Here is a 56198-nt window from a genome sequence, read left to right on the forward strand (position 1 = left end):
CTGATTTTTGACGACACCATCCAGGAAAAGGCGTGGACGGACGAGAGCGATTTGATTTGTTGGCACTACGACCATTGCAGCGGTCGCACGGTCAAAGGAATCAACCTGCTCAACGCGCTGTACCACTGCAACGGCAGGTCAATTCCGGTGGCGTTTGAGTTGGTGCAAAAGCCACTCCAATGCGACATGGCGACGCGCCAGGTCAAGCGCAAAAGCGAGAAGACCAAAAATGAAATGATGCGCCAGATGATCCATGCCTGCTTGCAAAACGCCTTGCAATTTCACTTCGTGCTGATGGACAGTTGGTTCTCCTCCGAGGAGAACTTTGATTTCATCACGAGCCGGGGCAAGCATTTCATAGCGGCACTGAAGGACAATCGGCTGGTGGCGTTGAGCCAGGAGGACTGGAAGAAAAAGCGTTTCGTGCGCGTAGACGAGCTGGAATTTTCAGAGCAAAGCGCCGTGCAAGGCTGGCTCAAGGGGTCTGCCAGAGCAGTCCGTTTGGTCCGCCAAGTCTTTAAAAACCAGGACAACAGCACCGGCACATTGCATCTGGTTTGCAGTGACCTCACTTGCGACTATGACGCCATCACCACGACCTATAAAAAACGGTGGCAAGTGGAGGTGTTTCACAAATCCTCAAAGTCCAATGCAGGCATGGCCAAGTCGCCAACGCAGACGTTGAGAACCCAAAGCAACCACGTCTTCATGGCGATTTATGCCGTCTTCAAACTCGAATCCTTGAGTGTGAAAAGCAAGATAAGCCCCTTTGCTTTACGGTTCAAACCTTGCCTATCCGGTTGATTGCCAATCATGCTGTTGGGTGAATCCACTCACCGCTGTAGAGTGTCTCGTAGGTGGGTGCCGAAGCATGCGCCGCGAGGCCCAGTGCAGAGTTGAACGCGGTCATTGGATAGAAGCGCCGGTTGAAGCGAAACACAAATTCGTTGAGGTAAGCCTGTAAATGCTGCTGACTAACTCCATGATGCGTTCCAAGCAGCCATGTCTTCAGGTTGGAGAATGCAATGTGGATCATCGGCAGGTGGGCATCGACTCTTTCGGGGTCACCGTCAAGCACCAAGGGTTCGTGCGTGTAGCCCAATTTCGCCAAATCATCGTAGCCCCTCCATCCATCGGTGCGCACAACAGCGCCCTGGGCGACATTCTCTTGCACGAATTGCGTGAGTTCCTTGGCTCCACGACCAGGCACGAGGCGCAGCCGCAATCTGCCGACATAGACAACTCTCTTGTGCTTCTTGCTTTTCTCGACAGGCATTCTGGTGCGTACCTCGATGGCCCCAACGATCGTCGCCTTATGGTGGACGCCACGCCCCTCGCCTTTTGTACGACCACCCACAAACGTCTCATCGACTTCGACTGGATGCTGGGAGCCGATCGCATCGCGCTCCGGCCGTACCATACCGGCACGCAGCTTGTGGAGCATCTGAAACGCTGTCTCATAGCGCGACAGTCCAAGCTGGCGCTGAAACTGCAGAGCAGACTGGCCGGGCGTCTGCGTTGCCACGAGGTACGCACCCCAGAACCATATAGACAACGGCGTGTGACTGTCCTTCAGGACGGTGTCTGCCATGAGCGACACGTTGGCTTGGCAGGCACGGCATCTCAAAACGACCGATGTACGCTGGGCAAACCGGTAGGGCTCGCCGCTACTCCCGCACTTCGTGCAGGTAAACCCGTTCGGCCATCGCAGGTGCTCAAGGTACTTTGCACAAGCCGCTTCATCAGGGAATACCCGCTGAAACTCGGGAAGCGTCGTCGGGAAACCGCGAAGGTCCATGCCGGAAATTTAGCATCGGGGCATCGCTTTGGCAATCAACCGGATAGGCAAGGTTCAAACTTCTCATCAATGCCACCCGCAGCGCTTTTGACCAGCTTCAGAAATTTCGAGCTGCTGCGTAAGGTCAGTGAGTCATTGCTAGTGAGGAGGGCAACAGATGAACAACATAAAAATATGCACAGCCCTCTCGTGCTATCGCGTTGCTGCATGCTGCACCTGTTATCACAGGCTTGTCACCCGGCCACACGCTTTGGGCTCGTGCCGCTTTTTCCCGGCAGCGAGCTGAGACCCACGGACGACTTCGTGGCACGCACCCTGCCGTCGAGCACTGCAGTTAGGACGTGCTGGCGCGCGCCTGCCCGTCTTCTCTGTGCTCGGCAGCGCTGACCCGCTCGATGGCTTCGGCCAGCTGCGCGGGCGAGCACGGCTTGGGAACGATCTCAAAGCCCTGGCCGGTGATGGCGTCCAGCTGCTGCGCATAGCCGGACATCAACACCACCTTGAGCTGCGGGTAGGCTGCCCGCACATGCCTGGCCAGGCCCAGGCCGTCCAGGCTGCCGGGCATGACCACATCGCTGAGCAGCACGTCAGGCAAACTCGTTTGCTGCGCCAGCCAGTCCCTGGCGAGCGTGGCACGGTCAAAATGCCGCACCTGGCAGCCCATTGCTTCGAGCGCGGGGATCAAGGCCTGGGCCACCTCGGCGTTGTCCTCGACCAGCACCAGGTCCTTGTCCAGGCGGCCAAGCGCGCGGTGGTGCGCTGTATCCGAGGCGTCAGGCGCGCTGTCAAATGCTGGAAAAAATAGCCTGAACGTCGTGCCCGTTCCCGTCTGGCTTTGCACCGTCACCGCCCCGCCGGCACGCTGGCACAGGCCATAGATCTGGCTCAGACCGAGCCCCGTGCCTTCGCCGACTGGCTTGGTGGTAAAAAACGGCTCAAACACCTTGTTCACAATGTCTGCCGGGATCCCGTGCCCCGTGTCGCTCACCTCAATGACCACCAGGGGGCTTTTGAGGCCAGGGGGCAAGTTTGTGTCCACATTGCGCGCCGCAATGTGCAGCTGGCCGCCCTCGGGCATGGCGTCCTTGGCATTGATGGCCAAGTTGATCAGCGCGAGCTCGAGCTCGGCCGAATCGACGTAAATCGCACGAACGCCCTTTGCCGTGCTCACCGACAGCTGCACCTGCCTGCCCAGCACCGGGCGAATCAGGTCCTCAACGCTGTCAAGCCACTGGGCAAATGCACGTATTCGGGCATGAGCGGCTGGCGGTGCGAGAACGACAGCAGCTGGCGGGTCAGTTTGGTGGCCGCCTGCACGGCACGATCGATGGCCCGCAGCTGCTTGTCCTCGGAATTTCTTTGCTCGACCAATGCCAAGTTGGTGCTGATCACCATGAGCGCATTGTTGAAATCATGCGCCACAGCGCCGGTCAGCCGGCCCAGCGCCTCCATCTTTTGCGCCTGCAGCAGCGCGCCCTCGACCTGCTGGCGGTTGACCATCTCGTGGCTCAGTTGCTCGGCCGTAGCCAAGGTTTCCTTGGTGCGGCGCAGCACCATGCGCGACGCCAGCAACAACCCCATCATGGGCGGTAATCCGAAAACGGCCAGCCTGCCCATCTCGCGCATCCAGTCCTGCACAATCTGCCCAGCCATGATGCTGGTGACGAGGTAGACGGGGTAGTCGCCCACCTTGGCATAACTCATCAATCGATCCTTCTGATCCAGAGGCGACCTCACTTGCCCATCCCCGAACGCCCGGCCCTGGCCAATGCCGATCATGACCGGGCTGTCGCTGGCTAGGCGGGACGGCAGATCCGGCCGCACAGGCCATCGCATCAAAATGGCGCCATCTTCACGCAGCATGGTGAGTCTCATGCCCGCCTCATTGGCCAGTAGATCCTTGGCGAACGCCTCAAAATAGGAGGTCGGCATGCCTACGGAGGTGACACCGGCAAAGCGGCCGTCGGGCCGGTAGCGCCCGCGGCTCATGTTGAAGAAGGGCGCGCCCGTGGCCCGGCCGACGTTGCGTTCGGATAGATGCAGCCCCGCTTGTTTGGCTTGGTGCCATTGGAAGTAGTCACGGTCGCTCACGTTGAGCCCCGGGGGGACGGGGTAGATGCGGTTGTTCACCAAAGGCTGGCCGCTCGCATCCCACAGCCAGATGAAATCAGTTTGCGCTTTACCGCGGGACAAGGCGCTGAGCTGCTGGTGAAGGGCCAGCTGGCGATGGCGCAAAGCGGCCTCGTCGTCATTTCCTTGTGCTGCGACAGCCTGCTCAAGAAGGATTTCGTTGGTCTGAAGCACCTTAAGGGCATGCTCCTGGGCAATGCGCAGCGTGCGGTCAAGGCGCAGCTCGCTTTCCTGACGCATTTGCTGATAGTGATCCGCGCCGTACGCCAGGTAGGCGAGCAGGGGGAAGGCAATGAACAGCACCATCAGGGCGCGCAGCGGGGCCAGCGCGGCGGACAGCGGCCGTTTGGGCTGCAGAACCTCCGCGGGGGTGTGGTTCAAATCTGTGGTGACTGGATCCATGGAGTTGACGGTGCGGGCATCGGTTACATCCCTGTTGGTCAAGGGCTGTTGGTTAAACCTGGCTCGACCGTTGGCCTTCTCAATATACCCTGCTTGTGGCGTAACCCGTCAATCTTTGCCAAAGCCAGCACCGCTGTGCGCCCAGTCGGTCTGAATCTGCACCATGGCTATGCAACAGGATCGACAGCGCGGCCCAATGCCGCCACCAGGTCAGACTGGGTGATCATGCCCACCAGTCGCTCACCTTCGCCAATGATGGGAATATGGTGGTGGCCGGTGCTGCCAAACAGCGGCAGCATCTCCACTAGGCGGCGCTCCATGCTAGCCACCCGCACATTGCGCGTCATGATCTGACCCACCACCTCGGGCTTGTCCGAGTACACGCTGCCGGTCGTGCGCAGGAGCTGGCGCAGCTTGCCGTCAAAGCCTTCATACACATCGAGTTCGGCAGCGCGCATGAAATCGGCCAGCGTGACGATGCCGGCAATCCGAAAGGTGCGGTCCACCACCGGCAATGCCTTGATGCGGCGCTCACGCAGCAGCACCCAGGCCTCCTGTAGCGGCGTGCCAAACTCCACCGTTACCAGGTCACGCGACATGATGTCGGCGCAGCGCACCTCGGCGAGCTTGCGGTCGTAGGCGCGCAGCTGGGTCTGGGCCAGCAAGGCTTTGAGATCATCCCGGCTCACGTCCAGCACCTGGTTGTAGTGCCTGAGCACCGCGTCCAGATCGGCCTCAAACACACGGTCCGATGCACTGGAATGAGCAGTATTGCCCGGGGTCAGTTGCATGTGCGGGTAGGGCCGGCCCGTGGCGTTGTTGTAAAGAATTCCTGCCAGCACCAGAATAATGGAATTGACCAGCACCGGGTAGACGGCGAACATAGGATCGCCAATGCCGCCCAGCACCATCATCAAGGCGGTGGCGCCGCCCGGCGGATGCAGGCAGCGCAGCATCAGCATCAGCGTGATCGCGGTCCCCACCGCCAGGGAGGCGGCCACTTCAGGGGAACCGAGCAGATGCACGCCATGCACGCCAGCGATGCCCACGAGCGCCGACAAGGTGTTGCCGCCCACCACGGCCCAGGGCTGCGCCATCGGCCCGGCCGGCAACGCAAACACCAGCACTGCACTGGCGCCCAGCGGAGCTATCAGCCAGGGTAGGCGATCGAGCACCACCCCACCCATCAGGTGGCACAGCAGGCCGGTCAGAAAAACGCCGATGAGCGCGCCTGCCAGGATTCGCAGTCGTTCGCGGCTGTCGATGCGGGTACGCGCCGGAACGAAGGCACGCCACCAAGCCGGGCTGGCGAGAACCGAGAGCTCGCCGGCACGCGGCGCCAGCGGTGTAGGCAAAGCAGGACGGGTCATGGAAGAATAACGGGTTGTAAGAGGCGCCAGCGAGTCAAGAGAAATGGCTTAAGCAAGGATGTTTGTAGTTAAGGCGCTATTTGTTTGCCTGTACCGTAAACCCGATCAGTCGCGCGACCACGGCGGCCAGGTAGATCAAGCCCACAAACATTTCCACACTGGCCAGCGCACGTGCATGGGCCGTCAGGGGAATCACATCGCCGATACCGGTGCTCGAAAGCAGTGCAAAGCTCAAGTAATTGAGCTGGGTCCAGCTTCTGGGGTCCGCTGGATTGATGGCCGCCGCGAAGGTGCCGGGTTGCAGCGCCTGGGCAAGGACGAAAAGGTGCGTGAACCCCCAGGCCAGCAAGGTAAATGTGGCACCCGCGGCAAACAATTCGTCCGTTGTGGCGTGGCGATCTTCCGTCATATAGGCAATCAAGCTGCCCGCCGCATAAAAGTAGAACAGCGCTTCCAATCCCGATGACCAAGGCAACAGCGCCCGCATGCCAAATGCCATTTGCAATACCAGCAGCACAATGACGGGACCCGCAATGCACGCGCTGATCCAGGCCAGGCCGGGCGTGCGCCTGACCATGCCAGTGGTGATGCCCAGCACAACAATGCCAAAGACATTGAAGCCAATGTGCCCCGCCTCGGTGTTCTCGATAAACGGGTACAGCAGCATGCCCAGCAACTGCACGACCAGCAAGATGGCGCAAGGGTGACGCTTGGGGTGAAAAAGGCGCAAGTAGCTCATGCGTGTGTGACCTGGCAGTTGTTTGCTATTCAATTTAGCATGTGCTCTGCTTGCGCCGAATGAAGTCAGCGCAGATACGAAAGAATTTCCGGCCTTGATGAAACGCTCCTTTTCAGGATATCCCAACGCCATGACATCTGCACTGCCTTATGCTGCTGACGCACCGACCCGGGAAGCGATGGATGCTTTGGTGGGCGCCACCTTGCTGGAATTTGGCACGGACTGGTGCGGCTATTGCCGCGCGGCCGAGCCGGTGGTATCGGCTGCGCTGGCCGGGCATCCCAAGGTGAGGCACCTCAAGGTGGAAGACGGCAGCGGCCGATCTCTGGGCCGATCGTACCGGGTCAAACTGTGGCCGACCTTGATTTTCCTGGACCATGGAAAGGAAGTGGCGCGCTTGGTTCGGCCTGTGGATATAGCCTCTGTGGCGCAGGCGCTCACGCAAATCGATTTCCAGTCCGGTGAGCAGTAACGCCAGTGATGTCACAGACCCGGAGATTACTGAGCAGGCTATCTTGAATTCTTAACGCTGGTTCTCTGATGGAGCGCAAGCACTGTCCAAGCTGGCGTCTGGCTCAAAGCTGCTTTGATCGCCGCCTACCGGGTGAATTCGACGGCTGCCATTTGCACCGGGTCACTTTGCGGACTTCGTTGCCAGTGCTCGTCGGCTGCTTTCTCAACCGCTTGCCGGTCATAACTGCCCTTGGACAGCTGCGCCCAGACAGCGAGGTAAGCCTGACACCAAGCCGTCCGGTCGTCGTTCAACCGCTTTTCATCAAACTCGGGATTCAGTGGTTCAGTCATGGTGCGATACCGCTTTCTGAATTGCCTAAGGGGAATCATTGCTGGTTCGACCCGTATTTTGACATCCTGGGTTCTGGATTGGTGGGAAAGCTGTGCTTTTCCACACACGGATGCTTCAGGTTTGAGGTGTGGTGAGCTCAATACCTGGACTGCTCGGAAATTGTTCAAAAAATCATCAGCACAGCACACGCTGTGGGCAGTATGGCAACGCATTGAGCATGCACTTCTGGTCATGAAGTCAACTCAGCCGAACTCGTCTTTCATCGGGTTGTAGCGCGACGAGCGCATCGATCAGTTCGAGCTGCTCCGGGCGCAGGGCCTTCATGCGCGCTCGTACCGGACTGCCTGGCAGCTAAAGATCAGCCGGCTGGCAATGAGGCGCTTGCCCGTGTTCAGGACGATGCCCGAAGGCAGCTGAATGCTGCGCCTGGCGTTGTAGTCCTGCGTGAGGCGACTGGGTGTTATGGTGATGCCAAGTTTTCTCAAGACCTCGGGCGCCAGAACTTCCAGCGGCGTGGCGGCGATGGGCAGGGCATGCAGGAAATAGCATTGAACCCAAAGTCAGCTACTGCGCGCATTTGAACGCAACGCCAGCGCCGTACGGCTTAAAAGTCCAGGGGCGCCCCATCGTCAAGCTCGTCGTGCCGGTTTGCCAGCTGTGGTTCGGACCGGTCATGCGGTTTTCGCTCGATAGCCTTGCGCTTGCGCGTCACATGGTAGGCGGTGAGCACTTGACTGGCCACCAAATCCAGCGCTGGCCGGGCAATGCCCTCGCGGTCAACCTAGGCCTTGGGTGTGAGGCTGCCGGCCAGCGCCACGGCGTCGCCCTCGCCAAGGGCCAGCAAGGCTTCGCAAGCGGCCGGGCTGAAGGCATCACGTTCACAAACACATCGGCCTCGCCGGCATGGGCGCGCACCTTGGCGACGACGAACGGTTTGCCGGTCTTAGAAATCTTTTGGGTAGGCTGGCCGTGTAGCTTGCCCGAGATCAGCGCTTCGATCATTGTGCAGCGTTCCCAAAGAAAAGATTCAAGTCGCACGGGCATGCCATGCCGCTCGTCCGAGGATAGCCCAAGGCAGCAAACACTGAGCTGCGTGTCGTGACGCCAAGCAGCCGTGCGCCAATCATCCCACCAGATACAGCACCACCCGGTCGCTGATTCACATGGCCACGCCAGAGCCAAAAAAGTCGGCATTCTCTGTCCATACCGGGCAGCCCGGCGTCATCGCGCAGGCCAAAACAGGCCAGTCATCTGCATCGCGCATGGCAATTCGCTCAAGCGCTTAACGCCGCAAACCCGCATGGAGATTCAATTCAAGTAGGTATTTCACTCCAGCGTGACCAACCTTGCGGTGACCGTGATCAGCAAACCGTGTGGTCACCGGCACGTCGGTCGATGCCACCGGTCCAGTGTTGCGCATAAATCAAACCCTCCTGGCGTCTACTTCGATGCCTTTTGCAAGGCGCCCCATCCAGGTCTGGCACATGTTTGCGGCCGCGACTTTACGCACCAGGAAAACATCCGTATGTTTTGCCTGGCACAAAATAACGTTTGACGTTAATAACGTTAGGCGTTATTATTTCTGATGATTCGTTCATTCGTCTGCCCCGACACGCAAGCACTGTTTCAAGGCAAACGTGTCAAGCGCTGGGTGAACATCGAGCGGGCGGCGCTGCGAAAGCTCGAGCAATTGCAGGTGTCGCCGCGGCTCGATGATCTGCGGATACCGCCGGGCAACCGGCTGGAACTGCTCAGGGGCAACCGCGCCGGTCAGCACAGTATCCGCATCAATGACCAGTGGCGCGTTTGCTTTGCTTGGAAAGACGATGCAGCCCATGATGTCGAAATCGTTGACTACCACTGAAAGGAGATTTGACATGCGTGAAGTCCTTCCCGTTCATCCCGGCGAAATGCTGGATGAAGAATTCTTGAAACCCATGGGCCTGAGCAAGTACCGCCTGGCCAAGGAGATTGCCGTGCCTGCCCCGCGCATTGGCGAGATCGTCGCAGGCCATCGGTCCATCACGGCCGATACCGATCTGCGCCTGTGCCGCTTCTTTGGCCTGAGCGATGGCTGGTGGCTGGCGCTGCAGGCGCGCTATGACCTAGCCATGGCGCGCGAGAAGATCGCCGACAAGTTGGCGAACATTCACCGTTTCGAGCCTCAGGCAGAACACGCCTGACACGCCATCGCGGTGATCCAGGCAGGCTGCTCTCGCTGTGAAAAAACCGCATCAGCTTGTGGCTTTCGGCCTTGAACTTGGCCTGCTCGGTCCAGATTTCAGACTTGGCCTTGCTGCGCGGATCATTGTCGGTCCCAGGACCGAAACCGGCCCAGGGCACCCTAGCCATCGCGGCGACCGTACAAATGCCCCATGCCGGGGTAACAGCACAACAGCGATCAAGCCATTTCAAGCGAAATCGCTTTCAAAATTTCCGCGGGGTGGAGCCCCCTGGTAGCTCGCTGGGCGCATAACCCAAAGGTCGTCAGTTCAAATCTTGCCCGCGCAACCAACATAAAAGGCCTCAGCGCGCATCGATGCCGCTGAGGCTTTTTTGTGTGGTTAACACAATCCCTTACACACAGCGTGTCGCCCCTCAATGGCTCAAACGGCTCAGCCTACTTTAGAAATTCAAGCAAACACAAACGTATATTTAACGCATCAACAAAAGTGCTGGACGTAAGCCTTTCAAAGGAAGACACCTAAATGCTTGATTTCTACAAACCGGCCTGGCTCTACGAGAGCTTGCCTTATGGGTACCTAGCCGCAGGGGGCCTAGCCATGGTGAGCCTGGACAGTGGGCTGGCGATGCTCAGTAGCGGGCTGCTGATCGCAGCGGGCATTTATATTGTGATGCTGAGGCACGATTGCCGGCGTAGATTGAACTCTGTGATCAGTCAAAAGGAAAAACATCGCAGACTCAATCGATTGCGTTAGCCGGGACATATTTCAATGCCAATGCTCCGCGCTGGCGTTGCGTTTGCCGAAGATCTTTAACTTTGCGCATCGGATGGCCCGCCCTTGAGGCCCTTGCCGTTTAGGCCTACGAGACTGTCCTCGCCCGTTCGCTTGAAGTCGGTGATGTCGGTGGCAAGCGCATAAAACCCGATGACCAGGCCCTCGTCCTGACCTTCGCCATACCGGGGAAGGTAGCTGACCAGGAAGTCGCGCCTATTGCCATGGGCGGTAAGCTGGCTGCACTGGTAAACGGCCGGGTAGCCGCGCAGCACCTCTTCGACGTGAGGCCGGGCCACTTCAAAGAAGTCTTTGCCCATCACTTCGAGCAGGGTCTTGCCAATGATCTGCTCCGGGGCCAGTCCGAACACCTCCTGGTAAGCGCGGTTGTGAAAACCGATGCGCTGGTCTGCCGTGACATAGGCAATGAGCGCCTGCACCGTGTCGGTGATGTCCCGCAGTTGCTGCTCGCTGGCGTGCAGCGCAGCGCTGATCCGCCGTATCTCGGTCATGTCCCGGCCGGTGCCGCGGTAGCCGGTAAAGCGCCCCAGTGCGTCGTACTTTGGCACGCCGCTGATACTCTCATGCCTGATCTGGCCTTGGTGGTCGAGCACTGTCATCTCAAAGTCGCAAAAGGTTTGATGACTTTGGAGTTGCGCCTGGTGCCTGGCCCAGACTTTGTCATCCATGGCGCAGTGGTCCAGCTCCCAACGGGTCATGCCCAGAACATTTTGGCGGCCAAACTTCACCGTATGGCTGTCGTCGCCTGAGACTTGCTCGAAGCGAAAGTGCTCATCTTGCTCCCAGAACCAGTCGGATGACAGTTGCGTGAGCGCGCGGAACCGCTCTTCGCTCTCGCGCAGCGTCTGCTCGACCTTCTTGCGCGCGGTGATGTCCTGAATCTGGGTAATGAAGTGCAGCGGCTTTCGGTCCGCATCGCGCACCAGCGAGCAGGTGAGGTCGCCCCACACCATGTGGCCTGCTTTATGAACGTAGCGTTTTTCGCCTTGGTATGCTTCCATTTCGCCGGCCAGGGCGCGCGTGCGCTGCCCCAAGTCCCAGGCCACATCCTGGGCGTAGGTGATGTCGTCGATGGTTCGCGACATCATTTCCGCCTGCGAGTAGCCGAGCATCTTGCACAGCGCGCTGTTCACGCGCAGGCGCCGCCCATCGGGCGCCACCAGGGACATGCCCAGGGCGGAGTGCTCGAAAGCGCTGCTGAACTGATCAAAGGTTGCCCCCAGGCCCACACGCGCGTGCAGGGGAGCGCGCGCATCGAGCGCATTGGCAGCGGCCGCGCCGAAGGCTTGGGCCGCGCTGGTGCTGGTGAGTGCCTGAGGACTGCCCAGCGTGAAGTAAAAAGTAGTCCCCTCATCCACGGCGGATTCAGCCCAGACGCTGCCGCCGTGGCGGGAAATGATTCGGTTGACGGTGGCCAGCCCGATGCCGCTTCCCGGGAAGTCCTGCACTGCATGGAGCCGCTCGAACGTGCCAAAGAGCTTGTGCGCAAAGGCCATGTCAAAACCGGCGCCGTTGTCCTGGACGGCATACACCGCTTGCCCGTCATTGCCTTGCTTCACCTGGCCCATGCGAATGTGCGCCACAGGGCGTTTGGCGGTGAACTTCCATGCATTGCCCAGGAGGTTTTCCAGCACCTGACGCACCAAAGCCGCATCGCCCGTGGCCACCAAGCCGGGCTCGACCACCAGGCTGAGCACGCGCTCGGGCGCCATCTCGGCGAGCCGCTGCATCACCTTGGACGCCTCCATGCTGAGGTCGACCGCCTCCCACTTCAAACTGGCCCGGGACAAGCGCGCGAGCAGCAGCAGCCCATCGGTGAGCTCGCCCATGCGGCTGACCCCTGCGCGTATGCGGCCGAGGTAGTGGCTGGCCTTGCCGCTTGGCTCCATCAAAACAATCGACTTTTGCAGCAGCGCACAAAACCCTTCAATCGAAATCAAAGGAGAGCGAAGGTCGTGGGCGACGGAATACGAAAACGCCTCGAGCTCCTGGTTGGCGTTTTGCAGCTGAGCCGTTCTGCGTGCCACGCGCTGCTCGAGCTCAACATTGAGCCTGACGATTTCCAGCTCGGCATTTTTACGCTCGGTGATGTCGCCAAACGAGGTGACCAGCCAGGCCAGCGCGCCGCTGTCGTCGAACAAAGGCTGAACATTGACCAACGTCCACAGCACACTGCCATCGGGTTTTTTATGGCGCACGATCTGGTTCGACTGCGCCTGGCCGGTGGCCTTGGCCACCTCGCTGGGCAGCTCGTGGGGCAGCATGGGCGTGCCGTCTTCCCTTGACATGGGCCAGTCGGGCGCCAGGGCAATGGCGCCTTTCAATTGGGCCAAAGACCGGCCAAAGATACGTTCAGCGCCCGCATTGCAGTCCAGTACCCAGCCATCCGCATCGTGCAGCACCACGCCCTCGGCCAGCGCATTGGCAAGCGAGCCAATGCCTAGATCGCTCAGGCGCAGCGTCTGGTGGGCCTGCTCGGGCTCAGGGCCGCCTATCCCCGCAGGCTCGCTTGACCCCCCGGTCCTGGACATGACCTCTTGCGCAGCCCCTTCAGGCGCTGCGCTTGAGCCGTGCGGATCGGGCGTCTGCCAGGCCCCGCCAGCATGAAGCGGTTTGAGGCTGCGCAGCTTTCTGACCTCGTCCTGGGACGCGAGCAGCAGGCGTTTATGCTGCTCGAGCTCGCTCTTGAGCATGTCTGTCAGGCGCGTCAACTGCACGACTTGCTGCTCAACGATTCGGTCTTGCTCCATCATGCGGGCCTGGTGACTTTCTGGGGCTCTGGTCGGGTTGAATTACGCGAACTGCTGGGCCATGCCGATCTGGCGATACTGCTGCAGTGAAAGAACACCATCATGCTTTGATCGATGGTTGATCCAGCGTTGCCAGTAGCGCCAATGCTACCCATTCAAAGCCCGCGAAGGCTTCGGCAAAATCCGGTTTGAGGTGGCCGTAGATGAGCGGGAGCAGATGGCCGGTGTACTCGTCCTGAATCTGCGGGTTGGCGCCGGCCTGCCTGAGCGCGCCGTAGAGCACCGGCAGCGCGGCAGTTGCAAAGTCAGGGAACTGCCCGCCAAATTCCTTCTGGTCGCCAGCGACCAGTGCCGCAAACGCCTGGGAGGCCGTGACGACGATGTCCGGATGGTGGACATGAGCGCAATGGACGTCATAGATGTGCCGCACCAGGGCGGTATCCCAATCGTGCGGCAAGAGGCGGGCCCGATGCTGGGCGTAGCGGCGCAGGAAGGACAAGATTTTTTCCGCCACCGTTTCAGCCACGGCCACAGTGGCAACGGCGAAGGTGTGGTCCTGACGGCCTGCCAGCTGGTCGGCCAGGCTACCAATCCAGCACAGCTCGGTACTAAGCACCGGAGCGCGGACGGGCAGTTCAATTTGAAGGTGTGGTCGCAGCCCGGCGACGGAGGCGTAGTGACGGGCATACGTCCATTCGCTGCAGAAGTAACGGTTTTCGTTGAGCGCGCGCGCCTGGCTTGTGTCCTCGACCAAGCCAATGCCGGCCAGCGTTTGCGAAACGATGCTTTTGAGCCCAGACAGGCGTTTGCGCAGCTGCGCTCGGGACAGCTGCGGCGTCTGTGCGTCCAGCACTATTTTCAGGTCGGCGTCTTCGGACATGCGCTCGATCAAGCCGTGTGCCTTGGACAGGCTGGTGCCGCCGCAAAACGCGAAATGCATGCCGTCCAGCCGCAGCGCGAACAAGGCCCGCAGCGCATCGGTCAGGTGTTCGTCCTTTTCCAGCAGGCCGGCGGTGATGCTGCCGAGCGCAGATTGCGCGACGAGCGCGTCGATTACTTCGAGCTGCTCAGGGCGCAAGGCCCTCATGCGCGCTCGTACTGGACCGCCTGGCCGTTGAAGCTCAGCCGGCGGGCGATGCGGCGCTTGCCCGTGTTCAGGACGATGCCCGAAGGCAGTTGGGTGCTGCGCCCGGCGTTGTAGTCCTGGGTCAAGCGGCTGGGCATCACGGCGATGCCGAGTTTTTTCAAGACCTCGGGCGCCAGGACTTCGAGCGGTCGGGCCGGGATGGGCTGGCCGGAGAGCACGCTGGGCTTGGCTTTGGCATAAACGCCCAGGCCGAGCCGGACCAGGACGCCACCCTGCGTGAGCTGGCGCAAGGCGCGGCCGACCTGCGCCGGGCTGCCAAAGCGTTCGAACTCGGCGCGCAGGAACACACCTTCTGCCTGGTTGGCGACAGAGCGTTTGATGCGTTCGAGAATATTCATGGCGTGCCTGAGAGAGCGAATTCCTCTCATTTTACCTATGTTTAAAATGAAAGTTAAGTTGTTGCTATTAAAAGAAAAATAGGTGCTGATGACGATCATCGGGTCTGAAAATCGAGGGCGCTTGCCTTGATTGGCCAACCGCTCTTGCCTTGCCGCTTTGGAAAAGGATAGGCAGGGCACGCAGGAAATGGCGAGGATTCCAAAGACTAACTGCCGCACACGGTTGAACGCAACGCCAGTACCGTGTCGCTCAGAAGTCCAGCGGGCTCCCATCGTCAAGCTCATTGCGCTGGCTTGCCTGCCAGGGTTCGGACGGGTCAGGCAAGTTGCGCTCAAGGGCCTTGCGCTTGCGCGTCACATGGTAGGCGGTGAGCACCTGGCTGGCGACCAGGTCCAGCGCATGCCGGGTCGTTCCCTCGCGGTCCGTCAACGCCTTGGAAGTCAAACTACCGGACAGCGCCACGGCGTCGCCGTCCCCAGGGCCATGATGTGTTGTTAAATATTAATTAATTGCATTTACAACAAGCCTCATCCTCCAATACCCTTGAACGACCTCCCCCTTCCCCGCCCCGCCTTGAGGGGAGCTAAGGGGGAATGAGGAAGATTGAAGTCAGGCTTCTTTGTTTGGCATGGGGCGGGAGGGGGTATGATTTGTTGGGTGGGTTTGTTGTAAATGCAATTTAGATCGGAGAGTTGTTCGATGAGTGACGTGCCTGTTTCGGAACCGGACGCATTCTTTGCGTCCTGGCGGGCTGCCCGGTTGGCCCGCACCGACCTCAAGCCCATGGGCGCGGCCGGTTTGATGCAGGCTTCGCTGGTCTGGCGCCACTGGCTGGCGTTTTGCACCGTGCACAGCGTGGCCTGGGACGCGGCGCGCAGCCTTGATGTCGCCCGGTTCTGTCAAAGCATCGGCCCGCGCTCATCCTTGAAGAAAACCTCGCCCGTCACGCGGCGGCGCTACTGGCGCGTGCTGCGCGACCTGTACGACCATGCGCTGGTCGGTGGCCTGGTGGCTGTCAACCCGGCAGAGGGCGCCCAGCCGCCGGCCACCGAACGCGTGCCATCGCTGGCGCTGCCTCTTCCCATGTGGACCGCCCTGCACGAAGGCTTGTATGAACACTTTCCCGGCGGCGACGACTTCAAGGCCCGGCGCAACCGCCTGGCGCTGCTGCTCATGATGCGCGCCGCGCTCACCGTGCGCGAGATCATTGGCTTGACGCTGGCCAGTGCCCAGCCCTGCGCGGACTCGGTTGAAAGCACCGGCGGGCCCGGCCCGCTGTACCTCCTGCGTGTGCGCAAGGCGGGTGGCGGGCACGAACGGGAATTGCTGCTCGATCTGCCCACCAGCCGGGCGCTGCATGCCTGGCTCGAGGTCCGCCCGGTCGGCCTTCCCGACTTGCATCCGGGCAGCCGCCTGGTCGTGGGCGACCGCATCGGCCGGGCCATCGCGCCCAACGGGCTGTACAACATCTGCCAGGCGCACCTGGCGCGCTGCCTGAAGGCCAAAGGCTTGCTGCCCGAGCAGGCGCCCCACACCGTCCTCGATCCGGGCCTTCTAGCCCACATGGGGCCCAACACGCTGCGCAACACCTGCATCGCCGCGTGGTTTAACGCCGGCGTGCCGTTGCAAGAAATCCAGCGCCGCTGCGGCTTCAAGGACGCCAGCGTCATGAGCCGCCTGGGCGCGCACCTTGTCAGTCCTTTTCCGCTTTGAAAGCAGCATGATGAGGCCTCCACCGGGAACCCCCAAGAGCCAGGACGCGGCGCTTGAGCAGCTGTGGCGCCAGGTGTGCGCCTCGCGCGGGACGCCCTCGCCTGATCCGGCGCAGCTCGCCGGTTTCACACAAGGGCTGGGCCCGCTTGAGCGCGAAAGACTCGAAAGCGTTTTGTCGCTGGCGGCGCGGGGCCGGGAGCAGCCCGGCGAGCTGGGCGTGCTCAGCTGGGCCGCAGCCTGCACGCGCCCTGCCCTGTTGGAGCGGCTGGCCGCCCACAGCCTGGCCTTCACCAGTGCCGGATTGTTTGCCTGCGGCCTGGCGCTGCGGCAAGAAGGCTGGGACATGCAGCAGCGTCTCGCGCAGCTGCAAAGCAACCCCGGCGACGTGGACACGCTGCGCGCCTGGCTGCCAGTGGAGCCTGCGGGGAAGCCCCAAGCGCTCTCTCAGGAGGAGGCTGCGCCCGGGCGCCCTGAAGAGGCCGTCGCGGAGGAAGTCTATTTCCCCTGGCCCGAGGATGATGACGACAATGGCTTGCCCGATGGCCAAGCGCCCGGCGGAGATAGGGACCCCATGGACGACATGCTGGCCGCGGCCGCGTCAAACATGCCAGCAGCCCTACCCGTGCTGCCCACACGCTTTGCGCGCCAGCGGCCTGATTCGCTCCCCGGCGCGGCCAGCGCCGCAGGCGCCCCGCACGAGCCCCGCATGCGCCTGCGCCTGTTTTGCAAGTCGGCCGCGCACACGCTGGAGGTCACCTCCCACCGCCGGGGTGGCGATTTTCTGGGCGTGCACGTGGTCAGCATCGACTCGGCCCATGCCCTGGGCAGCGGCGGGGGCTACGCCTGGGAGCGCAAACTGGTGATCCAGCTCACGCCCGAGGAAATGCCCGCCGTCATCGCCACCTTGATGGGCCTGACGCCCTCGGTACGCTTTGGCCACCACGGCGCGAACCGAGACAAATTCGTCGAGGTGCGCCGCCAGGACGGCGGGCTGGTGATGGTCACGGGTGAAAAGGCGCTCAGCTATTCCGTGCCCGTGCCCACGGCTAGCGTTTACTACGTGCTGGACCTGTTTTGCCGGGCCATGGCGATGGATACGCTCGGGCGCAGCGTGCCGGATGTTCTCATGCTCGTCAAAAGCGCGCACAGCTTTTGACAACCATCGGTCCAGGCAAAACCTTGATTCCCGGCCATAACGCAGCACCACCATTCCAAAGCGATGTCTACTGACGCCGACCCCGCACCCGCACGCTTGCTGCACCGTCAGGCATTTGGGCATCCGGCCCAAGTTTCGAGCGCCTTACGAACCAGTGCATCCAGTCTGACATCCCGCTGTAACTGAGTTAAATCCGCCAGGAAAGCGCCCGAACAAAGTTTTGATATTCGGATCAAGTTCGTAGGGAACAAGGCTGCAGCAATGCGTGTGCGCTCGCGCTGGAGGAGTTGGTGTCGACCCCGTTCGACGCAAGTGTACGGGCTCACCCACGCGGCCTCGAACAGCGTCAGATCGATCAGACCACACCGCGCCTGGCTGCCGCCAAAGCGCTGGGCCATGTTGCGCACGCGACGCTGCAGTTGCACCGTGCGCATGGGACGGCCCTGGGCAAAAGCGCCGATGGACTCACTCAGCGGCGCGCCCACCTCGCGGGTGAATATGGCGTTGTCACCCATGCCAGCCATGGTGCGCAGCTGGGCTGCCTCGAGCGCTCGCATCGTCTCGTCCTGCCGGTCATCGCTGACGAAGGCCATCATCGCGTGCGCATCATTGAAGGCGTTGTGTCCGCTGGCAGCGCTTGGCCGCCATCGAAATGCTGCCTCTGATACTCCCAACATACACGTGTGAGATAGCATCTTGTTGGCCTGCATCGTTTTTAATCATGGCAGGTATATTCCCCGCCGCTTGCGGCGTTCCCTCGCAAGGCGAACGTCAGTGAGCCGTATGGTATCCCTGGTGTTTGATACCCCGTCCCTTGGGGCGGGGTTCTTCATTTGAGCAAGAGACGAGAAGTTCTATCGTTTCACGCTCTATTCGTGCGGCCTATTCATCAACTTGATTTTTCTGGCGTCTCACACCCCTTAAAATATCCAAGCCGGACCTCCAAGCCCGGCAGCGTTCTCAGGGCGGGGTGAAATTCCCCACCGGCGGTATCTGTGCTTTTACACAGGAGCCCGCGAGCGCCTGGCAACTCGCCTCAGCGAGTTTCAGGGTCAGCAGACCTGGTTCAATTCCAGGGCCGACGGTCACAGTCCGGATGAAAGAGATCGCGACAGTTTCGACAGCTTGCCTGCAGGCAGGCTGCCAGCTTTTCGCGTGCGTGCCCTGATTGGTGTTTTAGACCTTCACATGGTTTTTCATGAATCAGACTTCAAACCCTTTCGCCGCCTTGGCAAACTCGACCCGCATCGCAGTAGTGTGCGCCTCCTGGCACCAGGACATCGTTGAGCAGGCACGCCTAGCGCTGTCCGACGAGTTGCGCAGCATGGGCTGGCCTGCCGAGTCACTGGACTTTTTTGAGCTTCCGGGCGCCTTTGAAATTCCCCTGCATGCGCTCAGGCTGGCCCGGTCAGGGCGCTACCAGGCGGTGATCGCCTGCGGCCTGGTGGTGGACGGCGGCATCTATCGCCATGAGTTTGTCGCCTCGGCCGTGATTGACGGCCTGATGCGGGTCCAGCTGGACACGGGCGTGCCGGTGTTTTCAGCGGTGCTGACGCCGCACCACTTCCACGAACACGAGGAACATCGCCGCTACTTTGCCGCGCACTTTGTCCACAAAGGGCGGGAAGTGGCGCAGGCTTGTGCCAGGACCCTGCTGGCGCTGGCGGACACCGAGCGCCGGCTGGCCCTACCGTAAAGAAGGAAGGAGAAGCAAGGTGGCGGCCACCACGGCCGCCGTGCCTCAAAGCCAGCTTTTGACCGACGCCACCACGGCCGTGGTGGAAATGCCGTAGCGGTCGTGCAGCGTGGGCAGCGCGCCCGCATCCAAAAACGCATCGGGCAGCGCAATCTGCCGGAAGGCGGGATGGATGCCGGCACGCATCAACGCGGTCGCCACCGCTTCGCCAAGACCGCCGATGGTCGAGTGGTTCTCGGCCACCACCACCAGGCGGCCGGGCCGGGCGGCTTCGCGCAGGATGGTTTCGGTGTCCAGCGGCTTGAGGGTGGGCACATGCAGCACGGCGACATCGACCTGGTCCTGCTGCAGCGCCTGGGCGGCTTCCAGCGCCCGCATGGTCATGATGCCGCTGGAAATGAACAGCACATCGCGGCCGTCCCGGATCATCTTGGTCCCGTTGGCGACGCCAGCGCCAAGCCCGGGCCATGCGCTGCCATCACCATGCATGAAGCGCAGAATACCCAAGTTAAGTGCGGTTGTAGTACGAAGGCAATAGGCGTCGAAGCTGACGGCCCACTCGTTCGCGAAAGCGCGGGCTATGCAGGCATACGCCGCCAATCAACCCTACCACCGAACCCAGTACGGTATCCAGAAGGCGCGCCTGCAGCAACGCATCCGGGGTTCCCTGCCCGAGATCGCCCCCCTCGGCGAGAAAGATGGTCATCGGGGTAATAAATATGACGGCAAGCGCATAGTGGCGCACCACCAATATCTCGATCATGAAGGCCAGCACCATCATCATCAGCGAAACACGCCATTTATCCAGAGGTAGCGTCAACAGTCCCCAAGAAAGAACAAGACCGATGCCGGTTCCCACAATGCGGTGGACCTGCTTGTTCCACACCGCCCGCAAGGACGCGCCCTGCATCACCGCCAGACAACTCACCGGCACCCAGTAGGCGCGTTCCATTTGCATGACCTGTGCAACAGCCAATGAAATGCCCACAAACAAGCCGATCACGACCGAATCAAAGATCACGAACTCGAAAGTCGCAGGAGGCATCGGGCTGACAGGCAGCGGTGCCTGCTTGGGCAAGAAATATAGGCTGTAGAAAAATGCGATCAGGCAGGCCTGCAGACAGCCCATGGTGAGCAGTCCAACGAACAAGGGTACCTGCACGCCATCGATAGGTGCGTAAGCGCCAATCGCGGCAGCCATGATAAAAAACAGGCTCCCCGGCGGCCCCAATGCGTAGAACCGGCACACCATCGTGACCAGAATAGCAATGAAACTCAGCACCGGCACCAGCAGCAGCTGCGGAAAGTAATGACTCATCAGCCCCAGTGTGTAGCAGGCACATAAACCAAAAGCGCACGCCATCAGAGACACCATACGGTGCGACAAGGACGTGTTGGGCGCATAAAGGAACACCACCCCACCCAGTGAAGCGGCGAGACCGTAATTCATTTGGTCAAAATAAGCTCCTACCAGCAAGGGCAGACCTGAAGCCAGAGCTGCACAAGCAGGCATTTGCCAGCGACGGTCACTGGTGTTGAACGTTGCCAAATAGCGCAGCTCTGCTCGCACCAGTAATTGAAATTTACGCCATGCCAGCCAACTCGGCATTGAGTTCAGCCACCAAAGCGGGGTTCTGGCAGGCCCTTCACGCCGAGGCCATGGATCGCGAAGAGACTCCCGCGCAACACGCCGTCACCCGGTAAATGGGGCATGGGAGGCTTGGTCATGGACGTCACGTACAGAATGTCCAACTCAGGTCCGCCAAAGCTGACGCTCGTGACCTTCTTGACCGGCATCTCGATGACGCGGTCCAGGCTGCCGTCGGGCGCGTAGCGGCACAGCTTGCCCGCGAAGACCTGGGCGTTCCACAGAAATCCTTCGGCGTCCACGGTCGATCCGTCGGTCGCAATCCCGGGCGTGATGCCAGCCTTCGTGAAGGTGCGCCGGTTGGCGATGTTTCCTGTCTCGAGGTCGTAATCGTATGCCCAGATTTCACCGGAGAAGGTGTCCGAGAAATAGAACGTCGATCCGTCAGGACTCCAGCACGGCCCGTTGGAGATCGCGAATCCTGCGTCGAGCTGGTGCACCGACAAGTCGGGGTCGAGTCGAAACAGTGCGCCGTCCGCACCACCCTCTCGGGTGTCCATGCTGCCAACGATGAAGCGCCCCCGCGCATCTACCTTACCATCGTTCAAGCGGGTGTGGGGCTTATCGGGTTCAGGGTTGACGATCAGCTGCGTGTCGCCCGTATTGAAGTCCAGAAAGTGAAAACCCGATGCAAGGGCGACGACTGCGCCACCCTCGCGGCGCAGAGCCAGTGAGCCTATTGCCTCGGGCAGGTCCCACGCACGCAGCTCGCGTCCGTCAGCGGTGCAGCGAAAGACGCGGCAGCCCTCCACGTCTATCCAGTACAAGCGCTGCTCCTGCACATCCCATACTGGGCCTTCACCTATGGTCGGCTTTACATCCAACAAAACATCGATCTGCATACTGTCTCCTCGATTTTTTTATTGCGTCGGACCGGTTGATGGCTTGGGCGGCTCGGTCATGGTGATGAACACACCATTGGGGTCTTTAAAACTGAACCAGGTCATGGTGAAATTCTTGCCGGGCTCGCGGATCACAATGTCCTTGGGTGCGCAGACGATTTCCACACCCTCATAAGCCCGCACCTTGTCGTAGGCTTCTTGCGCATTTATGACCAGCATGGCCAGGCGGGTGATCCCAATATGGTTCATCATGCTGTAGGGGTTCTCGTCCACCGCCGTTGTGGGGTTGGTGAACTCCACCAGATTTATTTCAGTAGCTTGGCCATGCTGTGCGCCCACGGTCATGACGTGGTGCGCATAGAGACCAATCTCTTCTTGTTCAAAGCCCAGCAGCTTGCCGTCCGCCTTGTCGGTTCTGGTCTCAAAAGTGGAAACAAAGCCGAGCACGTCGCGGTAAAACTTGAGTGCCTGATCCAGGTCCGGCACAGTAATGCAGACATGCAGGAGCTTTTTAACTAATGCGTTCATATGGGTTCCTTGTTTATTTATTGCACATTCCATGCATTTGTGAGCTGGTAGAGCGAGGCCCACTTCAACTCGTAGCCGTTATCGCCCCAGGTCTTGACTTTGTCGTCGCCCGCTTCCGCGCGTGCCGGGCTATTCATCCACTCATCGAATTTTTCCTGACTCTCGAACTCATAGATGGTCAGGTAATTGGGGCAAGTCTGTGTGGTAGTGCCAACGTGGTAGTCGTGATCGGCTATTTTGAAGCGGGTCACTTTATTGACGCAGTTGCCTTGCAACAGCATGGGCACATGGATGTCGTCGTACCAGCTGTTGAATTTGACTTCGTCTTCGGCCCTGCATTGAATGCCCACAGTCCAAATGACGGTTTCTTTTTTCATTTGAATGCTCACTTCTTGCCAATGGCCAGGAAATATTTGACCTTTCCTGCCTCGCGGTGGCTGCGCAGCGTGTGGGTGGTCATCACCGGGCGCTGTTCATAAGCGGGTTCAGGAACCAGCGGGTTGCCGGTCCAAGAGATCAGTCTGCAAACCCGGCTGCTAATGCGCCAGCCTTTGTCCGTGCGGACCAGTTCATCGTCGTACCAGCCACGACCTACCCAGTCCGGCCCGCCTACCGCCGAATCGCGCGAGAGCAGCCAGTCCCCATAGGTCAAGGCATTGGCCTTGTCGCCATCCACGTGCACACAAGACCCCGTCATGGTGTGCATATGGTTGGTCAGCGTCTCGTGAAAGTCCTTGAAAGCAAACTTGAGCGCAGCCACAGACTTCCATACTGCACCTGCCGGCCCGAAGTCCGCATGGGCATCCACGGTAAAGATGTCGTCCAGCAAGTCCCAGGCATGGCTATCGAGCGCGACACCATACAGATTGATAGTGTCGATAATTTGGGATCTGTCTTCTTGAACACTCATTGCTTACTCTCCTGTCCTGTTGAAATAAAAAACCAAGCGCGCAAGATTTGCAGTTTCGATGTCCACAAACATTGCGCAGGCTGAAAACTAGTTACTCCTTCATGTATTCAATGACTTCCAGCACATTGCCAAACGGATCCTTGAAAGTCAGGATTTTGAATTTGCCGCCGGTTGGAGCGATGACCACTTGTGGTTCACACAGGAAAACAATGTCGCCACGCAGTTTCAGTTTTTCATAGATGGCATCGGTGCTGTCCACGGAAAAGGCCATGCGGTTGATGCCTGCATGGTTCAGGGGTGCAGAGGGGCCTGGAGCTACAACCGTCTTGGGCGAAACGAATTCGATCAGATCGATGACGGTAGCGTTTTCCTTATTCTTGCCGACCAGGTGATCGGCGTGAATTTCGATCTCTTGGCCAGGAAAGCCGAGCACTGCGCCGGGTGCTTTCTCGTTTCTTAGTGCGCCGATGGATTCAAGCTCCAAAACGCCACAATAGAACTCAAGTGCTGCTTCGATGTCAGCAACGGTGATGCATACGTGAAATAAGCGGTTAATCATGGTTTTCCTTCAATGGGTGGTAAGACAAAATATTTAATGGTGTTAATCGATGCAAAAATTTTTAAAATAATCTAACTGGCTGATCTTTGAAATTTCCCTTCTTCAAACTATGTCCACAATATCGTGACACTACGCCTGCAGCGGCTCAGGGGCGGAATGAGTCTCCGGTTGAGCAATTCGCTGCGAAGGAATTTCCTTGATGAGCAGAAAAGCGCCCAAGGCCACAATACTGGGCGCCGCCATACAAACCAATATCAACGGAACACTCATTCCAGCGGCAAGCATCACGCCAGCAATTGCAGGGCCAATAATCGGGCCAACCCGGCCGATGGCATAGATCACTCCCATCGCGCTTGAACGAAAACTCATCGGATACAGCGACCCTGCATAGGGAAGCAACAGGCATGTGGCGCCCATTGCCGCAAATCCCGCAAAGAACATGCAGATCAAGGCAGCAACCGGGTTCTGGACCATGCCTATCAGTGATATGGACACAAACAGAATGGGCATGTAAATAGCGAACACTTTTTTGTAGCCCATCCTGTCGGACATCCATCCGGCCAGCGGCGTGGAGATGAAATTGCTGCTGGAGAATACTAGGATGAAAGTGATCCCCGTTGCCAAGGTAAACCCTCGCTGAACCATTAACTGGGCAATCCAGGTCGTCAGGGTCACTGCGATCATCATGAGGCAGAGCAGTGCTATACCCAAAAACAGCGTGTTGCGCGCATATTCGCCCTGAAACAGACGGACAAGAGGCACCTTCGACGCTGGAGGTTCAGCCAAAACATACTCGTCGTCGGCATGTGAGATGAACGTTGGGTCTACCTTCAGTAATATCTTGCGAATACTGTCTTTTTTGCCCTTTTTCACCAAAATGGACATCGATTCAGGCAGCCACAGGTGGGCGATTGGAACCAGAATGATGCAAAAGACGGTTCCGATCAATATCGTTCTCCATCCAGCGGTGGATAGAAAAGCAATGGATAGCAGCGCAGACAGTAAAACGCCAACTGTGATACCCATATAGGACGCGCCGGAAACGACGGCCTTCCTATTGCCCGGCGTATATTCGAAAACCAGCGCCACCGCAATCGGAACGATTCCGGCGAGACCGAAACCGGCGATGAATCGGTATATGGCGAAATCGACGAATCCCTGAGCCAGGCCGCAGGCTGCGGTGAAAAGGGTGAAGATGGTAATGCCGATGAGCATCATCCGCTTGCGGCCAATTGAATCGGCCGCCACGCCAAAGAGGATGGCACCGCCCACGGCTCCTATATGCCCAATGCTCGCCAGGATTCCCGCCTCGGCCGGACCCATGTTCATGTCCTTCATGAGCGATGGGAGTAACGTACCGAACAGTGCGCTGTCGAGACCGTCAAACACAATTGCAAGAAAGCAGATCACTGCCACGTTCAAGCTAAACGAATTGAATTTGCTATCGTCAATCAGTTTGGTCACGTTTACTTGACGCTTGGCGGATATTGGCGTGTCGCTTAAATTAACCACGATCTGTATCTCTCCTAAATATTTCAAACATATGGAATATGCATAGCTGTCAAGCTTCACGCGAAACTGATAGCCTCGATCTGGATGCGACAAGCTGTCGCCTGAGATCGAGCGCTCGCAGGCGCAGCGGTGTGGCTAACGGCGGAAATGTCCGTCCTTCGTGACGATCGTCATCTCCACGAAGCGCGAGCCGCGTCGGTCTTTGGGGCTGAACTGCACTCTGTATCCTCCTGCGTCAATGACACGTGACTCCATTGCCGAGATCAGGCATCGCCGGACGAGATCGGAGGTGCAGCGGCGTAGCCCTTCGGAGATGAGTTGTGCGTAGACGTAACCTTCCAGCAGCGGGTAGGTCGGCCGCGCGCTTGCCGGCGCAGCAGACAGGCGCCGCTGCAGTTCGGTGACGAGCGGGATGGTTCCCGCACTGGGATGTGGTAACACTTGAGCAACCACGACACCGGCGAGTTCAGGTCCCGCAAGCTGAGCGCCTGCTTCGCTTGTCACGTAAATCTGAGGTGCGCACCCGATACGCCGAGCGGCGCGGATCACAGGAAGCGCATTGCTAGCGTTCAGTGCCAGCACAAGCGCCTGTGGTCGATTCCGGCAAGCGGCTTTGACAGCTTGAGTGAGCTCTGCTGGCGACGATTCACTGCGCATGGTAAGCAGTGCCTGAGGCCGAATGGCCAGTCGCATGAGCTCGAACTGCACGCCCTCAAGACCGGCGCGCCCCAGCGCGTCGTCCTGGGCAAGTACGGCGATCTCGGTCAGTCCGATGGTGTCGAGATGCAGCACCATGGCGCTGGTCTCGTCGCGAATGCCAGCACGGAGATTGAAGACGTTTTGCCTGGGCGGCTCACGCAGACTCTCGGCTCCGCTCGCCACACCAATCACCGGCAGATACATCCGTTCTGCTATCGGCAACACCGCCTCGATCGCCGGCATCCCGTGCATGCCCGTCAGGGCCAAGATACCCGCGTTGGCCAGCTCCTGCGCGTTGGACGTTGCGCGCACGGGATCACCCGCATCGTCTTTGACTAGCAGTTCTACCGCTCGGCCGCCGATTCCCCCATTGGCATTCAGGTGTGCAAACCCGAGCCGCAGCCCCTGCTCCAGCCCTGCGCCGTACGTTCCCATGCTGCCTGTCAGCGGCGCTGTCATGCCGATCAATATCTTGCGCCCGGCGCTGGGTTCGGCAGACTGGGCCGAGGTGGTGCCGATCGCCAGGAGAACGGCCAAGGCCAGCTGCTGAAGGATGTTGATTCGAGTGACTGCTCTCATATCGATACCTGTAAGAATAAGAATGTGCGAAAACCGATAAGAGAAAGGGCGATCGGGAATGATCATGCAGCCTGGGCCGCGGCATTGATCTGCTCGGCAACCAAGCCTTCACGAGCGCCGGGCAGCAGAAAATGCGCCAGGGCCGGCATCAGCACCAGCGCCCCGATCATGTTTAAAAGGAACATGAACGCCAGCAGCAGACCCATGTCGGCCTGGAACTTGATGCTGGAGAAATGCCAGGTCACGACCGCCGCAGCCAGAGTCACGCCGGTCAGCAGCACCACCCGGCCAGTGAACTGCATGGCGGTGGCATAGGCCTCTTTCAGGGTGGCGCCTTCGCGCATGCGCGCCAGGGTCGAGACCTTTACGCCCATGCCCAGGCCCACCATCAGCGCCCGCCAGGAGCGAAAGGTGATGAAGCACAGCAGCGCCAACGCCCCGTACACCATGAACAGCATCTTGTAACAGGCCTTGCGCACCACGATGTTGGTGGTGGCGTTGATCCCGTCCGAGCCGTCCGCCAGCAGGATAGTGGCGTCCTTGTCGTTGTTATTCCTGGCAAGGCCCTTGACTTGGTGAATCATGCTGAATTACTTTGCGTCAATAGCCACTACACATGGCAAGGGCTCAGTGGTCCGAGATGTCTTCTGATCAGAAAGTGACTGTGAAGGAGCCTCCTTGACCAGCAGAAGAGCAGCCAGGGCCACAAGGCTCGGAACCGCCATGAGAGAGAAAATGACCGGAACACTCATTTCCGCCGCAAGCATGAAACCGACTAAGGCAGGGCCGATGATCGGACCGATCCGACCTATGGCATAAATCACCCCCATCGCGGTGGATCGGAAACTCATCGGATACAGCGCTCCTGAGTAGGGAAGCAACAGGCATATGGCACCCAACACCGCGAATCCAGCGAAAAACATGCAGATGAAGGCGGCAATCGAACCCGGCACGATCCCTATCAGCGATATGGAGACAAACAAAATGGGCATGTAGAGCGTGAACACTTTTTTGTAGCCCACTCTGTCGGCCATCCATCCGGCAAATGGGGTGGAGATTAAATTGCTCGCTGAGAAGACGAGAATAAAAGTAATGCCTGTGGCCAACGTAAACCCTCGCTGAACCATCAAGTGCGCAACCCAGGTCATCAGGGTGACCGCGACCATCTGGAGGCAATGCGACGCTACACCCAAAAGAACCGTGTTGCGTGCGTACTCGCCTTGAAACAGACGTTTAAGAGGCACCTTCAAGGCAGGTGGCTCGTTCAAAACGTAGTCGTCGTTGACGTCGGAAATAAACTTTGGGTCCACTTGCAGCAATATCTTGCGGATACTGTCTTTCCTACCCTTTTTCACCAAAATGGACATCGATTCGGGCAGCCAGAGAAGCGCGACAGGGACCAGGCATATGCAAATGAATGTTCCGATCAAAATCGCTCTCCATCCAACGGCAGAGAGTAAAGCGATGGACAGCAGCGCAGAAAGCAAAACACCGATCGAGAGTCCAATATAGGACATGCTGGAAACCATGGCTTTTCTCTTGCCAGGCGTATATTCGAAGACCAGCGCCACGGCAATCGGAACAATTCCGGCCAAACCAAAACCGGCGATGAACCTGTAAATGGCGAAATCAATGAACCCCTGCGACAGGCCACAGGCCGCAGAGAAAACGGTGAAGAGGGTTATGCCAATGAGCAACATTTGCTTGCGGCCAATTGAGTCGGCCGCAATGCCAAAGACGATGGCGCCACCCACAGCCCCTACATGTCCAATGCTCGCCAGGATGCCCGCCTCGACCGGGCCCAGTTTCATGTCTTTCATGATGGCCGGGAGCAACGTGCCGAACAGTGCGCTGTCGAGACCGTCGAACACAATCGCCAGAAAGCAGATCACCGCCACGGTGATGGGTAGTGATTTGCGTGTGCTGTTGTCGATCAACCTGGTGACGTCCACTTGACGTGAGCCGGCAATTGACGCACTTCCAGCATTACTTCGCATAACTATCCCCACTGATCATTGGCGCGGTGACCGAGACTTTATGGGCGCCAGGCAACAGAAACCGCGCCAGAGCCGGCACCAGCACCAGCGCCCCAATCATGTTCAACAGGAACATGAACGCCAGCAGCAGGCCCATGTCGGCTTGAAATTTGATGCTGGAGAAATGCCACGTCACGACCGCCGCGGCAAGAGTCACGCCAGTCAGCAGCACCACCCGGCCAGTGAACTGCATGGCGCTTGCATAGGCCTCTTTCAGGGTGGCGCCTTCGCGCATGCGCGCCAGAGTCACGCTCAGTACGTACAACGCGTAATCCACTCCGATGCCCACCCCAAGCGCAATTACCGGCAGGGTCGCGACCTTCACGCCGATGCCCAGGCCCACCATCAGCGCCTCGGCCAGAATCGTCGTGAGCATCAACGGCAGCATGGCCACCAGCACTGCCCGCCAGGAGCGAAAGGTGATGAGGCACAGCAGCGCCACAGCACCGTAGACCATGAACAGCATTTGGTACCAGGCCTTGCGCACCACGATGTTGGTGGTGGCGTCGATTCCGGCCGAGCCGGCCGCCAGCATGAACGTGACATCCTTGTCGTTGTTCTTGCGGGCAAAGCCCTCAACATGGTCCACCACCCGTTGCAGGGTTTCGGCGCGGTGATCGCGCAGGTAGGCGTACACCGTCAGCAGATTGCATTCTTCGTTGTACAGCTCACGCGGCGCACGGGCTGTGATGGTGTTGAGCATGTCCTGGTTGCGCAGCAACTCGTACCATAGCGGACTGCCCTCGTTCATGCCCACCAGCACGCGCCGCTGCAGCCGCGCCAGCGACTGGGTGGACTCCACGCCGGGCAGGTCCAGCAGCTCCCATTCAAGTTGGTCCACGCGGCGCAGCACCTCGTACTGGCTGCAGCCGCCTTCGGGCGTCTTGACCATGACGGCAAAAACATCGTTGCTGGCGCCGTAGTTCTTTGCCAGGAAGGCCACGTCGCGGTTGTAGCGCGAGTCAGCCCGCAGTTCCGGGGCGCCTGGGTTGAGGTCGCCGATCCTCAGCTGGGTGCTGACGGCAAAGCCCACCACCGCCAGAACAGCGGCCGCAGCGACTGCGACCGTAGCGCGCCAGCCCTCGGTGAAGCTGACCAGCACACGCCAGAAGGCGCTGGTCTGGCCGGCCGCCATGGCCGCCTCCTGGCGCACGGCACGCTCGCCGGCCTTTCGGCTCACCCCGACGTAGCTCAAGAGCACGGGCAGCAGGATCAGGTTGGAGAACACCAGCACCAGCACACCCAGACTGGCAGCGATGGCCAGTTCACGGATGACAGGGATGTCGATCACCAGCAGCACTGCGAAGCCCACGGCATCGGCCAGCAGCGCCGTGAGGCCGGCCACGAACAGACGCCTGAAGGTGTAGCGGGCCGCCACATAGCGGTGCGTCCCGCGCCCGATGTCTTGCAGGATGCCGTTCATCTTCTGAGCACCATGACTCACGCCGATGGCGAAGATGAGAAAAGGCACCAGCATGGAATACGGGTCCAGCGAATACCCCAGCAGCGGCAAAAGGCCCAATTGCCACACCACTCCGATCACTGAGGTGGTCACCACCAGCGCGGTGCTGATCACGTCGCGGTTGTACAGGTACACCATGGCAGCGCAGATGGCCAGCGCGATGAAGAAGAAGCCGATCACCTCACGCAGGCCATCCATCAGGTCGCCGGCCACCTTGGCAAAGCCGGTGATGTGGATGGACACCTCGTCGCCACTGTACTTGGAGCGCACTTGTTCCAGCTGTTCGGACAAGGCCGCGTAGTCCAGCGGCTTGCCTGCGGCGTCGCGGTCCAGCAGCGGCACATGGATCACGGTCGAGCTGCCATTGACTGCCACCAGCTGCCCGATCTCGCCCGAACGCTGCACGTTCAGGCGCAACTCCTCGAGCTTGGGCGCAGAGCCGTCATAGCGATCGGGGATGACCTGGCCGCCATCCAGGCCGTCTGCCGTTACCGCCGTCCAGCGGGTGTTGGGCGTCCACAGCGATTTCATGAACGGCCGGTCCACTCCAGGCAGCAACAACACCTCGTCACTGATCTTGCGCAGCGTCTCTATGTAGCGCGCGTCGTAGATGTTGCCCTTGCGGGCTTCCACCGCGATCCGCACCGAGTTGCCCAGCCCGGAGAGCTCCTTCTTGTGCGCCAGGTAGTTCGTGATGTACGGGTGACCGGCCGGAATGGTCTTCTCGAAACTGGCGTTGAGCTTCAGGCGCAGCGCACTGGCGCCGAGCACGATCGTCGCGAGCACGCACAGCAGCAGCACCAGGATGCGGTGATTGAACACTGCGCGTTCGAGCCGGGAGCCCGAGCGCGGGTCAAAATCTTCGAGCCGGCCGTGCGAGGTCTCGTTGGGGGTCACGGGAGTCATGTTGTTGTTCTCGTTAGAGCGGCGCGCCGCCTGAATCTGGAAATGGGTGTTGTCAGGCAAGCCGGGCAACACCGCCCAGGCTGGTGGCTACTAGGCCGCCGTCCGCAGCTTCGGTCAGCGATGTCAGCTGCTCGCGTCGCGGAGGCTGATGCTCGGTGAAGTGGGCACCGCCGTCATCGCTGACCATGATTCGCCCACCCTGCGCCAGCAGCATCACCCGGCCGTCACGCAGTTCGGTGCAAGACAGGATCGTGTAGAGCGCCGGCAAAACAACCGGGGTGACGGCTGCGCCGCCCGACTCGATGCGACAGGCACTGCCCAGCAGGCCGGCAAGCACAAAACCGCCATTGCGCGTGGCCGTGGCGACGAAGAAACTGCTCTTGAAAGGCGAAGCCAAGGGCTCGAAGCTGGCGCCGTCGTCACTGGAGCGCATCAGCACGCCCTGCTCTCCGGCAAGCACCCAGGTCTTACCGTGGCGGGCAACCGCGTAGAGGTGCATGCTTTGAGGATTGGGCAGGCGGTCCATGCACGAAACCCAGGTCTTGCCGCCGTCGCCGGTGGTGGCAGCCAGGCCGTAGGCGCCAACCACCATGCCGCGCTGGGCGTCAGCAAAGCAGATTGAGAGCAAGGGCTTGTCCGCGCCTTCGTCCATCAGGCGCTGGGCCTGCTGAATTTTGCGCTCGCGGCCGGCGGCAGTGTCAGGCATGCCCTTGGCCTGGTCCAGGGCTGCCTTGGCGAAGGCCATGCCGTCGGTCTGGAGTGCCCAGTTCTCACCACCGTCGATGGTGTGCAGCACCACACCGCCGTGGCCGGCCATCCAGCCCTGGCGGGCATCGGCGAAGCTGGCCGATGTCAGAGTTACGCTGACGGGTACGCGGGCCTGGCGCCACTGCTTGCCGCCGTCGTCGGACAGCACGACCAGGCCGCGCTCACCCATGGCCACCAGCCGGTCGCCGGCCCGCACCACCCGGGTCAGGATGGCGCGCGCCGCGCGGGCAGTCATGCCGGCCGGCTGGCCCAGCGGCCCGGGCAGGGCTGCCGCGGCGTGTGCTGCAGCGGGGGACAGCGCGGCTTGCAGACCCAGGCCCACGCCCACGCCCGCCAGCAGCATCTGCCGGCGGCGCGGCCCGGTTATGCCATTCTGTTTCATCGTGCTCATCAGGTGCATACCGTTTATGGGGCACACAGCTTCAACGCACGCCTTCGCCGGAAAGCGATTCGGGCGTGAAGATCCGGTCCGGTATCGAGGCCTTGAGGTCAATCTGCTTGTCGCGGGGCAGATAGGCGGATCCGAAGTAGCCGCCGCCAATCATGTCGTAGATGTGGTAGCCCGCCACGATTGGGCCCGTCGAGGGCATCGTCGTGACCAAGGTATGGGCCACTTTCCACAGCTGCCCCTGGGCGTCCCAGCGGTCACCCGCAACGGCGGTCCAAGTGTCCTCGTCCAGGTACAGGCGAACGCGCGGTACCACATGGCGCTGGCCCGGCTTGAGCTCGCCCTCCACCACCCACACCCGATGCAGCTCAAAGCGCATGAAGTCGGGGTTGATAGTTGATGGGGTCATCACTTGGTCGAGCGACGTCGCCTGGTGGTAGCTGTTCGTGTTGTACGGTACATACATCTCACGCTTGCCCACGATCTTCCAGTTGTAGCGGCCGATGGAGCTTTCGTACACATTGACTTCGTCGAAGTTCGCGATCCCACCAGCCACCGGACTGGGCACGTCGCAGCACGTCAGCGGCAGGCGGCGAACGCGCCGCTGCCCCGTCAGGTACACCCAGGTGCGGGATTTGGCTTCATCGATGTTGTTGCGCTGGATGAGGATCTCTCCGGCGCGGATCGGCGGGCCGGAGGTGTTGACACGGCGCAGCACCACGTCGGACCCTGCGGCTTCCCACTTCTCCAGGTTACTGTTCGAGTCGTAATACGGATACAGGCTTTCGCCCGTGACCTGCGAGACCGGGATCACCTTGCCCTCAGGGGTGACGCGCGCCAAGCTGGGCGACGTTCGGAATCCTGAGCTCGTCCATCGGAGCAGATGGTTCCAGAGGGCCTCTTCGCCGGTCTTCGGGATCGGGAACGGGATGCCGCCGTAGGCGCCTTTGGGGAAAGGACCGAGCTCGGCGCCGGGGTTCATCGTTGCCCGGGTTGCGTTCTTGGCGGTGTTGTCATACACCCATTGCGGCGCCGACGCGGTACGCCGGGTGGGGAACACGTGGATCTTGAAGCTCGGGTACTTCTTCAACAGGCCCATGCTGCCGTCGGTCAGCTTATCCGCATACTGCGCCGCGTTCTGCGGCGTGATAGTGAACAGCGGCTTGTCCTTGGCGAACAGGTCCGGAATCGAAGCGGAGGTATAGGAGGCATCGATCGAATGGCCACCCTCCCAAGGCGGAATCGATCCATCCTTGTTACCGGCACGCTCCCCACCCAGAGGGGTCAGCGTGGTTTTGAGTTTGGCCGCCTCTTCGGCGGAAACGGCGGCATGGGCCACAGGCACCGCCAAGGTTGCGCACGCCAAGGTCAGCAGAGTCAAGCGAGTGAATGTAATCATGTTGTTTCCTATTAGAAAGTGCGCCGCATGGCGAACAGGTCCCGAATCGACCCGAAGTTGTACAACGCGTCGACTGGAAACCAGCCTTCGCATGGCGGAATTGATGCATCCTTGTTGCTGGTACGCACTGCGTCCAGCGGTATGGATGCGGTCTTAAGTGTGACCGCCTCTTCGGCTGACACGGCCGGCTGAACTTCTGGCGCAGACAGCGTGGCGTAGGCTAAGTCCATCAGACACAAGGGAGTAAATGAGGGCATGTTGTTCTCAATCAAAAACTGCGCCGTACCGACAGGGAAACGAAATTCCGGTCTTTCAAGGTCTGCGCGTAGGTGTTCGTGCCATTGAGGGCGGGGTTGGTAGACGAAAACGCGCCTGTGTTTTCCTTGCCGTAGTAGTGGGTGTAGCCCAACGAGAAATCCCAGACAGTCAGGTAGTTGCCGGTCAGCGTCAGGGTAACGTCCCCGCCCTTGTCGGGCCCGAACACCACCACCGGCGACTTGCCGCTGTTGTAACCCACTGAAATAGACGGCGTGAGGTCCAGGCCGTCCATCACGTTGCGCTGCGGCGCAGCGAATGCCATACGCACAGCGGCCGCGCTGCGGTCTGTACCTGGGTCCAAGGCTCCTTTGGAGCGGAATGCGTTGGCCGCTGTAGGCGTGCAGTTGCGGGTACAACTGGTCAGCTGGTTGTAGGCCACCTCCATGGTGAGGCTGGGTTCGTTGGACAGGAAGAACCGCGGCATGGTCCAGATCATCGACAAATTGACGTGAGCCGTATTACCGATGGCGTAGAACGGGTGATCGTTGTTGTCCGCCACCCCGGTTACGGCTTGCGGGTTGCTGGTAAGCGGCGTGCCGCGGCGCGCCGAGACTTCGGCAGCGTAGTTGATGGCACCCACGGTGGTGGTGGCGCTGAGGCCGAAGGCTTTGATGCCCTCCGGGAAGAGTAACTGGTACTGCCCCAGCCCGGCACCAACGATGCCGGTCGGCAATGGCGCTCGGCTATAAGCTACGGGCGTCTTGGCGTGGTAGCGGGTCGCATAGGCGCCAAGGTCGAATTCTCCCAGGTTCGTGCGCAGGCCCAGGCCGAACTGTCCACTGTCTTTCGCATTGATGTCGGCTCCGTGCGCCAAGCCGTTGCCCGGCACACCGGGTACGACCCGTATCCTCTCAGCGCCAGCGCCCACGTGGTCCACCACTGAAAAGTAGCTGCCGACTGCGGGCAGGCGGGTGCTCTTCCAATCGTATTGGTAGTAGCCCATCAAGGTCAGAGCCGGCGACAGCTGAACCTGGCCCGAGAGTTGCCCCACCGGCATGATGATTTCCTTAGTGGTCGATCCCGGCACTGATGTGGCCTTGATCGCATCCACCGGCGACTGGGTTCCGGCAATGGCGTTGGCGCCGAAGAACAGGCTCTCGCCCCAGAGCACCGTGTGCCGGCCCAGGCGGCCGCTCACGCGTGCAGTGCCGACGTCGGTTGCGCCAAAAACAAAGGCATCCAGCACCTCGGCCTTGCGTCCGTGCAGATTGCGCGTGGCATCGGTGAATTCGTTGTACGGCACCGACAGCGAGTTGTTGGTGGCTCTGGAGTCGTTGGCATTGGACCGGTTGTAGACCGCGTCATACCAGCCCGCCGCGCTGACACGCAGGCCAAAATCCTTGCGGTAGACCAGGTCCAGTTCGGACAACAGGTCGATTCGGTTGGAGATGAGGCGGCCCCGCTTGAAGTTGCGGTCGCCGTCGTCGGCGCTGAGCGCACTAGGGCCAGTGGCACCACCCGTTGGAGGCGGGGCGAATCCGGTAAGGGTAGTTGAAGGACTCTTGACGCGGGCGCCAAGAGAATACTTGACCGTGTTGTCCCAGCGCAGTTGGAAGTCGGGGTTGCTCATTTCGATGGGCGCTGCAAGCGAGCAGGTGGCCGCAGCTACCAGGCTGGTGGCGACGGCCACGGATCGAAGCCGTTGGCGAGACGCGCTGTTCCGTGTCATGGAAATTCTTTTTACGCTCATTCTTGTCTCCTTAATTTGATGGTAGGGCGCATGGGCTCTGATTACTGATCTGCCCAGCAACATAAAGATCGGCCAGTCATAGCGACCGCAAAATTACCTCCTTCATGGTCTTGCTGGTACCGGTGTAGATTCGTTGCACGCACGCATCGGTGTCAAAGCAACACAGGGTTTCAACTTGAAAGATCAATTCCATGTCCTCGTTTAGTCTGGATCGCGTATCCGGGTTGGGTTGGAATATAGGCAGCTCTCGACGACATGGAAAATGATTAATACTGCTGCGCATCAGTTGGATACTTGATAAATTCGGGTTATCCCGTAGCACCTCTGGCAAGCAACTTACGACAATGGGCCCATGTTTCCCAAGTTATTGCACATCAGTCTCTTTGTCGCCGTGTACGAGGAAGGCTCGTTCACGGCGGCTGCCAGCCGCGAGGGGCTGGGCCAGTCCGGCGTTTCCGCGCATGTGCGGCAGTTGGAAACGCAACTGGGCGTACAGCTTTTCGCGCGCGACCGCGCGATCGTTCCCACACCGGCCGGCCATGCCTACTATCGCCAGTGCGTGCAGCTGCTGCGCACGCATGCGGTCGCATGCCACGCGGTCGGCCGCCGCGCGGAGCAGCCCGCCGGCGCGCTGCGCATCGGCATGATCCCGACCATAAGCCGCTCGGTATTTAGCCGGGCGCTGCTCGCCTTTGAGGCGTCTTATCCCACCGTTTCGATCCAATTGACTGAAGGTTCCGGCAGCGTGATTGCGACCGCGGTGCGGCGCGGAATGCTGGATTTCGGCATCACGCAGCGCATGCCGGACGACGCCAGCGGAACCAGCGGGCTGCGCACCTCGTTGTTCACCAGAACACCGGCGTTTCTGGTTTCCTCACCCGACTCTGACTTGCCCCATTGCGAGCCGGTTCGCCTGCGCGACATCAAGGACCTGCACCTGGTGCTGCCCGTCGGGCGACGGCCGCTGCTCGAACAGTACCTGATCGACCACAAGGTCCAGGTCGCGCAGCGGCTCAGCTGGTTCGAGTCCATGCTGGGCGCCATGGACCTGGTCCGTTCCAGCCACTGGACGGCCGTAATTTCCGGACTGTTCATCGCCGACGACCTGCGGCGCCGGCGTTTTACGCTCAACCCACTGGCCGATCCCATACTCTGGGACGATCTGCTGCTGGTGGAGCCGGAACGCAAGCCCTTGTCCATGGTTGCCCACGACTTCATCGGCTTGTTGAGCAAGGCCACCGAAGAGATCAACATGATCCCGATCCGCATCGCCCATGGCGAGCGGTTGCCCAGCCTCGGCCAGACGCTCGGCCCTGAGCAACCATTGAGCTTGCTGCCTGCACTGGTCACTGCTTCCCATGGATGAATCGCTGCCCGGCCTGCGGGAGATCAGAATGTTCGTGGCGGTGTATGAGGAGCGGTCCTTCACCGCCGCGGCGGCACGCGAATTCGCCACCCAGTCGGGCATCTCTCAGCATGTCAAGCAAATCGAAGAATCCCTGGGCGTACAGTTGTTCAACCGGCATAACAAGATTGTGGATTCCACCGCGGCGGGCACCTTGTTCTACCAGCACTGCCTGGAGGTGCTGGCTGCCAACTCCAAGGCCCTGCTGGCGCTGGGCGCCTTCGAGTCCGGCCTTGCCGGCGAAGTCCGCTTCGGGCTGACGCCCACACTAGCGACCCATCAGCTCGCGCCGGCCTATCTGCGCCTGATGACGCAGAACCCCAACGCCTCCATCGCGGTGGTGGACGCCCCCAGCAACATGCTGATGGACATGGTGCGGGCTAGGGAACTCGACTTTGCAATCATTCCGTCGATTTCGCAGCCGCCTGCGGATCTGGTCACGACGGTCTTTGCCGCCACGCCTGGGTTCCTGGTCTCATCCACCACCCACGCCAGCGGCTTCAGGCATGGGGAAGCCATCAAATTCGACGCGCTGGCGGGCCTCAAGCTACTAGCCTCTGACAGCCGCGAGCATGCCCGGTGGATCGGCGCGCAGCTGGACATGCTTTCGGGTCCAGGTCCTCGTTACCAGCTGGGCGCCGTTCTGGCAACACTAGACCTGATCCGGCAAAGCGATTGGATGGCCATTCTTCCCGGGCTGCTGTTCGTTCACGACATCAGCGCCGATCCTTCGGAGCGGGACTTCAGAATCAACCCCTTCTCCGGCTCCGGTCTGACGCTGGAACTGCGGCTGGTGCAGCCGCCTCATCCAACGCCTTCCCCGCTAACGCTGGCAGCCATACGCATCCTTCAAGAAGTGACCCAGGAGCACCTCTTGCTGCTACGCAATTTCTCGTCGGACAACGAGTCGACCGGGGGACAGCCTCGCGCTCGCATCGAGTGCTAAATCCAGCTTCCCGGGCGCCAGTTGTCGCGGCTGAGTCTTCGAGCGCGCGCAACATGGGAAATTGCAAAGCGGTCCATCATCATTGCGCAAGGCATGCAGGCAAATCTATAATTCTGGAAAATCGTGTAAGTCTCTAGCAATGATATCCCCCTGTGCCCCAGATAGAAGTGTCTCCTTTTCATCGTGCGGAGGGCAGCGAGGGTGGGCAAGGTCAGATTGATGAGCTAGAAGGAGGCGCAGTGCGATTGGGGTCAAGATTGTGTGGAGATCAACAGTCATTGAGCTTATCGTCTCAGGCAAATTTCATACAGGATCTTTACCGAAGGTCGCCTTTACATCAACCAAATTCAGTCAGACTTCATCGTCACTTTCTGACTTCGTTGTTCGGCCATCTTGATCATTGGAAATGGATCATAGTAATAAGGTCGTATTTCACAAATTTTATTGTCACGGAACTTAATAACCTCTGCTACCGCCAAAGGCTGCCCGTCATGGCCTTCCAAAGTGAACTCCACGAGTCCCATAGCGTATCCTTCGCCAACCGTAGTGGCGATATGATCAATCTTGCGAATTGCCAGAGCTTTTAGCACGATCGGAATCAATTCGCGAAATGCATCTTTACTCCTATAAGTTCCTCCAAAAGGCATGAAGTAGGGGATTGTGATTTGAAAATCGTCGGTGAGCAATTCGCGTGCCGCAATTTGATTTCCGGCGAGACCTAGCGCGTAGTGCTGATGAACAAGCGACAGCTGTTCCTCGTGAGTCATAATTAACCTGAGTTCTGGATAGCGAAAGGAGTCAGTTCACGGCCAGGGGGTCCCGACAATCCCATACCGCAATGCGAGGCTTCACGGGTTGCAGGCAGTACGCCACGATGCCGGCCATCAGGTTGACAGCAAAATTCATGGGCGAACGGTGCCGGGTGTGCTCAATATGGCACAGGTTCTTGAGTTCATCGAACACGGTCTCCACCAGCGAGCGCTTGCGCAGCAGCGCCTGGTCGCACTCAGAATGCACGACCGTTTTCATGTTCTTGCGTACCCGCGTGACGAGGTCGATGCCGTTGTCCTTCATCTTCTGCGAAAACTCCTTGCCAATGTAGCCCTTGTCGGCGTACAGCTTGCCAAACAGATTGGAGGCGATGGCCAGCAATCCTTTGCGGTTCAATCCACGTTGCCCGGCGTGACCTTGATGGCCAGCAATTCGCCCTGGTGGTTGATGACCGCGTGCAGCTTGAAGCCATAAAACCACCCGGTAGACGATTTGCCGCGCTGGGCAATGCCCTTGAAAACCTTGTGGCGCTTAATGCGCAGGTTGTGGCAGACGACCAGCGGTGTGGCGTCGGCAATCGACAACCCTGTGCAGGTGCCCTTGAGCGTCTCGAACAAGGCTGCCAGCACCACCGCGCAGCGCAGTATCAGGGCCACGAAGCGGGTATACGACAGCCGGCGGGGAAATTCCGCGGTCATGAAGCGGCACACGGTGCCCCGGAAGAACTCCTTGAACTGCCGGCCGAGCATCGTGTGAAACAGCACTGGAATCGTGGTCATCTCGGACAGCGACATCGCGCCCGGCCGGTTGCGCCGCTGTTTGTCGCTGGTGTCGAGCATGCGCTGCGCAAGCAGCGGCTCAAATTGCTGTCAGAAGTCGTCGATGAGGCAGAACAACTCCGTGGTCTTGTCCATGATGGGGCACCTCCATAAGCATTGGGTGCGCCAATTTTGCAGTCGGTCACCCCTTGCTTGCACGCCGTACGGAGACTGCGCTTATCCAGAACTCAGGTTAATTATCTCCTTGTGTCCATGCTAACGGTGGCGACCTGAGGGAGGTGCCACTCCCGGCGATTTGTGATTTAGGCGTCTGCGAGTGATTTTTCTGCAGTCGGGGTGCCGGAATATCCTGCGACTTTTCGCAGAACGCGATCAGTGCCGTCGCGACGAGTATTCGAAGCGTCGGGATGATCGTCGAAAAAGTTACCCTTGGGATAGCGGTACATCCAGTCGACCATGAGGCGGCGTTCAGCGATTAGCCAAACGCCATCACGGCGTTCAAACCGATCGAAATAGCGCGCCCACAACTTGACGGTATCGCCTTTCCAGTGATGCCGATCGGAGGCTTCGTGGTCAGCTTGTAAATAGGTTTCGACATAGGCAATCTCTGGACCGTCGAATTCGACCAAGCTATTGCCGAGGAAATGCATTGTGCGTTCGAAGCGTGGCATTTCGTCAGTCAAAAACTGGAAGAAACCCTCGGCTCCCCCGACATGCAGGCTCTCGGGAAAATGGATGTAAGCGTCTTTATGGAATGCGCCACGCACCAATGACATGTCGATCCGGTCAAGGCCACGGCAATAGCGCAGCAGAACATCGTGGATTTCGGTGCGCGCGGCGAGTTCTTCGAGAGTCATAGTTATCTCCTGTTTAAATGGGAATTAAATTTTCAGTTTTCGACTCACGGGCTCTTGTTCAGAAGAACCCGCGATATGCTATCGAATAAAAAATCGGTTTGTAGAAGTTACTGCTGCCAGACTGCCCGTGCAGCGGCAGCCAAGTTTTACGAGTCCTTCGCCGGAACAATGGGTAGCTGGATGAAACCCGGGCAATCCGGCCCGGTGTAGATCGTGTTTCGCGCGCCGTCGTGGTAGGCGGTGTTATAGCCATGCCGGGGGCCGTGATCGACCCCATCGAACGGCTGAATGTCTACGCGTAGACGGTATCCCTTGCGGATCAAAGCCGTGTTGGGAATGATCTCGACTTCAACCGGCACTACTTCGTTACCTTCAAGTGGCGCGTAGTCGGCTTGGCGATGCGTGTGCTTGACCGTGTAGTCGGTCGATCGCGACACATCGATCTTGCGGTGTGACACCTTCAACCAGCCCTTCGCGAGCGGGTAATTAGGGACGTTCATCCCCATCGTGGTCGGGCCAGCGTAGTCGACCTCCCGGCCCTCATCATCGAGAATCCGCAGGCTGATGTAAATGTCCATGTCTTCGCTGGTAGACGAAACCCACAGCTTCGCTTTGCCATAACCCGCAAAAACCATGTCTTCTTTCACAGGCTCACTGATAAAAGAGACACCCGTCTTCCAGATTTCAAGCACGGAGGGCGGTTTGACTGGCAGAAAGCATGGGGGTATACCCGTGCGCAGTTCCAATGGAATCTCGGCGGAATAGTCGGCTTTGCGTTCAGCGGTCGGAGGCGTAAGCGACAGACGAAGGAAATCATTGCGGTACTCGTCGCCCGTCCAATCCGAAGGCGTGGCATCGAAGAACCATCGGGGATAGGTCGTCCTTGCGATAGGCCATTCATTTTCTTCCTGAATATAGGAAGCGCCATTGCCGCTGCGAATCTCCAGTCGCACTGGCGGCTTGTCCATGATGCCATTGTCGATGTCTTTCAGCCAATGGTCAAAAAATGCCCGATGATCAGCGATGGCTGCTCGCGAATAGGGTTTGGTGAACCAATCTTCCCAAAAGTCGAGCTTTTTAGCCGCCGTGTTCGTGGCCAGATAAGCTTCGCTGCTACCTAGCTGGTGGAAATGAGCCATGTGGGTGGTACAGGCGATGGCCCAGAGGGGCACAGTTACCTTGCTCATGTCTGGGTTCATCATGATCGTGGATCTTGGCCCAAAAGCTGCGCTGGTGTCGGAGTCCTTGAAGGAGGCTTCTTTGAGCATCCCGATGAAGTCAACTGCGTTGGGTTCTCCGCACACGGCAGCAAGAACACCGGCCCTGTACCAGTGAGTGAAAAATTCTTCGTTGAGAATGCCACCGGTATACGCTACTTCATCGTACAGATCGACATCGGTGCCGATGGCGATCATCGCTTTCAGATGCAATGGCTCAAGGCTGGCCGCTGCGTGTTGGCTCATGGCGTAGTAGGACATGCCCCACAGTCCTACATTGCCGTTAGACCACGACTGCTCCCCCGACCAATCGATCGCATCGCGGAATGCCTCGGCCGTCTCAATACCCCAAGGCGCAAGTGTTCCGGGGTTTTTGCCTGAGCCGGGACCATCAACGCGCATCACCACGTAGTCGTGCGGAACCCAATCTACTGTATTGACAGTCTCGTGGTTCTCAAACACCTGTCCATCGGAGTTGCCCTGGAAATAGCGCTCCTCCATTTCTTCATGAGCCTCGAAATCGGCAGCATTTGCAATCGAATGATGGTAGAACGCCCGGCCATAGGGGCCACAGTTCATGATGACTGGAAACTTGCCTTCCTTTGCAGGGCGGAACACATCTGCGTAGACGTACAGACCGTTTTGCAGCGGCACCTTGACGTCTTTGAAACGTAATATACCGAGGATATTGCGACGAACTTCATTGCGCGCAGTTGCTGCCTTGCATAGCTGGCGCGGCATGCGATCCGTGAAGACGCCAGAAGCATCGAGTTCTTCGAGCAGCGTTGCGATCAAGGGGTCTTGCTCAAATTCGGAAACGGGGTTTCGATCAAGGCCCGCAAAGGAGATGTCGTGCCGGAAGTTAATGCGCCGTTGGCCGATGATGTCATGCACTACCGGATCAATTGCAATTCCACCGTCCAGATTACCGTCTCGATCGAGCGAGCACAAAAATCGCGCAATGTTGGTCAGGCCCGCATCGAACAGTTTGTTGATGTTGCCATCCACACGACTGACGATTTCCGCCAGATTGATGCGGGGTGCGCCCAACGCAGAGCCGATCGTGGTGCTTCCTACAAGAAACGCAACACGTTCGCCGTGGCAATACTGAAATTCGCCCTTGTCGTTCGTTAGCCCATTGACGGTTGGGGTTTGGTATTTAAGGCCGGAAACCGGCCCGGAAAAAATGCCTGTTTGGAGCATGCTGAATTCCTTTCAGGAGTCTTATCGACCCATGGGTCTTAATCGCGATGACAGCTGAATCAAAAAAAGTCATCGCAGGGGAAGTCCGTTTTCTCAGGACGGTTACGGTGTCATGCTTGGGCTCATGCGGTTGAAATACCTATCTGTCCACCCTGATGGGCAACTGAAGATAAGAAGCGTGCCCACCACCAGTGTGTATGACATGCTGCCCACTGTTGGCGCCGGTGTATTCACGAATTCCGGGCATCATCGTTCCCAGAAGGTTTCTGGCACTGATAACGAAGCGCAACTGCTCGCCAGGATGGAAGGCCCAACCAATGGGAAGCAAGTCGATTTCAATGTCGACGATCTGACCAGGCGAGAGCTTCTCCACGCGATTAAAGCTATGGGCCGGCACGTCCTCGGTCGACAGTTTTCCATCAAGGTGGCGGGCCGAGACGCGCAAGCGGCCGTCGGAGCCTTTGTAACGCAGAATGGTCGCGCCATGGTCCGTAAGATCGTGGATCCTCGCATTCTGGTTGGGCACCGTAAACTGCTGCAGGGGCGTGCCGTAGGCGTCGAGCTTTTGAATCAGCACGAACAGGTCCATGTCGTCGGCGCCTTTTGCTTCGACCCAGAGGTGCGCCTTCGGGTAGCCGACCATCACCGTTTCCTGTGCGAAGCGCGTGATGAACGACACCGCATTCGGATTGGATGCGACGTCGTAGGCCGCTGGCACATCGTTGGCTGGCAATTTGGTGGCTAGCATGCGGCTGGCGCCGTCGAGGTAGAACTTGGTCGATGTGACGTCCTCCGGCGGAAAGGCCATGGCCGCCACATTGACCTGGTCGCCACCCTGAAAATCGTGAACGGCATAGCGGACGCGTGGCGTTGACTCCCATCCGTTGTCCACGTCTTTGAGGTAGCGGTCAAGGAAGCGGCGCAGATCTTCCACGTTCGCTTCGTCGTAATAGTCAGGCCACTCTTGGCTGTTGTGGATACGCAGCCACTTATCTTGCGAGGCCATGCGCCGCCAGGCGCGGAACGTGCCCGCCGTGTGTAAGGTATTGGAGTAGCTGGCTACGACGAAGGCGGGCACGGTGATGCGATCAAAATCGGGAATCTTGTTTTCCCACAGGTCGTTGATCAGCGGGTAGTGCTCCGCCTCAGACAGGATGTCTTCCTTGCGGTTCTTGCCACAGAAGCTGCCGTTCTGGAGCATCCCGGCGAAGCCGGTGTCTGGCATGCCGCCGCGCATCACCAGGTCACGGTAGACGTCGCTCACACCCTCCCATGGGTTGATCGCTGCCAGGTGTTTGGGTTGCTCAGCCGCAGTGAACCATTGCGAGACCGCGAGGTAAGAGGTCCCGCTCATTCCGACCTTGCCGGAGCACCACGCTTGTTCGGCCAGCCACTCGATCAGGTCGTGGCAGTCGCGACCTTCTTGGCGGTCCCAAAATACGCTGTCGCCCTCAGAGTCGACAATGCCGCGGATGTCCGGGTTGCAAATCGCATAGCCCTGCGCACACCAGTACGCCGGGTCCAGCGCTTCGAACTTTGCCAAACCCGAGACGATCGAGTTGCTCAGTCCCACCAGCCCGAAGACGCCCATCACACTGATCGAGGTGCCCTGCCCCTTGCCGTAGGGGCTCCACGCTACGATAACGGGCACCTTTTCGACGCCAACTGGGCGGAACACATCAACATAGATCGTCAAACCGTCGCGCAAGGGAACGGCGACATCCTTCTCGAACACGATGTCGACCGGCAGTGGCTTGAATTGCGGCGCAATCTGGAAACCTGCTGCCAGTGTTCGGACCCCCGGTTTGAAGGCGGTCAGTAGGCCGGTTCTGTCTGCCGGCAGTGGGTGGGATGGAACGAAAATTTGCGGAGTATCGCTCATGGTGAAATCCTTGTGTCTTGCAGACCGTGGCATTACTTTGGTTAGTGACATCAGTGTAAGCTTGTTGATCCGAAAACTCAACACACGTTGAGATTGGGGTTTACCCTAAAGTATTAAAAAGAATGACCATGAATGAAGAACCAACGCCTACCGGGCGCCCAGAGCGACGGCCGGGTCGGCGACCGGGGTCGGGTAGCACCCGACAGACGGTGCTCGATGTCGCACGTGCCCGTTTCGCCAGCGATGGATTTGCTGCGACTACCATGCGGCTCGTGGCCGCCGATGCCGGCGTTGACGTGTCCATGGTGATGCAGTTTTTTCGCTCGAAAGACGAACTTTTTGCGGCTGTCATGAACATTCCAGGATCTGCCCTGGAAAAGTTGAGTACGGTTTTCGAGGGAGCGGACGACCAATTGGGAGAGCGTGTAGTTCGCGCTTTTCTTCAGGCGTGGGATGGTGCGCCCGAGGAGTCTGAGCCCCTCATGGCGATGCTCCGTGGTGCGATCGTGAACGAACAGGCGCGTCATCAATTGCGGGACTACATTGAGTCCAGGCTTCTGACGGGCGCGAGCCAACGACTCGGGCCTGATGCCGGAATCCGGGGGGGCGTGGCGTTATCCATGCTCGTGGGCTTGATTACAGGCCGACAAATCATCGGCGTTCCAATTCTTGCCGCGGCAGATCGTGAAACTCTTGTGGCAATCGCCGCCCCCGCTATTCAGCACGCGCTTGTGCCGACCCATGGATTCATTCAAAAATAGTACAAACCACCGTCTGCCCGAATTGTCTGGCCGGTGACGAAATGCGAATCCTCGTCCGTCAGAAATCGAATGAACCCGACGATTTCAGTGGGCTCGGATACCCGTTTGATCGCCTGCGCATTGGCCATCGCATTGAGCCAATTGGTCGCGCCATTGATCGACAAAACGCCTGGGGTTCGTGTGAGCGACGGACTGGCGGCACTGACGGTAATGCCATATTTTCAAAGGTCGGCCGCCATACCCCGGGTCAGACCGATAGCGCCCATCTTGCTGGCCTTGTACGCAGCCCCTTTTTCGGTGGAGAGCTGTACGGAGTCTGACGTCATGTTCACGATGCGTCCCCATCCGCGCTCCTCCATGGAGGGAACAAACGCCTGGCTCACGAAAAATTTCGAGTCAAGGTTGATCGAAATGACTCTACGCCATGACATCAAAGCTCAAGTCATCAAAGACGTAAGCCGGGAATATGCCCGCATTGTTGATGACGATGTCGCACTTGCCGAAGCGCCAGAGCGTTGCTTCAGCAAGGCGTGCGACATCGGTGGGAGATAACACGTCGTCAACGACTTCCAGCCATTCCGCCCTGGTGGCTTCCACCAGACCGCGAGTCTCTTCGGCCTCGCTAATGTCCACGTCAACGATAATGGCACCCCGTGCAACGAGCCCCGCAGCGATGGCCTAACCGATGCCCTGACTTGCGCCGGTCACAACAGCTACTTTGCCTGTATGGGTAGTCATGTTGTCTCCTTTAATTTATGAACTCATCAAAATGGCGAGTGCATTGATTTTCCGCCAGCGGATTTGCGTCGCCGTCAACATTGGGCAGCTCGCGCAGATATGCGAGACGCGTTGAAGACGGCGTTTTCCCTGCGCACGAACTCCTCAAAGCTAGTCGGAGGACGACCGAGCAACCAGGTCAAGACGTTCGGATTGCCGAGGAAGTCATGGCTGCTGTAGCGGGCCTCAATGGCGCGGATCATCCGCAGTTGGTACTCAAGGGCGCTCGGGTCGGAGTCGCCCATTCGCGCGCGCAGGAAGGCCGCCGCGTCGATGCGCTCGACTCGGATATCGCGCCCAAGCACCTCCGAAAGTACCCGGCCGATGTCATGGCCCGTGAAGTGGTCAGGCCCAGCTAGTTCGTAGGTCGCTGCGCAATGGCGTTCCGACTGGGCCAGCACCAGCGCGACGACGTCGGTGACGTCGTCGAGGTCCACCATGGACTGGCGCCGATCCAGCGACCAGGACAGGCGAAAAACATTCTCCTCGAATACCGACGTGAGACGGTGCGGCAACATGTAGTTGGCCGGCTGCAGGATGGTGAACGCCATCCCGGAGGACAACAGGTGCTCTTCTAGATCACGCTTGATCTCGTGCTGGATCAGGTCGGTGGTGATGGCGTGAAGCACTGAACTCAACACGAAGTGGCCGACGCCCGCAGCCCTTGCCGCGTCAATCATGGCAAAACCCATTGCCCGTTCGTCACTGTGCAGGGTCGGGCCGACATGGTAGAGGCTCGCAACGCCGCGCACGGCCTCTGCAATAAAGGTGGTGTCAGCGAGGTCACCCACCAACACCTGCTGCACGCCCTGCTCTCGGAGATGGCGGGCCGACGCTTCGGTTCTCACGCAAGCGCGCACACGATGCCCTGCCCCGAGAAGCTTTGGGATCAGATGTTTGCCTTGGTTGCCGTTGGCAGAAGTGATCAGGATCATTGAGTGATGTTCCAGGGGACGATGGGCAGCTGCAGATAGCTTGGATGGTCAGAACCGGTGTAAATCCGGTTCACCGCGCCGACGTGATAACTCTCGTCATAGGCGCGCACCGGAACCCCCGCTGGCGAGTAAGGCTGAATATCAACCCGAAGGCGGTATCCTTTTCGGATCAATGCCGTACTGGGGTTGAGCCCGACTTCGATCGGCACGATGTCGCCACTGCTCAGAGGTGCGCTATCTTGTTCCTGATGCGTATGAACCGGCCAGTAGTTGGACGAGCGTTCACCATCAAGCTTGCGGCGCGACACTTTCAGCAGACCATGGCCGACCGGGTGGATATGGTTCAGATCCACCGGAAGCACCAGCGACTCGTAGCGGATCTCGCGGTCGTTCCCATCGAGCACGCGCAGGGAAACGAAGACATCCATGTCCTTGCTGGTTGATTCCACCCACAGGCCAACCTTCATGTAACCGGCCAGCGTCATGTCTTCGGCCATCGGATCGCTGACGAAGGAGACGCCGGTAGACCAGCGCGGCGCGCCGCCGATGGGACCACTCGGCGCAAGCGAGGGCGTGCCAAGGTCAAAGTGGGCTTCATATTCTGCGGAGCTGCTCTCGCTCGGGACGGTTTCGCTGATCCGCAGCATGTCGGTGCGTCGGCCATCCTTTTGCCAATCCGACGGTTTGGCGTCGAGGTACCAGCGGCGATAGTCTGTGCGGGCGATCGGCCATTCCTGTTCTTTCAACACGAAATGGGCGCCGTTGCCGGTTCTGACCTGAACCCGAACCGGCGCTTCGTCCATCACCCCGTTTTCGATGCCCTTAAGCCAGTAATCGAAATACCGCATGTGCTCTTCGGTGGTCTTGCTGGTATAGCTGCCCGGGAACCAGGTATCCGTGAAGTCGAACTTTCTTGCCTTGGCGCTGGTGGACCGGATGAAGGTTTCGCTGCTGCCAAGCTGATGGATGATGGCGCCAACCTGAGGGCCGACGATCCAGACCGGCGCGGTGGCTTTTTCCATTTCAGGGCGCATGAAGATCGTGCCGCGCGGGCCATAGGCCTGCGGATCGTTGAAGGGCGTGGCCAGAGCGCGGGCCATCCAGTCCGATTCGCGCCGCATGCCGCAGTGGTTGTTGCCGGACCAGATTTTCCACCACCACATCCAGAACCCGGACCCAAAGATACCGCCGCCATACAGCGCTTCGTTGTAGATGTCGGAATCGGTCCCCTGCGCAATCATCGCTTTGAGATGCGGCGGCTGCAGGCTGGCGACGTTGTGCTGCGTCATGGCCAGATAGGACATGCCCCACAGGCCGACATTGCCATTCGACCAGGGCTGGGTGCCGGCCCATTCGATCGCGTCGTAATAATCTTCGGCTTCCTGCACGCTCAGTGGGGCCTGCAATCCGGGGCTCTTGCAGACGCCGCGCGACTCTACCCGGATGCAGACGTAGCCGGCCGGTACCCACACCGAGGAATCGACGCTTTCGTGGTTTTCATACTGGGCGCCGTCCGGATTGCCGGAAAAATAGCGGTCTTCCATCACTTCCTTGCGCAGCACATCGGCTTCGTTGGCGATGCAGTCGTGATAAAAGCTCTTGCCGTAAAAGCCCTTGGCCATCACGACGGGATAGTGGCCAGGCTCTGCTGGGCGAAAGACATCGGCTCCGACATACGAGCCGTCGCGCACCGGAATCTTGACATCGGTCATTTTGATGATGCCGCGTATATTGCGCCGCAATTCGTTGCGCGTGGTCGCCGGATCGCTCAAGGTACGGGGCAAGCTGGTGGCGAAAACGTCGGGGTGGGCATTGAGCGCGTCGAGAATGGCGCGCACCTTTGGGTCATTGCCGAAGTGGTTGGCGCCGTTCGCGTCGGTTGCGACGACGGGTTGTTCGAAGTTGATCGTCATGGGGCCGATGAGCTCATGCACGATAGGCGCAATCTTGACGCCCGTCTCGATATTGCCGTCGTGATCGAGTGTGTGAACCAATCGGGCAAGATTGGTCACGAACGGATCGTGAAGCTTGTCGATCTTTCCTGAAACGCGGGTGACCAGCTGTGCCAGATTCATCCGCGGCGCGGCTTCAACTGCCCCCAGAACCAGCCCGCCGACCAGGAAGGTAATGGCCTCTCCGGCCCTGTAATGGAATTCGCCGTTGTCGGTTGTGATGCCCGACAGCGTCGGCGTTTGGTATTTCAGGCCAGACGTCGGCCCGGCAAAGACACCTTTCAGAACAGGGTTCTGATCTGGAGCAGAAGATTTTTGCATGGAAAGATCCTTCAGGATTAAAACGGTAGGTGCGGCACGCGGGCCGGTCAGGCTGCCTTGATTGGCAGCTGGAGATAGGAGGCGTGTTCGCCGCCGGTATGAATGACGTGCTGCCCACTGTTGGCGCCAGCGTACTCGCGGATCCCGGGCATGATCGTTCCCACCAGGTTGCGCGAGCTGATCACGAAGCGCAGCTGTTCGCCCGGGTAAAACACCAGGCCAATCGGGAACAAATCAATTTCAATGTCAACGATCTGGCCGGGCGAGAGTTTCTCCACGCGGTCGAAGCTGTGGGCCGGCACGTCAACGGTGGACAGTTTTTCGTCGAGGTGGCGCGCCGACACCCGCAACCGGCCATCGGAGCCCTTGTAGCGCAGGACAGTCGCGCCGTGATCGGTGAGATCGTGGATGCGCGCGTTCTGGTTGGGCACGGTGAACTGCTGCAGGGGTGTGCCGTAGGCGTCGAGCTTCTGGATCAGCACGAACAAGTCCATGTCGTCGGCGCCTTGCGCCTCGACCCACAGGTGCGCCTTTGGGTAGCCGACCATCACTGTTTCCTGCTCGAAGCGGGTGATGAACGACACCGCATTCGGGTTGACTGCGACGTTGTAGGCGGCAGGGTTGCCGACCGCCGGCGCGGTGGTCGTCAGCGTGCGCTTCATGCCGTCGAGGTAAAATCTGGTCGAGGCGACGCCCGCTGGCGGGAAAGCGTCAGCAGGCACGTTGACCTGATCGCCGCCCTTGAAGTCATGCACGGCGTAGCGGACACGGGGCGTGGTTTCCCAGCCGTTGTCCTCATCTTTCAGGTAACGGTCAAAGAAGCGGCGCTGGTCCGTCAGGTTGACTTCGTCGTAGTAGTCGGGCCACTCCTGGCCATTGTGGATGCGCAACCATTTGTCTTGCGAAGCCAGGCGTCGCCAGGCGCGGAACGTTCCTGCGGTGTGCAGCGTGTTCGTGTAGCAGGCCACGACGAACGCCGGCACCGTGATGCGATCAAAATCGGGGATCTTGTTTTCCCACAGGTCGTTGATCAGCGGATAGCGCGCCGCTTCCGACAGGATGTCTTCCTTCTGGTTCTTGCCGAAGAAACTGCCATCCTGAAGCAGCTGGGCGAACCCGGTGTCAGGCATGCCGCCGCGCATGACCAGATCGCGGTACACGTCGCTCACGCCTTCCCACGGGTTGATCGCCGCCAGGTGTTTGGGCTGCTCGGCCGCAGTGAACCATTGCGAGACCGCGAGGTAGGAGGTGCCGCTCATGCCGACCTTGCCATTCGACCAGGCTTGCGTGCCTAGCCATTCGATCAGGTCGTGGCAGTCGCGGCCTTCCTGGCGATCCCACAGCACGCTGTCGCCCTCGGAGTCAACGCCGCCGCGTACGTCGGGGTTGCAAATCGCGTAACCCTTTTCGCACCAGTACGCGGGGTCCGGGCCTTCGAACTTTTCCAGGCCCGAGACGATGGAGTTGCTCAGGCCGACCAGGCCAAACACGCCCATCACGCTCATGGAGCTTCCCTGGCCCTTGCCGTATGGACTCCAGGCCAGCAGGACCGGCACATTCTCGACGCCGGCGGGCCGGAACACATCGACGTAGATCGTGACACCGTCGCGCAACTTCACGGCCACGTCTTTTTCAAAAATGATGTCCACTGGCAGCGGACGGAACTGCGGCGCGAGCTGGAAGCCCGCATTCAAGGTTCGGGTTCCCGGCGCGAAAGCGGTCAGGAGGCCGGTTCTTCCTGGCGGAAGCGGATTGGACTGCACGAAAATCTTCTGGCTATCACTCATGGTGTCTCCTTTTGTCTTTTGAACCTGGGAACGACTCCCGGTTAGATGCAAGTCTAAGTCTGTTGCCACAGAAAATCAACTTGTGTTGATATGTTTTATATTTCGAGATAATCAGGGGATGACCATCAAAAAAAATTCAACTCCCACGGTGCGCCGTGGTCGGCGGCCAGGGCAGAACAGCACGCGGCAAACGGTGCTCGACGCGGCGCGCGTCCGCTTCGCCAAAGACGGGTTCGCCGCCACCACCATCCGGCTCGTGGCCTCTGATGCCGGGGTCGACGTGGCCCAGGTGATGCAATTCTTCCGCTCTAAAGACGAACTCTTCGCGGCCGTGATGGCCGTCCCCGTGTCCGCGCTGGACCGATTCAGCACGGTATTCGAGGGACCTGATGAGCATCTGGGCGAGCGGGTGGTCCGCGCCTTTCTCCAGGCTTGGGAAGGCGTACCCGAGGAGTCAGAACCCCTCATGGCGTCGCTTCGCGGTGCGATCGTCAATGAACAAGCACGCGCTCAGCTGCGTGACTTCATTCAGTCCAGGCTGTTGGCCGGCACCAGCGAACACCGCGGTTCTGATGCCGCGCTCCGCGCTGGCCTGGCGTCATCTTTGCTCATCGGCCTCGTCACCAGTCGGCGAATCATTGGCGTGCCTCTTCTTGTCGCAGCGCATACGGAACAACTTGTCACGATCATCGCCCCGGCTATTCAAAAGATTCTGGTGCCATAGCCAACACGTGGCGCAGAACTCGAAAGATCTGAAGCAACGGGCAGGAATAGCATTGATGCGAAAAAACTCCATTTTTCCGTTTTCCATGGGCTGGCAGCAGTTATCTCTGGGCACTCGCCACGATCTTCTGTGCAGCATGGATGACGGGCAAATCGACCATGCGGTCATCCAGGCTGAAAGCCTCGCCGCCGCGCCTTGCCGCCTCCGCCAGCACACGGCGCGCCCAGGCCTGGTCAGCTTCGGAATAGCCCAGGGCCTCGTGAACGCCAGCCACTTGCGCGGGATGGATGCATAGCTTGCAGCCAAAGCCGAAAGCGCGCGAGCGCCGGGCATCCGCCGCCAGCCGCTCGGCGTTGCCCGTAGCGGTGGTCACTCCATCGATCGGCGCCGGCAGTCGGGACCGGCGCGAGGCGCACACGAGCGCGTTGCGCGCGAATGCCAGTTCATGCTCATCGGGCGATGCGGACATGCCGAGGTCGAGCTGGAAGTCCAGATGGCCAAATGCAAGGCGCAGGACATGTTTTTCGCGGGCCAGCGAATCAGCCGCATCCAGACCCGCCAGGGATTCGATGAGGGCCACGATGCGCGCGCCAGAGCCGAGCCTCTCCCCTACCCTGCCAACCACACCCGCGTCTTCCGACTTGGGCAGCATGACGGTCAGGCCCTGGCGGGTCCAGTCCCGCAATGATTCAATGTCGCGATCGTGCCATTCGGTTCCAGTCGCGTTGACACGCACAAGCAGGCGAGCCAGCTGAACTGGGGGAAAAAGCGGCAGATGCTGCGCCAACTGATCCCGGGCACTGTCCTTGCTGTCGGGCGATACGGCATCTTCCAGATCGATGATGATGCAATCGGCACCGGATTCGAAAGCCTTGGCGAAGCGTTCAGGCCGCGTGGCGGGCACGAACAGCAAGCTGCGTGCAACAAGCACTGGTGATGGGCTTGCTTGCACGGTCAAATCACTCCAGTGGCGCTCAGTTGCGCAATGTCGGCCTCGGAACGCCCCAGCTCTTGCAGAATGCTTTTGCTGTGCTCGCCCAATGCAGGCACAGCATCCATGCGGCATTCAAACGCATTGCTGGTGGCCGGTGGCAGCAGCGCCTGCAACTCGCCCGCCGCCGAGCCGATTGTGCGAAAGCGCTGGCGCGCGTGCAGTTGTGGATGTGACCACAGGTCGCCCACCTGATTGACGCTGGCATTGGCGATCTTCGCCTTATCCAGCCGCGCGAGCACCTCCTCTGCCGTGAGTTCGGCAAACAGATCCAGAATGGTCTGTCGCAGCGCAGCGCGGTTCTCGACGCGGCGCACGTTTGCGTCGAAGCGCGGATCGGAGACCAACTCCGGGCGACGCAGCACTTGCTCGCAAAACGCCTTCCACTCACGCTCATTCTGCAGGCCAAGCATCACGACCTTGCCGTCCCCTGCCTCGAAGGGGCCATAGGGGTAGATGGTCGCATGCGACGCACCATTGCGGCTGGGCGGCTGCTGGCCGTCGTAGGCGTAATACATGGGGAAGCCCATCCACTCCGTGAGCGCCTCCAGCATGGACACTTCCACATGCGAGCCCTGGCCAGTCTGCTGGCGCTGCAGCAAGGCACTGAGCACGCCGGTGTAGGCATACATGCCTGCGGCGATATCGGCGATGGAGTTGCCTGCCTTGCTGGGCTCTTCCGGCGTTCCGGTGATCGAAAGGAAGGCGGCCTCGCTCTGGATCAGCAGGTCGTAGGCCTTCTTGTCGCGGTAAGGGCCGTCAGCCCCATAACCAGAGATGTCGCAAACAATCAGGCGTGGATTTTTGGCATGCAGCGCCTCGAAGCTCAGACCCATGCGGGCTGCAGCACCGGGGGCCAGATTCTGTACCAGTACATCGGCCTGCGCAATGAGTTCGCCCAGCACCTCCAGTGCCTGGGGCTGCTTCAAGTCCAGTGTGAGACTTTCCTTGGACCGGTTGGTCCAGACGAAATGCGAGGCAAGCCCGCGCGTGCGATGGTCATAGGCTCGCGCGAAGTCGCCGCTGCCTGGCCGCTCGACTTTGATAACGCGCGCACCCAGGTCGGCCAATTGCCGGGTGCAGAAAGGAGCGGCAATGGCATGCTCCAGCGTAATGACGGTAATGCCTGTCAGGGGACGCATTTGCATAATTTGTGTCGTTGTTTGGTTGTTTGATGGATATCAGTCGATCTCGGCGCTGGCCTGCATTGCCAGCTGGCCATCGGGGGCCCGCGCCCACAGGTGTGCCGTGTGTCCGTTGTCCTCCACCTTTCCGGCTACCGTGAAGGGTGCCGTGTCGAACAAGGGACCAACGGCCTTGAACACAAAGGTTTTGACGTGCTTGTGGGGGTGCGCCCGGCGCAGCTCCTCCATGAGCAGCGTGGCGATCAGAGGTCCATGCACCACGAGGCCGGGGTAGCCCTCTTCCTGCATGGCATAGGTCCTGTCGTAGTGGATGCGGTGGCCGTTGAAGGTCAGGGCTGAGTAGCGCATCAGCAGCACCGGGTCGGGCGTGATGATGCGGGCGAATTGCTCATCGTTGGGTGCAGCCGCAGGCTTCGGCGCGGGCGTACCTGGCGTGGGTGCGTCGCGATAGACGAGGTCCTGCTCCTCGCGGATGGCAAGGCCCTGCGCATCGAAGATGTCGTGCTGCACGGTCACGAACACCAGCTGGCCGCTGCGACCCGTCTTGCTTTGGATGTTCTTGATGACGGACACCCGCCGCATCTGCGCCCCCAGGGCCAGCGGGCGCAGGAACTGCAGCCGCCCACCAGCCCACATGCGCCGGGGCAACTGGACGGGAGGCAGAAAACCGCCGCGCTTTGGATGCCCGTCCGTGTCAATGTTCGATTGGCGCTCGCCTGGCAGGAAATAAAGCCAATGCCAAAGCGGTGGTAATTCCGAAGGCAGCGCAGGCGCGTTGGCGTTGTCCAGCGTGGCCAGCAAGAGGCGGACCGGCGCGCTGCTCACCGGGTCCTCGCATTCGTCAAGGCGGCCAACCCAGCTGTCAAAGGATTCAGGATTCTCAGAATTCATGGCGCCTTGCACTCCACAGTAAATAAAATCGGTTGGCCGCTAAAGATTGACGGGAGCGCTTCACAAAACCGAAACCAGTTCCGGTACAGCCACAAACAGGTCAGCAACGAGGCCGTAGTCGGCCACCGAGAAGATGGGCGCTTCCTCATCCTTGTTGATCGCGACGATGACCTTGCTGTCCTTCATGCCGGCCAGATGCTGGATGGCGCCGGAGATACCCGCAGCCACATACAGCTGTGGCGCCACGATCTTGCCGGTCTGCCCGACCTGCCAGTCGTTGGGCGCGTAACCGGCATCGACCGCCCCGCGCGAGGCGCCCAGGGCCGCGCCGAGCTTGTCAGCCAGCGGCGTCAAGACTTCGCCGAACTTCTCGCTCGAGCCCAGCGCCCGGCCGCCCGAGACGATGACCTTGGCCGCCGTCAGCTCGGGCCGGTCGCTTTTGGCGATTTCCGAGCCCAGGAAAGATGACTTGCCGCTGTCGGCGACAGCGGCAACAGTTTGCACGGCACCGAAGCCGCCTGTTGAGGCGGCAGCATCAAAGCCCGTGGTGCGCACGGTGATGACCTGAGTAACGTCCAAGCTCTGGACGGTGGCAATGGCGTTGCCGGCGTAGATCGGGCGCTCGAAGGTATCGGCGGCAACCACCCGGGTGATGTCCGAGATCTGGCCCACGCCCAGCAACGCGGCCACACGCGGGGCGATGTTTTTGCCCGAGGCCGTGGCCGGGAACAAAAGGTGGCTGTAGCTACTAGCCATGGCAACCACTTGGGCTGCCATGTTCTCGGCCAGTCCGTAAGCCAATGAGTCACCGTCTGCATAAATCACTTTGCTTACACCGGTGATTCGAGCAGCTGCTTCGGCCACGCTTTTGGCCTGGTACCCCAGCACCAGAACGTGCACCTGCCCGTTCGTGAACATGCTGATCTCGGCGGCGGCCTTGACGGTATGAAGGGTAGCCACCTTGAGGGAGGCATTGTCGTGTTCAGCAATAACGAGTGTGGTCATTTCAGTCGGTTCCTTAGATCACTTTGGCTTCGTTCCTGAGCTTGCTGACCAAGGTGGCCACGTCGGCGACCTTGATGCCGGCGCTGCGCTTCGGGGGCTCGCTGACCTTCAGGGTCTTGATGCGCGGGGTCACATCGACGCCCAGGTCGGCCGGCAAGACGCGCTCCAGCGGCTTTTTCTTGGCCTTCATGATGTTGGGCAGCGTCACGTAGCGCGGCTCGTTCAGACGCAAATCGGTCGTGATGATCGCTGGCAGCGTCAAGGAAAGCGTCTCGAGCCCGCCATCGACTTCACGGGTGACCCGGGCAACGCCATCAGCCACTTCGGCTTTGGAGGCAAACGTCGCCTGTCCCCAGTCCAGCAGGGCCGCCAGCATCTGGCCGGTCTGGTTGCAGTCGTCGTCGATGGCCTGCTTGCCCAGGATGACGAGCTGCGGCTGCTCTTTATCGACCAGGGCTTTCAACAGCTTGGCCACGGCCAGCGGCTGCAATTCTTCTGACGTCTCGACCAGAATGGCGCGGTCCGCGCCAATGGCCATGGCCGTGCGTAGCGTTTCCTGGCACTGGGCAACGCCGCAGCTGA

General features: G+C 59.8%; 56 protein-coding genes, 3 pseudogenes and 1 riboswitch (1 of these 60 running past the window's edge). Of the genes and pseudogenes, 13 read left to right on the forward strand and 46 right to left on the reverse strand.

The window, feature by feature from the left end; translation table 11 throughout:
- Positions 1 to 804 (forward strand): IS701 family transposase (locus EC86_RS0122010; protein WP_051676266.1); only part of this gene is annotated, 804 nt, incomplete at its 5' end.
- A 7-nt stretch (positions 805 to 811) separates the two neighbouring features.
- Here EC86_RS0122010 and EC86_RS0122015 read toward each other — a convergent pair.
- The 5 genes from EC86_RS0122015 to EC86_RS0122030 form a co-directional block, all read right to left on the reverse strand.
- Entirely contained in the window at positions 812 to 1798 is a 987-nt protein-coding gene (locus EC86_RS0122015; protein ID WP_029528002.1) for an IS1595 family transposase, read from the reverse strand.
- A gap of 334 nt (positions 1799 to 2132) precedes the next feature.
- Complete coding sequence (locus tag EC86_RS26510) at positions 2133 to 2969, reverse strand: ATP-binding protein (RefSeq protein WP_156955444.1); 837 nt, start codon at positions 2967 to 2969, stop codon at positions 2133 to 2135.
- Positions 2970 to 3004: 35 nt separating this feature from the next.
- Positions 3005 to 4330, reverse strand: a complete 1326-nt coding sequence (locus EC86_RS27260) for a histidine kinase dimerization/phospho-acceptor domain-containing protein (protein WP_051676268.1) — start codon at positions 4328 to 4330, stop codon at positions 3005 to 3007.
- Positions 4331 to 4497: 167 nt separating this feature from the next.
- The gene (locus EC86_RS0122025) at positions 4498 to 5700 is read right to left on the reverse strand and encodes an HPP family protein (RefSeq protein WP_036773919.1); all 1203 of its coding nucleotides are present in this window, start codon (positions 5698 to 5700) and stop codon (positions 4498 to 4500) included.
- A gap of 76 nt (positions 5701 to 5776) precedes the next feature.
- Positions 5777 to 6571, reverse strand: coding sequence for an ion channel (locus tag EC86_RS0122030; RefSeq protein WP_232230008.1), 795 nt, complete (start codon positions 6569 to 6571; stop codon positions 5777 to 5779).
- On the opposite strand from EC86_RS0122030, the gene EC86_RS0122035 reads away from it, so the two are divergent.
- Entirely contained in the window at positions 6570 to 6911 is a 342-nt protein-coding gene (locus EC86_RS0122035; RefSeq protein WP_029528005.1) for a thioredoxin family protein, read from the forward strand. The genes EC86_RS0122030 and EC86_RS0122035 overlap by 2 nt on opposite strands.
- A 125-nt stretch (positions 6912 to 7036) precedes the next feature.
- Here the strand turns inward: EC86_RS0122035 and EC86_RS0122040 are convergent, their stop codons facing one another.
- Both EC86_RS0122040 and EC86_RS29095 read right to left on the reverse strand, forming a co-directional pair.
- Entirely contained in the window at positions 7037 to 7243 is a 207-nt protein-coding gene (locus EC86_RS0122040) for a hypothetical protein (protein ID WP_156955445.1), read from the reverse strand.
- A gap of 321 nt (positions 7244 to 7564) precedes the next feature.
- Positions 7565 to 7729, reverse strand: a complete 165-nt coding sequence (locus EC86_RS29095; RefSeq protein WP_156955446.1) for a hypothetical protein — start codon at positions 7727 to 7729, stop codon at positions 7565 to 7567.
- Positions 7730 to 7821: 92 nt separating this feature from the next.
- Between EC86_RS29095 and EC86_RS30500 the strand changes: the two genes are divergently transcribed.
- A complete protein-coding gene (locus tag EC86_RS30500) occupies positions 7822 to 8346 on the forward strand; it encodes a hypothetical protein (RefSeq protein ID WP_156955447.1) in 525 nt (174 codons plus the stop codon).
- A gap of 57 nt (positions 8347 to 8403) precedes the next feature.
- Here EC86_RS30500 and EC86_RS30430 read toward each other — a convergent pair whose 3' ends face one another.
- Positions 8404 to 8514 carry a PIN domain-containing protein gene (locus tag EC86_RS30430; RefSeq protein ID WP_332258704.1) on the reverse strand — a complete coding sequence of 37 codons (111 nt, stop codon included), beginning with the start codon at positions 8512 to 8514 and terminating at the stop codon, positions 8404 to 8406.
- 315 nt (positions 8515 to 8829) lie between these two features.
- Here EC86_RS30430 and EC86_RS0122060 point away from each other — a divergent pair, with 315 nt between their 5' ends.
- Together EC86_RS0122060 and EC86_RS0122065 are read left to right on the forward strand one after the other, a co-directional pair.
- A complete protein-coding gene (locus EC86_RS0122060; RefSeq protein WP_029528008.1) occupies positions 8830 to 9108 on the forward strand; it encodes a type II toxin-antitoxin system RelE/ParE family toxin in 279 nt (92 codons plus the stop codon).
- Positions 9109 to 9121: 13 nt separating this feature from the next.
- A complete protein-coding gene (locus EC86_RS0122065) occupies positions 9122 to 9427 on the forward strand; it encodes a HigA family addiction module antitoxin (RefSeq protein ID WP_029527801.1) in 306 nt (101 codons plus the stop codon).
- 64 nt (positions 9428 to 9491) lie between these two features.
- On the opposite strand, the pseudogene EC86_RS28040 reads toward EC86_RS0122065, so the two are convergent.
- A pseudogene (locus EC86_RS28040) lies at positions 9492 to 9596 on the reverse strand (cytochrome c); the annotation flags it as partial.
- Positions 9597 to 9952: 356 nt separating this feature from the next.
- Between EC86_RS28040 and EC86_RS0122075 the strand changes: the two are divergent.
- Positions 9953 to 10183, forward strand: coding sequence for a hypothetical protein (locus EC86_RS0122075; RefSeq protein WP_029528009.1), 231 nt, complete (start codon positions 9953 to 9955; stop codon positions 10181 to 10183).
- A 56-nt stretch (positions 10184 to 10239) separates the two neighbouring features.
- On the opposite strand, the gene EC86_RS27265 is transcribed toward EC86_RS0122075, so the two are convergent.
- The 4 genes from EC86_RS27265 to EC86_RS0122100 all read right to left on the reverse strand — a co-directional run bounded on the left by EC86_RS27265 (position 10240) and on the right by EC86_RS0122100 (position 14920).
- Positions 10240 to 12972, reverse strand: a complete 2733-nt coding sequence (locus EC86_RS27265; RefSeq protein ID WP_198026875.1) for a PAS domain S-box protein — start codon at positions 12970 to 12972, stop codon at positions 10240 to 10242.
- Positions 12973 to 13072: 100 nt separating this feature from the next.
- Positions 13073 to 14059: a nucleotidyl transferase AbiEii/AbiGii toxin family protein gene (locus tag EC86_RS0122090; protein ID WP_029528011.1), complete on the reverse strand. Its 987-nt coding sequence runs from the start codon at positions 14057 to 14059 to the stop codon at positions 13073 to 13075.
- Positions 14056 to 14457, reverse strand: coding sequence for a DUF6088 family protein (locus EC86_RS0122095; protein ID WP_029528012.1), 402 nt, complete (start codon positions 14455 to 14457; stop codon positions 14056 to 14058). Before EC86_RS0122095 ends, EC86_RS0122090 begins: the two co-directional genes overlap by 4 nt.
- 250 nt (positions 14458 to 14707) lie before the next feature.
- Positions 14708 to 14920 (reverse strand): hypothetical protein, encoded by a 213-nt coding sequence (locus tag EC86_RS0122100; RefSeq protein ID WP_198026876.1) that lies wholly within the window; start codon positions 14918 to 14920, stop codon positions 14708 to 14710.
- 237 nt (positions 14921 to 15157) lie between these two features.
- Here EC86_RS0122100 and EC86_RS0122105 point away from each other — a divergent pair, with 237 nt between their 5' ends.
- Positions 15158 to 16171: a tyrosine-type recombinase/integrase gene (locus tag EC86_RS0122105; RefSeq protein WP_029528014.1), complete on the forward strand. Its 1014-nt coding sequence runs from the start codon at positions 15158 to 15160 to the stop codon at positions 16169 to 16171.
- A 10-nt stretch (positions 16172 to 16181) separates the two neighbouring features.
- Positions 16182 to 17327 carry a hypothetical protein gene (locus EC86_RS0122110; protein WP_084181721.1) on the forward strand — a complete coding sequence of 382 codons (1146 nt, stop codon included), beginning with the start codon at positions 16182 to 16184 and terminating at the stop codon, positions 17325 to 17327.
- 107 nt (positions 17328 to 17434) lie between these two features.
- Here the strand turns inward: EC86_RS0122110 and EC86_RS26525 are convergent, their stop codons facing one another.
- A complete protein-coding gene (locus EC86_RS26525) occupies positions 17435 to 17923 on the reverse strand; it encodes a tetratricopeptide repeat protein (protein WP_036773924.1) in 489 nt (162 codons plus the stop codon).
- A 356-nt stretch (positions 17924 to 18279) separates the two neighbouring features.
- Positions 18280 to 18439, forward strand: a riboswitch (FMN riboswitch).
- Positions 18440 to 18525: 86 nt separating this feature from the next.
- On the opposite strand from EC86_RS26525, the gene EC86_RS0122120 reads away from it, so the two are divergent.
- Positions 18526 to 19023, forward strand: a complete 498-nt coding sequence (locus tag EC86_RS0122120; RefSeq protein ID WP_084181672.1) for a 6,7-dimethyl-8-ribityllumazine synthase — start codon at positions 18526 to 18528, stop codon at positions 19021 to 19023.
- Between the two features lie 45 nt (positions 19024 to 19068).
- Here the strand turns inward: EC86_RS0122120 and EC86_RS0122125 are convergent.
- From EC86_RS0122125 to EC86_RS0122200, 16 genes and pseudogenes are all read right to left on the reverse strand, one after another.
- Positions 19069 to 19455, reverse strand: a pseudogene (locus EC86_RS0122125) (transketolase C-terminal domain-containing protein); the annotation flags it as partial.
- A gap of 76 nt (positions 19456 to 19531) precedes the next feature.
- The gene (locus tag EC86_RS0122130) at positions 19532 to 20632 is read right to left on the reverse strand and encodes an FUSC family protein (protein WP_029528019.1); all 1101 of its coding nucleotides are present in this window, start codon (positions 20630 to 20632) and stop codon (positions 19532 to 19534) included.
- Positions 20633 to 20637: 5 nt separating this feature from the next.
- Positions 20638 to 21513: an SMP-30/gluconolactonase/LRE family protein gene (locus EC86_RS0122135; protein ID WP_029528020.1), complete on the reverse strand. Its 876-nt coding sequence runs from the start codon at positions 21511 to 21513 to the stop codon at positions 20638 to 20640.
- 18 nt (positions 21514 to 21531) lie between these two features.
- Positions 21532 to 22041 carry a VOC family protein gene (locus EC86_RS0122140; RefSeq protein WP_029528021.1) on the reverse strand — a complete coding sequence of 170 codons (510 nt, stop codon included), beginning with the start codon at positions 22039 to 22041 and terminating at the stop codon, positions 21532 to 21534.
- A gap of 17 nt (positions 22042 to 22058) precedes the next feature.
- Positions 22059 to 22418, reverse strand: coding sequence for a DUF4286 family protein (locus tag EC86_RS0122145; RefSeq protein ID WP_029528022.1), 360 nt, complete (start codon positions 22416 to 22418; stop codon positions 22059 to 22061).
- 8 nt (positions 22419 to 22426) lie between these two features.
- Positions 22427 to 22951, reverse strand: coding sequence for a nuclear transport factor 2 family protein (locus tag EC86_RS0122150; protein ID WP_029528023.1), 525 nt, complete (start codon positions 22949 to 22951; stop codon positions 22427 to 22429).
- A 91-nt stretch (positions 22952 to 23042) separates the two neighbouring features.
- On the reverse strand, positions 23043 to 23510 hold the full coding sequence (locus EC86_RS0122155; protein ID WP_029528024.1) for a VOC family protein: 468 nt from the start codon (positions 23508 to 23510) through the stop codon (positions 23043 to 23045).
- 129 nt (positions 23511 to 23639) lie between these two features.
- Positions 23640 to 25115 carry an MFS transporter gene (locus EC86_RS0122160; protein ID WP_198026877.1) on the reverse strand — a complete coding sequence of 492 codons (1476 nt, stop codon included), beginning with the start codon at positions 25113 to 25115 and terminating at the stop codon, positions 23640 to 23642.
- Between the two features lie 42 nt (positions 25116 to 25157).
- Entirely contained in the window at positions 25158 to 26366 is a 1209-nt protein-coding gene (locus EC86_RS0122165) for an ABC transporter substrate-binding protein (protein ID WP_084181674.1), read from the reverse strand.
- On the reverse strand, positions 26363 to 26884 hold the full coding sequence (locus EC86_RS0122170; protein WP_029528027.1) for an MMPL family transporter: 522 nt from the start codon (positions 26882 to 26884) through the stop codon (positions 26363 to 26365). Before EC86_RS0122170 ends, EC86_RS0122165 begins: the two co-directional genes overlap by 4 nt.
- Before the next feature lie 6 nt (positions 26885 to 26890).
- Positions 26891 to 28237, reverse strand: a complete 1347-nt coding sequence (locus EC86_RS0122175) for an MFS transporter (RefSeq protein WP_198026878.1) — start codon at positions 28235 to 28237, stop codon at positions 26891 to 26893.
- A gap of 49 nt (positions 28238 to 28286) precedes the next feature.
- On the reverse strand, positions 28287 to 30704 hold the full coding sequence (locus EC86_RS0122180) for an efflux RND transporter permease subunit (protein WP_051676308.1): 2418 nt from the start codon (positions 30702 to 30704) through the stop codon (positions 28287 to 28289).
- A gap of 52 nt (positions 30705 to 30756) precedes the next feature.
- Positions 30757 to 31863, reverse strand: a complete 1107-nt coding sequence (locus EC86_RS0122185) for a WD40/YVTN/BNR-like repeat-containing protein (protein WP_029528030.1) — start codon at positions 31861 to 31863, stop codon at positions 30757 to 30759.
- 31 nt (positions 31864 to 31894) lie between these two features.
- Positions 31895 to 33259 carry a DUF1329 domain-containing protein gene (locus EC86_RS0122190; protein WP_029528031.1) on the reverse strand — a complete coding sequence of 455 codons (1365 nt, stop codon included), beginning with the start codon at positions 33257 to 33259 and terminating at the stop codon, positions 31895 to 31897.
- Between the two features lie 11 nt (positions 33260 to 33270).
- Positions 33271 to 33516: a hypothetical protein gene (locus EC86_RS0122195; RefSeq protein WP_156955448.1), complete on the reverse strand. Its 246-nt coding sequence runs from the start codon at positions 33514 to 33516 to the stop codon at positions 33271 to 33273.
- 11 nt (positions 33517 to 33527) lie between these two features.
- A complete protein-coding gene (locus tag EC86_RS0122200; RefSeq protein WP_051676270.1) occupies positions 33528 to 35207 on the reverse strand; it encodes a DUF1302 domain-containing protein in 1680 nt (559 codons plus the stop codon).
- A 412-nt stretch (positions 35208 to 35619) separates the two neighbouring features.
- On the opposite strand from EC86_RS0122200, the gene EC86_RS0122205 reads away from it, so the two are divergent.
- Together EC86_RS0122205 and EC86_RS0122210 are read left to right on the forward strand one after the other, a co-directional pair.
- Positions 35620 to 36633 carry a LysR family transcriptional regulator gene (locus EC86_RS0122205; RefSeq protein WP_084181676.1) on the forward strand — a complete coding sequence of 338 codons (1014 nt, stop codon included), beginning with the start codon at positions 35620 to 35622 and terminating at the stop codon, positions 36631 to 36633.
- Positions 36626 to 37618, forward strand: a complete 993-nt coding sequence (locus EC86_RS0122210; RefSeq protein WP_084181677.1) for a LysR family transcriptional regulator — start codon at positions 36626 to 36628, stop codon at positions 37616 to 37618. The genes EC86_RS0122205 and EC86_RS0122210 overlap by 8 nt, the downstream gene beginning before the upstream one ends.
- 347 nt (positions 37619 to 37965) lie before the next feature.
- Here EC86_RS0122210 and EC86_RS0122215 read toward each other — a convergent pair whose 3' ends face one another.
- The 5 genes and pseudogenes from EC86_RS0122215 to EC86_RS0122235 form a co-directional block, all read right to left on the reverse strand.
- Entirely contained in the window at positions 37966 to 38385 is a 420-nt protein-coding gene (locus tag EC86_RS0122215) for a nuclear transport factor 2 family protein (RefSeq protein ID WP_029528036.1), read from the reverse strand.
- Between the two features lie 31 nt (positions 38386 to 38416).
- A pseudogene (locus EC86_RS26530) lies at positions 38417 to 39243 on the reverse strand (IS982 family transposase).
- A gap of 227 nt (positions 39244 to 39470) precedes the next feature.
- Positions 39471 to 40025 carry a nuclear transport factor 2 family protein gene (locus EC86_RS0122225; RefSeq protein WP_029528037.1) on the reverse strand — a complete coding sequence of 185 codons (555 nt, stop codon included), beginning with the start codon at positions 40023 to 40025 and terminating at the stop codon, positions 39471 to 39473.
- A 146-nt stretch (positions 40026 to 40171) separates the two neighbouring features.
- Complete coding sequence (locus EC86_RS26535; protein WP_084181678.1) at positions 40172 to 42445, reverse strand: CocE/NonD family hydrolase; 2274 nt, start codon at positions 42443 to 42445, stop codon at positions 40172 to 40174.
- Positions 42446 to 42584: 139 nt separating this feature from the next.
- Positions 42585 to 44327 carry a CocE/NonD family hydrolase gene (locus EC86_RS0122235; RefSeq protein WP_029528038.1) on the reverse strand — a complete coding sequence of 581 codons (1743 nt, stop codon included), beginning with the start codon at positions 44325 to 44327 and terminating at the stop codon, positions 42585 to 42587.
- A gap of 209 nt (positions 44328 to 44536) precedes the next feature.
- Between EC86_RS0122235 and EC86_RS0122240 the strand changes: the two genes are divergently transcribed.
- Positions 44537 to 45088 carry a TetR/AcrR family transcriptional regulator gene (locus tag EC86_RS0122240; protein WP_198026879.1) on the forward strand — a complete coding sequence of 184 codons (552 nt, stop codon included), beginning with the start codon at positions 44537 to 44539 and terminating at the stop codon, positions 45086 to 45088.
- On the opposite strand, the gene EC86_RS30700 is transcribed toward EC86_RS0122240, so the two are convergent.
- The 6 genes from EC86_RS30700 to EC86_RS0122260 all read right to left on the reverse strand — a co-directional run bounded on the left by EC86_RS30700 (position 45079) and on the right by EC86_RS0122260 (position 50860).
- Positions 45079 to 45252, reverse strand: coding sequence for an SDR family oxidoreductase (locus tag EC86_RS30700; RefSeq protein WP_456299400.1), 174 nt, complete (start codon positions 45250 to 45252; stop codon positions 45079 to 45081). The genes EC86_RS0122240 and EC86_RS30700 overlap by 10 nt on opposite strands.
- A 57-nt stretch (positions 45253 to 45309) precedes the next feature.
- Entirely contained in the window at positions 45310 to 45519 is a 210-nt protein-coding gene (locus tag EC86_RS30705) for an SDR family NAD(P)-dependent oxidoreductase (protein WP_051676271.1), read from the reverse strand.
- Positions 45506 to 45721, reverse strand: a complete 216-nt coding sequence (locus EC86_RS30620) for an SDR family oxidoreductase (RefSeq protein ID WP_051676272.1) — start codon at positions 45719 to 45721, stop codon at positions 45506 to 45508. The genes EC86_RS30705 and EC86_RS30620 overlap by 14 nt, the downstream gene beginning before the upstream one ends.
- 179 nt (positions 45722 to 45900) lie before the next feature.
- Entirely contained in the window at positions 45901 to 46800 is a 900-nt protein-coding gene (locus EC86_RS0122250; protein WP_029528040.1) for an SDR family oxidoreductase, read from the reverse strand.
- Positions 46797 to 49073, reverse strand: coding sequence for a CocE/NonD family hydrolase (locus EC86_RS0122255; protein WP_029528041.1), 2277 nt, complete (start codon positions 49071 to 49073; stop codon positions 46797 to 46799). Before EC86_RS0122255 ends, EC86_RS0122250 begins: the two co-directional genes overlap by 4 nt.
- A gap of 47 nt (positions 49074 to 49120) precedes the next feature.
- Positions 49121 to 50860 carry a CocE/NonD family hydrolase gene (locus EC86_RS0122260; protein ID WP_029528042.1) on the reverse strand — a complete coding sequence of 580 codons (1740 nt, stop codon included), beginning with the start codon at positions 50858 to 50860 and terminating at the stop codon, positions 49121 to 49123.
- 118 nt (positions 50861 to 50978) lie between these two features.
- Here EC86_RS0122260 and EC86_RS0122265 point away from each other — a divergent pair, with 118 nt between their 5' ends.
- Entirely contained in the window at positions 50979 to 51584 is a 606-nt protein-coding gene (locus EC86_RS0122265; protein WP_029528043.1) for a TetR/AcrR family transcriptional regulator, read from the forward strand.
- Positions 51585 to 51684: 100 nt separating this feature from the next.
- On the opposite strand, the gene EC86_RS0122270 is transcribed toward EC86_RS0122265, so the two are convergent.
- The 5 genes in view from EC86_RS0122270 to EC86_RS0122290 are tightly spaced (at most 60 nt apart) and all read right to left on the reverse strand, a layout consistent with a single transcriptional unit that may run on beyond the window.
- Complete coding sequence (locus EC86_RS0122270; RefSeq protein ID WP_232230010.1) at positions 51685 to 52497, reverse strand: HpcH/HpaI aldolase/citrate lyase family protein; 813 nt, start codon at positions 52495 to 52497, stop codon at positions 51685 to 51687.
- Positions 52498 to 52538: 41 nt separating this feature from the next.
- Positions 52539 to 53723 carry a CaiB/BaiF CoA transferase family protein gene (locus tag EC86_RS0122275; protein WP_029528045.1) on the reverse strand — a complete coding sequence of 395 codons (1185 nt, stop codon included), beginning with the start codon at positions 53721 to 53723 and terminating at the stop codon, positions 52539 to 52541.
- Between the two features lie 33 nt (positions 53724 to 53756).
- Positions 53757 to 54611, reverse strand: coding sequence for an HTD2 family dehydratase (locus tag EC86_RS0122280; RefSeq protein WP_029528046.1), 855 nt, complete (start codon positions 54609 to 54611; stop codon positions 53757 to 53759).
- Positions 54612 to 54671: 60 nt separating this feature from the next.
- Positions 54672 to 55616 (reverse strand): electron transfer flavoprotein subunit alpha/FixB family protein, encoded by a 945-nt coding sequence (locus EC86_RS0122285; protein WP_029528047.1) that lies wholly within the window; start codon positions 55614 to 55616, stop codon positions 54672 to 54674.
- 13 nt (positions 55617 to 55629) lie between these two features.
- Positions 55630 to 56198: the 3' portion of an electron transfer flavoprotein subunit beta/FixA family protein gene (locus EC86_RS0122290; RefSeq protein ID WP_029528048.1), read on the reverse strand. Its footprint extends 181 nt past the window's final position; the window shows 569 of its 750 coding nt (coding positions 182–750); its start codon lies off the right edge, out of view; the stop codon is at positions 55630 to 55632.

Origin of the sequence: Polaromonas glacialis (assembly GCF_000709345.1) — a bacterium.
GTDB classification, from domain to species: Bacteria; Pseudomonadota; Gammaproteobacteria; order Burkholderiales; family Burkholderiaceae_C; genus Polaromonas; species Polaromonas glacialis.

Bases quoted from the DNA above. Each gene is read 5' to 3' on its own strand.
- EC86_RS0122075 (WP_029528009.1), top strand. From the start codon at position 9,953: ATGCTTGATTTCTACAAACCGGCCTGGCTCTACGAGAGCTTGCCTTAT.
- EC86_RS0122030 (WP_232230008.1), bottom strand. From the start codon at position 6,571: ATGGCGTTGGGATATCCTGAAAAGGAGCGTTTCATCAAGGCCGGAAAT.
- EC86_RS0122235 (WP_029528038.1), bottom strand. From the start codon at position 44,327: ATGAGCGATACTCCGCAAATTTTCGTTCCATCCCACCCACTGCCGGCA.
- EC86_RS0122025 (WP_036773919.1), bottom strand. From the start codon at position 5,700: ATGACCCGTCCTGCTTTGCCTACACCGCTGGCGCCGCGTGCCGGCGAG.
- EC86_RS0122190 (WP_029528031.1), bottom strand. From the start codon at position 33,259: ATGATTACATTCACTCGCTTGACTCTGCTGACCTTGGCGTGCGCAACC.
- EC86_RS0122140 (WP_029528021.1), bottom strand. From the start codon at position 22,041: ATGAACGCATTAGTTAAAAAGCTCCTGCATGTCTGCATTACTGTGCCG.
- EC86_RS0122195 (WP_156955448.1), bottom strand. From the start codon at position 33,516: ATGCCCTCATTTACTCCCTTGTGTCTGATGGACTTAGCCTACGCCACG.
- EC86_RS26525 (WP_036773924.1), bottom strand. From the start codon at position 17,923: ATGATGGCCTTCGTCAGCGATGACCGGCAGGACGAGACGATGCGAGCG.
- EC86_RS27260 (WP_051676268.1), bottom strand. From the start codon at position 4,330: ATGGATCCAGTCACCACAGATTTGAACCACACCCCCGCGGAGGTTCTG.
- EC86_RS0122040 (WP_156955445.1), bottom strand. From the start codon at position 7,243: ATGACTGAACCACTGAATCCCGAGTTTGATGAAAAGCGGTTGAACGAC.
- EC86_RS0122265 (WP_029528043.1), top strand. From the start codon at position 50,979: ATGACCATCAAAAAAAATTCAACTCCCACGGTGCGCCGTGGTCGGCGG.
- EC86_RS0122060 (WP_029528008.1), top strand. From the start codon at position 8,830: ATGATTCGTTCATTCGTCTGCCCCGACACGCAAGCACTGTTTCAAGGC.
- EC86_RS0122135 (WP_029528020.1), bottom strand. From the start codon at position 21,513: ATGCAGATCGATGTTTTGTTGGATGTAAAGCCGACCATAGGTGAAGGC.
- EC86_RS0122130 (WP_029528019.1), bottom strand. From the start codon at position 20,632: ATGCCGAGTTGGCTGGCATGGCGTAAATTTCAATTACTGGTGCGAGCA.
- EC86_RS0122170 (WP_029528027.1), bottom strand. From the start codon at position 26,884: ATGATTCACCAAGTCAAGGGCCTTGCCAGGAATAACAACGACAAGGAC.
- EC86_RS0122260 (WP_029528042.1), bottom strand. From the start codon at position 50,860: ATGAGTGATAGCCAGAAGATTTTCGTGCAGTCCAATCCGCTTCCGCCA.
- EC86_RS0122015 (WP_029528002.1), bottom strand. From the start codon at position 1,798: ATGGACCTTCGCGGTTTCCCGACGACGCTTCCCGAGTTTCAGCGGGTA.
- EC86_RS0122110 (WP_084181721.1), top strand. From the start codon at position 16,182: ATGAGGCCTCCACCGGGAACCCCCAAGAGCCAGGACGCGGCGCTTGAG.
- EC86_RS0122225 (WP_029528037.1), bottom strand. From the start codon at position 40,025: ATGACTCTCGAAGAACTCGCCGCGCGCACCGAAATCCACGATGTTCTG.
- EC86_RS26535 (WP_084181678.1), bottom strand. From the start codon at position 42,445: ATGCTCCAAACAGGCATTTTTTCCGGGCCGGTTTCCGGCCTTAAATAC.
- EC86_RS0122090 (WP_029528011.1), bottom strand. From the start codon at position 14,059: ATGAGGGCCTTGCGCCCTGAGCAGCTCGAAGTAATCGACGCGCTCGTC.
- EC86_RS0122210 (WP_084181677.1), top strand. From the start codon at position 36,626: ATGGATGAATCGCTGCCCGGCCTGCGGGAGATCAGAATGTTCGTGGCG.
- EC86_RS27265 (WP_198026875.1), bottom strand. From the start codon at position 12,972: ATGGAGCAAGACCGAATCGTTGAGCAGCAAGTCGTGCAGTTGACGCGC.
- EC86_RS0122035 (WP_029528005.1), top strand. From the start codon at position 6,570: ATGACATCTGCACTGCCTTATGCTGCTGACGCACCGACCCGGGAAGCG.
- EC86_RS0122065 (WP_029527801.1), top strand. From the start codon at position 9,122: ATGCGTGAAGTCCTTCCCGTTCATCCCGGCGAAATGCTGGATGAAGAA.
- EC86_RS0122180 (WP_051676308.1), bottom strand. From the start codon at position 30,704: ATGACTCCCGTGACCCCCAACGAGACCTCGCACGGCCGGCTCGAAGAT.
- EC86_RS0122285 (WP_029528047.1), bottom strand. From the start codon at position 55,616: ATGACCACACTCGTTATTGCTGAACACGACAATGCCTCCCTCAAGGTG.
- EC86_RS0122255 (WP_029528041.1), bottom strand. From the start codon at position 49,073: ATGCAAAAATCTTCTGCTCCAGATCAGAACCCTGTTCTGAAAGGTGTC.
- EC86_RS0122185 (WP_029528030.1), bottom strand. From the start codon at position 31,863: ATGAGCACGATGAAACAGAATGGCATAACCGGGCCGCGCCGCCGGCAG.
- EC86_RS0122250 (WP_029528040.1), bottom strand. From the start codon at position 46,800: ATGATCCTGATCACTTCTGCCAACGGCAACCAAGGCAAACATCTGATC.
- EC86_RS0122120 (WP_084181672.1), top strand. From the start codon at position 18,526: ATGAATCAGACTTCAAACCCTTTCGCCGCCTTGGCAAACTCGACCCGC.
- EC86_RS30705 (WP_051676271.1), bottom strand. From the start codon at position 45,519: ATGTCATGGCGTAGAGTCATTTCGATCAACCTTGACTCGAAATTTTTC.
- EC86_RS0122205 (WP_084181676.1), top strand. From the start codon at position 35,620: ATGTTTCCCAAGTTATTGCACATCAGTCTCTTTGTCGCCGTGTACGAG.
- EC86_RS0122150 (WP_029528023.1), bottom strand. From the start codon at position 22,951: ATGAGTGTTCAAGAAGACAGATCCCAAATTATCGACACTATCAATCTG.
- EC86_RS0122275 (WP_029528045.1), bottom strand. From the start codon at position 53,723: ATGCAAATGCGTCCCCTGACAGGCATTACCGTCATTACGCTGGAGCAT.
- EC86_RS0122155 (WP_029528024.1), bottom strand. From the start codon at position 23,510: ATGATTAACCGCTTATTTCACGTATGCATCACCGTTGCTGACATCGAA.
- EC86_RS0122095 (WP_029528012.1), bottom strand. From the start codon at position 14,457: ATGAATATTCTCGAACGCATCAAACGCTCTGTCGCCAACCAGGCAGAA.
- EC86_RS0122145 (WP_029528022.1), bottom strand. From the start codon at position 22,418: ATGAAAAAAGAAACCGTCATTTGGACTGTGGGCATTCAATGCAGGGCC.
- EC86_RS0122105 (WP_029528014.1), top strand. From the start codon at position 15,158: ATGAGTGACGTGCCTGTTTCGGAACCGGACGCATTCTTTGCGTCCTGG.
- EC86_RS0122165 (WP_084181674.1), bottom strand. From the start codon at position 26,366: ATGATCATTCCCGATCGCCCTTTCTCTTATCGGTTTTCGCACATTCTT.
- EC86_RS0122215 (WP_029528036.1), bottom strand. From the start codon at position 38,385: ATGACTCACGAGGAACAGCTGTCGCTTGTTCATCAGCACTACGCGCTA.
- EC86_RS0122280 (WP_029528046.1), bottom strand. From the start codon at position 54,611: ATGAATTCTGAGAATCCTGAATCCTTTGACAGCTGGGTTGGCCGCCTT.